52 protein-coding genes, 1 pseudogene and 1 CRISPR repeat array (2 of these 54 cut by a window edge) are annotated in these 57671 nt (G+C 35.9%); of the genes and pseudogenes, 8 read left to right on the top strand and 45 right to left on the bottom strand.

Annotated elements, in window-relative coordinates; all coding sequences use genetic code 11:
• From IGJ50_RS02585 to IGJ50_RS02515, 15 genes and pseudogenes are all read right to left on the bottom strand, one after another.
• On the bottom strand, positions 1-759 hold the 5' portion of the coding sequence (locus IGJ50_RS02585; protein WP_429948772.1) for a hypothetical protein. Its footprint begins 390 nt before the window's first position; only the first 759 of its 1149 coding nucleotides appear in the window; it begins with the start codon at positions 757-759; its stop codon lies off the left edge, out of view.
• Positions 760-1196: 437 nt separating this feature from the next.
• Entirely contained in the window at positions 1197-2309 is a 1113-nt protein-coding gene (locus IGJ50_RS02580) for a DUF916 and DUF3324 domain-containing protein (protein ID WP_429948770.1), read from the bottom strand.
• A 67-nt stretch (positions 2310-2376) separates the two neighbouring features.
• Positions 2377-3267 (bottom strand): WxL domain-containing protein, encoded by an 891-nt coding sequence (locus IGJ50_RS02575; RefSeq protein ID WP_429948768.1) that lies wholly within the window; start codon positions 3265-3267, stop codon positions 2377-2379.
• Between the two features lie 84 nt (positions 3268-3351).
• Positions 3352-6723 (bottom strand): hypothetical protein, encoded by a 3372-nt coding sequence (locus IGJ50_RS02570; protein ID WP_429948766.1) that lies wholly within the window; start codon positions 6721-6723, stop codon positions 3352-3354.
• 281 nt (positions 6724-7004) lie between these two features.
• On the bottom strand, positions 7005-7766 hold the full coding sequence (locus tag IGJ50_RS02565; RefSeq protein WP_429948764.1) for a WxL domain-containing protein: 762 nt from the start codon (positions 7764-7766) through the stop codon (positions 7005-7007).
• A 92-nt stretch (positions 7767-7858) separates the two neighbouring features.
• Positions 7859-8086 carry a hypothetical protein gene (locus tag IGJ50_RS02560; protein WP_429948763.1) on the bottom strand — a complete coding sequence of 76 codons (228 nt, stop codon included), beginning with the start codon at positions 8084-8086 and terminating at the stop codon, positions 7859-7861.
• Complete coding sequence (locus IGJ50_RS02555; protein WP_429948762.1) at positions 8083-8421, bottom strand: LPXTG cell wall anchor domain-containing protein; 339 nt, start codon at positions 8419-8421, stop codon at positions 8083-8085. Before IGJ50_RS02555 ends, IGJ50_RS02560 begins: the two co-directional genes overlap by 4 nt.
• 3 nt (positions 8422-8424) lie before the next feature.
• A complete protein-coding gene (locus IGJ50_RS02550) occupies positions 8425-9519 on the bottom strand; it encodes a DUF916 and DUF3324 domain-containing protein (protein WP_429948760.1) in 1095 nt (364 codons plus the stop codon).
• A gap of 240 nt (positions 9520-9759) precedes the next feature.
• A complete protein-coding gene (locus IGJ50_RS02545; protein ID WP_429948758.1) occupies positions 9760-10413 on the bottom strand; it encodes a helix-turn-helix domain-containing protein in 654 nt (217 codons plus the stop codon).
• A gap of 318 nt (positions 10414-10731) precedes the next feature.
• Positions 10732-11850 (bottom strand): tyrosine-type recombinase/integrase, encoded by a 1119-nt coding sequence (locus IGJ50_RS02540; protein ID WP_429948756.1) that lies wholly within the window; start codon positions 11848-11850, stop codon positions 10732-10734.
• A 584-nt stretch (positions 11851-12434) separates the two neighbouring features.
• Complete coding sequence (locus tag IGJ50_RS02535) at positions 12435-13076, bottom strand: hypothetical protein (protein ID WP_429948754.1); 642 nt, start codon at positions 13074-13076, stop codon at positions 12435-12437.
• Positions 13077-13130: 54 nt separating this feature from the next.
• Positions 13131-13544: a hypothetical protein gene (locus IGJ50_RS02530; protein ID WP_429948752.1), complete on the bottom strand. Its 414-nt coding sequence runs from the start codon at positions 13542-13544 to the stop codon at positions 13131-13133.
• A gap of 1186 nt (positions 13545-14730) precedes the next feature.
• Entirely contained in the window at positions 14731-14982 is a 252-nt protein-coding gene (locus IGJ50_RS02525; RefSeq protein ID WP_429948750.1) for a TIGR04197 family type VII secretion effector, read from the bottom strand.
• 1270 nt (positions 14983-16252) lie between these two features.
• Positions 16253-16489 (bottom strand): annotated as a pseudogene (locus IGJ50_RS02520) (integrase core domain-containing protein); the annotation flags it as partial.
• 563 nt (positions 16490-17052) lie between these two features.
• The gene (locus IGJ50_RS02515) at positions 17053-17313 is read right to left on the bottom strand and encodes a transposase (RefSeq protein WP_429948748.1); all 261 of its coding nucleotides are present in this window, start codon (positions 17311-17313) and stop codon (positions 17053-17055) included.
• Between the two features lie 157 nt (positions 17314-17470).
• Between IGJ50_RS02515 and IGJ50_RS02510 the strand changes: the two genes are divergently transcribed.
• Positions 17471-17869: a pyridoxamine 5'-phosphate oxidase family protein gene (locus IGJ50_RS02510; RefSeq protein WP_069639428.1), complete on the top strand. Its 399-nt coding sequence runs from the start codon at positions 17471-17473 to the stop codon at positions 17867-17869.
• A gap of 413 nt (positions 17870-18282) precedes the next feature.
• Here the strand turns inward: IGJ50_RS02510 and IGJ50_RS02505 are convergent, their stop codons facing one another.
• The 8 genes from IGJ50_RS02505 to IGJ50_RS02470 form a co-directional block, all read right to left on the bottom strand.
• Complete coding sequence (locus IGJ50_RS02505) at positions 18283-19059, bottom strand: hypothetical protein (protein ID WP_429948746.1); 777 nt, start codon at positions 19057-19059, stop codon at positions 18283-18285.
• Positions 19049-19597, bottom strand: a complete 549-nt coding sequence (locus IGJ50_RS02500) for a sigma-70 family RNA polymerase sigma factor (RefSeq protein WP_069639426.1) — start codon at positions 19595-19597, stop codon at positions 19049-19051. The genes IGJ50_RS02505 and IGJ50_RS02500 overlap by 11 nt, the downstream gene beginning before the upstream one ends.
• A gap of 401 nt (positions 19598-19998) precedes the next feature.
• Positions 19999-20616, bottom strand: coding sequence for an LPXTG cell wall anchor domain-containing protein (locus IGJ50_RS02495; protein WP_239574220.1), 618 nt, complete (start codon positions 20614-20616; stop codon positions 19999-20001).
• Entirely contained in the window at positions 20595-21320 is a 726-nt protein-coding gene (locus IGJ50_RS02490; RefSeq protein ID WP_429948744.1) for a hypothetical protein, read from the bottom strand. The genes IGJ50_RS02495 and IGJ50_RS02490 overlap by 22 nt, the downstream gene beginning before the upstream one ends.
• Before the next feature lie 270 nt (positions 21321-21590).
• Complete coding sequence (locus IGJ50_RS02485) at positions 21591-22466, bottom strand: VOC family protein (RefSeq protein ID WP_429948742.1); 876 nt, start codon at positions 22464-22466, stop codon at positions 21591-21593.
• 25 nt (positions 22467-22491) lie between these two features.
• Positions 22492-23088, bottom strand: coding sequence for a nitroreductase family protein (locus IGJ50_RS02480; RefSeq protein WP_069639423.1), 597 nt, complete (start codon positions 23086-23088; stop codon positions 22492-22494).
• A 163-nt stretch (positions 23089-23251) separates the two neighbouring features.
• Positions 23252-23617, bottom strand: a complete 366-nt coding sequence (locus IGJ50_RS02475) for a DUF1304 domain-containing protein (RefSeq protein ID WP_069639422.1) — start codon at positions 23615-23617, stop codon at positions 23252-23254.
• Between the two features lie 10 nt (positions 23618-23627).
• Positions 23628-24266, bottom strand: coding sequence for a nitroreductase family protein (locus IGJ50_RS02470; RefSeq protein WP_069639421.1), 639 nt, complete (start codon positions 24264-24266; stop codon positions 23628-23630).
• A gap of 112 nt (positions 24267-24378) precedes the next feature.
• On the opposite strand from IGJ50_RS02470, the gene IGJ50_RS02465 reads away from it, so the two are divergent.
• Positions 24379-24678: an ArsR/SmtB family transcription factor gene (locus IGJ50_RS02465; RefSeq protein WP_242551014.1), complete on the top strand. Its 300-nt coding sequence runs from the start codon at positions 24379-24381 to the stop codon at positions 24676-24678.
• Between the two features lie 34 nt (positions 24679-24712).
• Here the strand turns inward: IGJ50_RS02465 and IGJ50_RS02460 are convergent, their stop codons facing one another.
• The 11 genes from IGJ50_RS02460 to IGJ50_RS02410 all read right to left on the bottom strand — a co-directional run bounded on the left by IGJ50_RS02460 (position 24713) and on the right by IGJ50_RS02410 (position 40208).
• On the bottom strand, positions 24713-25654 hold the full coding sequence (locus tag IGJ50_RS02460) for an NADP-dependent oxidoreductase (RefSeq protein WP_429948738.1): 942 nt from the start codon (positions 25652-25654) through the stop codon (positions 24713-24715).
• A 132-nt stretch (positions 25655-25786) separates the two neighbouring features.
• Positions 25787-27070: an ABC transporter permease gene (locus tag IGJ50_RS02455; RefSeq protein WP_429948736.1), complete on the bottom strand. Its 1284-nt coding sequence runs from the start codon at positions 27068-27070 to the stop codon at positions 25787-25789.
• Positions 27067-27750, bottom strand: coding sequence for an ABC transporter ATP-binding protein (locus IGJ50_RS02450; RefSeq protein WP_429948735.1), 684 nt, complete (start codon positions 27748-27750; stop codon positions 27067-27069). The genes IGJ50_RS02455 and IGJ50_RS02450 overlap by 4 nt, the downstream gene beginning before the upstream one ends.
• Positions 27751-27994: 244 nt before the next feature.
• On the bottom strand, positions 27995-29113 hold the full coding sequence (locus IGJ50_RS02445; RefSeq protein WP_429948733.1) for a glycerate kinase: 1119 nt from the start codon (positions 29111-29113) through the stop codon (positions 27995-27997).
• A 153-nt stretch (positions 29114-29266) separates the two neighbouring features.
• Entirely contained in the window at positions 29267-29953 is a 687-nt protein-coding gene (locus tag IGJ50_RS02440; RefSeq protein ID WP_429948731.1) for a response regulator transcription factor, read from the bottom strand.
• A complete protein-coding gene (locus IGJ50_RS02435; protein WP_429948730.1) occupies positions 29938-32613 on the bottom strand; it encodes a DUF4118 domain-containing protein in 2676 nt (891 codons plus the stop codon). The genes IGJ50_RS02440 and IGJ50_RS02435 overlap by 16 nt, the downstream gene beginning before the upstream one ends.
• 15 nt (positions 32614-32628) lie before the next feature.
• On the bottom strand, positions 32629-33159 hold the full coding sequence (locus IGJ50_RS02430) for a potassium-transporting ATPase subunit C (protein ID WP_429948728.1): 531 nt from the start codon (positions 33157-33159) through the stop codon (positions 32629-32631).
• Positions 33160-33195: 36 nt separating this feature from the next.
• Positions 33196-35256 carry a potassium-transporting ATPase subunit KdpB gene (gene kdpB, locus IGJ50_RS02425; protein WP_429948726.1) on the bottom strand — a complete coding sequence of 687 codons (2061 nt, stop codon included), beginning with the start codon at positions 35254-35256 and terminating at the stop codon, positions 33196-33198.
• Between the two features lie 20 nt (positions 35257-35276).
• On the bottom strand, positions 35277-36959 hold the full coding sequence (gene kdpA, locus IGJ50_RS02420) for a potassium-transporting ATPase subunit KdpA (RefSeq protein WP_069639411.1): 1683 nt from the start codon (positions 36957-36959) through the stop codon (positions 35277-35279).
• Positions 36960-37313: 354 nt separating this feature from the next.
• Positions 37314-37787: a glutathione peroxidase gene (locus IGJ50_RS02415; protein WP_069639410.1), complete on the bottom strand. Its 474-nt coding sequence runs from the start codon at positions 37785-37787 to the stop codon at positions 37314-37316.
• Between the two features lie 81 nt (positions 37788-37868).
• Positions 37869-40208, bottom strand: a complete 2340-nt coding sequence (locus IGJ50_RS02410; RefSeq protein WP_429948723.1) for a helix-turn-helix domain-containing protein — start codon at positions 40206-40208, stop codon at positions 37869-37871.
• Positions 40209-40395: 187 nt separating this feature from the next.
• On the opposite strand from IGJ50_RS02410, the gene IGJ50_RS02405 reads away from it, so the two are divergent.
• The 3 genes from IGJ50_RS02405 to IGJ50_RS02395 are packed head-to-tail and all read left to right on the top strand — an operon-like array spanning position 40396 to position 44153.
• A complete protein-coding gene (locus IGJ50_RS02405) occupies positions 40396-41592 on the top strand; it encodes a M20 family metallopeptidase (protein WP_429948722.1) in 1197 nt (398 codons plus the stop codon).
• Positions 41593-41594: 2 nt separating this feature from the next.
• A complete protein-coding gene (locus IGJ50_RS02400) occupies positions 41595-42992 on the top strand; it encodes an MFS transporter (protein WP_069639407.1) in 1398 nt (465 codons plus the stop codon).
• Between the two features lie 15 nt (positions 42993-43007).
• Positions 43008-44153: an ArgE/DapE family deacylase gene (locus IGJ50_RS02395; RefSeq protein WP_429948720.1), complete on the top strand. Its 1146-nt coding sequence runs from the start codon at positions 43008-43010 to the stop codon at positions 44151-44153.
• Positions 44154-44210: 57 nt separating this feature from the next.
• On the opposite strand, the gene IGJ50_RS02390 is transcribed toward IGJ50_RS02395, so the two are convergent.
• Positions 44211-45470 (bottom strand): MFS transporter, encoded by a 1260-nt coding sequence (locus IGJ50_RS02390; protein WP_429948718.1) that lies wholly within the window; start codon positions 45468-45470, stop codon positions 44211-44213.
• A gap of 264 nt (positions 45471-45734) precedes the next feature.
• Positions 45735-47066: a dihydrolipoyl dehydrogenase family protein gene (locus IGJ50_RS02385; RefSeq protein ID WP_069639404.1), complete on the bottom strand. Its 1332-nt coding sequence runs from the start codon at positions 47064-47066 to the stop codon at positions 45735-45737.
• Positions 47067-47287: 221 nt separating this feature from the next.
• Here IGJ50_RS02385 and IGJ50_RS02380 point away from each other — a divergent pair, with 221 nt between their 5' ends.
• Together IGJ50_RS02380 and IGJ50_RS02375 are read left to right on the top strand one after the other, a co-directional pair.
• Positions 47288-47557, top strand: a complete 270-nt coding sequence (locus tag IGJ50_RS02380) for a hypothetical protein (RefSeq protein ID WP_429948716.1) — start codon at positions 47288-47290, stop codon at positions 47555-47557.
• Positions 47558-47944: 387 nt separating this feature from the next.
• Positions 47945-48463, top strand: coding sequence for a LysM peptidoglycan-binding domain-containing protein (locus IGJ50_RS02375; protein WP_429948714.1), 519 nt, complete (start codon positions 47945-47947; stop codon positions 48461-48463).
• Between the two features lie 156 nt (positions 48464-48619).
• Here the strand turns inward: IGJ50_RS02375 and IGJ50_RS02370 are convergent, their stop codons facing one another.
• The 5 genes from IGJ50_RS02370 to IGJ50_RS02350 all read right to left on the bottom strand — a co-directional run bounded on the left by IGJ50_RS02370 (position 48620) and on the right by IGJ50_RS02350 (position 52628).
• The gene (locus IGJ50_RS02370) at positions 48620-49627 is read right to left on the bottom strand and encodes an ABC transporter substrate-binding protein (RefSeq protein WP_429948712.1); all 1008 of its coding nucleotides are present in this window, start codon (positions 49625-49627) and stop codon (positions 48620-48622) included.
• Positions 49628-49652: 25 nt separating this feature from the next.
• Positions 49653-50429 (bottom strand): ABC transporter ATP-binding protein, encoded by a 777-nt coding sequence (locus tag IGJ50_RS02365; RefSeq protein WP_207120866.1) that lies wholly within the window; start codon positions 50427-50429, stop codon positions 49653-49655.
• Positions 50430-50431: 2 nt separating this feature from the next.
• Positions 50432-51523, bottom strand: coding sequence for a FecCD family ABC transporter permease (locus IGJ50_RS02360; protein ID WP_429948710.1), 1092 nt, complete (start codon positions 51521-51523; stop codon positions 50432-50434).
• A gap of 35 nt (positions 51524-51558) precedes the next feature.
• Positions 51559-52182, bottom strand: coding sequence for a nitroreductase family protein (locus IGJ50_RS02355; protein ID WP_429948709.1), 624 nt, complete (start codon positions 52180-52182; stop codon positions 51559-51561).
• Positions 52183-52379: 197 nt separating this feature from the next.
• Positions 52380-52628 carry a fibronectin type III-like domain-contianing protein gene (locus tag IGJ50_RS02350; RefSeq protein ID WP_429948708.1) on the bottom strand — a complete coding sequence of 83 codons (249 nt, stop codon included), beginning with the start codon at positions 52626-52628 and terminating at the stop codon, positions 52380-52382.
• A gap of 244 nt (positions 52629-52872) precedes the next feature.
• Here IGJ50_RS02350 and IGJ50_RS02345 point away from each other — a divergent pair, with 244 nt between their 5' ends.
• Entirely contained in the window at positions 52873-53238 is a 366-nt protein-coding gene (locus IGJ50_RS02345; RefSeq protein ID WP_069639398.1) for a hypothetical protein, read from the top strand.
• A 99-nt stretch (positions 53239-53337) separates the two neighbouring features.
• Here the strand turns inward: IGJ50_RS02345 and IGJ50_RS02340 are convergent, their stop codons facing one another.
• The 4 genes from IGJ50_RS02340 to IGJ50_RS02325 all read right to left on the bottom strand — a co-directional run bounded on the left by IGJ50_RS02340 (position 53338) and on the right by IGJ50_RS02325 (position 56919).
• The gene (locus tag IGJ50_RS02340) at positions 53338-53874 is read right to left on the bottom strand and encodes an HdeD family acid-resistance protein (RefSeq protein ID WP_429948707.1); all 537 of its coding nucleotides are present in this window, start codon (positions 53872-53874) and stop codon (positions 53338-53340) included.
• Positions 53875-54128: 254 nt separating this feature from the next.
• Complete coding sequence (locus IGJ50_RS02335) at positions 54129-54743, bottom strand: PepSY domain-containing protein (RefSeq protein WP_429948705.1); 615 nt, start codon at positions 54741-54743, stop codon at positions 54129-54131.
• 102 nt (positions 54744-54845) lie between these two features.
• Positions 54846-56225 carry a sensor histidine kinase gene (locus tag IGJ50_RS02330; protein ID WP_429948703.1) on the bottom strand — a complete coding sequence of 460 codons (1380 nt, stop codon included), beginning with the start codon at positions 56223-56225 and terminating at the stop codon, positions 54846-54848.
• The gene (locus IGJ50_RS02325) at positions 56212-56919 is read right to left on the bottom strand and encodes a response regulator transcription factor (protein WP_069639394.1); all 708 of its coding nucleotides are present in this window, start codon (positions 56917-56919) and stop codon (positions 56212-56214) included. The genes IGJ50_RS02330 and IGJ50_RS02325 overlap by 14 nt, the downstream gene beginning before the upstream one ends.
• 150 nt (positions 56920-57069) lie before the next feature.
• A CRISPR array of direct repeats spans positions 57070-57671; the repeat unit is 33 nt; unit sequence ATTTCAATCCACTAGCTCTATACAGAGCTAGAC; it runs 309 nt beyond the window's last position.

Genomic DNA, 57671 nt, shown 5'->3' with positions numbered 1-57671 from the left:
AATCAATACCTTCACGGATAAATCCTGATACTGCTTCAACATCTCTTTCATCGTTTTCTTTTCCTCTGCTTCGTTTATAAAAATGCTGATAAGTTTCTCTAGTTCTTTTTTCGTAAAGGTATGGCTAACCGCTCCATCTTTTTGGGTAAACGTTTTTTGATCCAATTCATTTAGATAATCCGATACTTTCTCTCGGTTTTTCATTTGTTCTTTTTCCATTACTTTGTATTCTTTCCTCACCTTGTCTTGCTCTTCTTTATCTATTTCTTCTCCCAATGCTGTTAAATCAACATATTTCCCTTTGTATTCTTCTGTATCAAAGCCTTCCGTTACTGTCGCCCCTCCTGAAATTGTTGCCAATACTTGTGTCAAGTACTCAAGCATATCTGTACCTAAATAAACTTTAGGTTGTTTTCCTAAGGAACCAATCATTTCAACCGGAATCTCCATCCCTAGCGCTTTCGCCTTCATAGAAACATCAAACATATAGTCTTCTTTTTTGACGATTTGATACGTTCCTTTTATAGATATGTCTTTTAATTGTGTTTGTAACATCCCTATGGTTGGATTTACTGCTGTATCTGATGATGAGCCAAATTCAATCTCTTTGATCCCTCCCTCAAATGTCCATGTCCCTTCTTTTTGTGTTATTTGTTCTTTATATGCTTGAACAAATTGGTCCTTCGCGCTTTTTCCACACCCCGAAAGTAGTACACTCAGCCCTATAACACTCACAATTACTCCTATCGTTCTTCTCATTTTCCTTCCCACTTTCTATCCTATTTTTCACTCATTATTTTTATCTTTTATTCTTATTCAAGTACAAGGTAGTTCCTACTCAAAATACGAAACAATATATTGACTCCTTGTTAGCACACCTGGTATGTTTTCTATATTCAATCGATAGTAACTTGAACCTCTCTAAGTTCTCTTTTTGTATCAACTTTTCATGTATTAAAGTTGTCCTTATTTTTGTTATTTAAATTCTCTAAAAGATTCTCAAAATAGTCTACTAATACTATATATCCTTTGACCTGTTGAATTAGTTGTTTGGAACAATACTTAAAAATACTAGTTTTCTCTATACAACGATCTAGTTCTGCTAAAACCAAAGGGAACTCTTTCATGAATATTAGCAGAAACAATTATCCATTTATTGTTTCCACTAGTACTATCTGCTTTTTTTATAGCTAGTCCTATTTTTTTCGCTCTTGTTTTCTTTTTTGTTGTGCTTTTTTCTTTTTTGCTTTCGCTCTCGCTCGCTTTTCTTCTTCCTCTTTTTTCTTTTTTCTATTACGTAAAATAAGCAGAATAACTACAATAACTACAAGAACTCCTATACCAATCAGTAGATAATAATACCACATTGGTTTTTCTTCTAAATCTACTGCTTTATCGTTCAATTTCTTTGCTTCCTCAGCAGTTATTTCAAACTCTTCATCCCACTGCCATTTTTGTCCGGTTTCTTGGGATACAGCTGTTAATTTCACTCGATAAGTTCCTCGCTCAAATCGCTCCCCTTCCCAACTAATCGGAAACGTAAAACTAGAATTCGGCGCAAATCGATAACCACTGACTTTCCGCTCATGTAAAACTTCGTTTTCTCCTTTTTTGTATAGCTTCGCTTCATAATCAATTTTTTCTAAAACTGTAGGTTCATGATTTTGAAGAGTTACTTCCACTTGGTTACGTCCAGCTTCTTGGCCCGCCTTTGCCCCTACAAAATCCAACGCTGCTTCTACCGGTGTATCTGACTCCGTCAGCTTCATTCCAACTGTTATAGAAACTCTATTCTCAATCTGCATCCCTTTGCTTTTTGAGCTCTTGCTTGTTTGACCTTCTGGTTGTGTTACCGTAACTCCTCCTAAAATCATTCCGTCAAACGGCTCTTGTGGGACCTTTATTTGAATGGGAACTGTAATCGATCCTTTGGCTGGAACAGTCGCAGTTGATTCTACTTTAGCGATATCTGTTAATCCTGTGCTTAAACTGCTATCTTTCTTATAGTTTTCTACAACAGAGTAATCAATATCTCCAATCCTACTTGTTCGGGCATCTGTTAACGCAATTGTTACGTTTTCTTCCTTGTCTCCCGCATTATTAATCTCTAATTTTACTTCTTGTGTTTGGCCTGGTGTCACACGAAGATCATAATAGGTTACATCCGGATTATGTTGATTTTCAGGTAAGATCGCTTTTACTGAAATATCTCCTACCTCTGCTTTTCCGATCATTGGAAAAAGAAAAAAGATGCTGCTTATGAGTATGTACACGAGTCCGAATAATACTCGCTGTTCTCTTTTTTTCATATACGTCTCTCCTTGTCACTTAGTAAAAAGTGGAAATGGCTAGCTGTCCATTCCCACTTTGATTATTTTATAGTACGTTTGTTAAATTCCAAGTAATAGTAGATTTATACGTCACGTTACTTTTAGGTGATTCACCGGCTGGAACCGACAATTTAACTTGATCATTTGTAGTTAGTGGATTCCCTTTTCCATCTGTTAATTTATCGTATTCTTTATCTGTGGTATAGGATCCATCGAATACTATCGAAGAAATAGATCCATTTGCCCCACCGGCAACTTTCGTTGATAAAATAGGTAATGCAGTTGTGTCATTCAGCTCACCGATTGGCTTACCTGCTTCCGCCGCAGGATCTACATTCATTCCAGCCAAAATTTCGGTAGCATCAGCATCTACTTTATTTACTGCATCTTTATCAAGGACATTATTTCTTAATGTCTGACCGTAAAATTGAATACGAGTATTCTCTAAAACATCCGCTATTTTTCCTTCCGCTACATCTTGTTCAGTAAATTTCGTAGCTTTTGCAGTTACTTTAAAGACACCCTCTGCTTCACCACGTTCATCGGCTACTTGAACAAATTGCGGGATTTTCACTTTTTTTGTACCTTCTGTAACTATACCATCTTTATCCGTTGACGTTGTTTGATAAGTTGTCAATAAAGACGGATAACTTGTCGCTTGTGCAGATACACTTACTGTACCAAAACGGAAACTAGGTACATTGGTTATACGCAAAGCGCCTTTTGATGCGGCGCCATCTGCTACTTTAATTGTATCGTCTACTGTTCCTGGTTTAATTAACCCACCTGTACCATCGGTGTTCGGTGTAAATTTAACATCTCCTTCTGTCGTTACATCTTCATTTACTGTTGCCTCAACGGCATGCGCTGCTTGCCCTCCAAAGATTGTTGTTCCACCAATTGCCAATAAAGCTAAGGCTGCTACTGTTTTTTTCATTTCCAAATTCCTACTTTCCTATTTTTTTATGTGAAACGTTAATCGTTTAGATTAACGCACATTCCGTTTCTATTTTTTCCATAACTACGGCGCATTCAATAAATCCCACTTAATGGTTGCCTGATACGTTCCTTTTTTCGCTTGTCCAGCAGGAATTTTCAGTTTAAAACTACTCGTATTATTCAATGGGATGTCCGTTTTAGTTGTTGCGGTACTATTTGTTTTAATCGTTGTTCCTTCTGTTTTCGTTATCAGTGTATTTCCATAATATAAAATATTAAGAAGTTTCTCAGTAGATCCTTCTTCTTGTAGTTTAAAATCATCCACTAATGTCACATTGACTTTCCACTTTCCTTTAACCTCTCCTTTACCCGTTGTTTTTCGGTTATCTCCAACCGTTAACGGCGAATTATCTTTAGAAGCAGAGGATTCTTGATCAAATGCACGAATAACTTTTGAATCAAACGTCATCGTTTCAGGGATGGATAAGAAACGTAGGAGGCCTTTATATTTTAATGTATATTCATTGGGATCTGTTGTTGCAGAAGCCTCCTTCCACTGAACAGGAACAGCCGTTGGCGTTGTTACTTTTGTTGTATTATCCGCTTTAAAATAATCGACAAAGTCATACCCCGTTCCATTCCCGGCGGCTGTTTTTGGTTCAGTAATATCGTCTAACGTCGTAAAATTAATAGTTTCCCCAACAATCTGATTCGTCAATGTGATTTGCGCAATCGTTATTTCTTTGTCACCCTTCTTATAGGTTAACGCCTGATTATTCTTATCGTATAACGTATTTCCATCCTCATCCTTGAAATTGATGGTAACTGTCGCAAATCGATAGTACACGGTGACTTCTGTCCCTACGGTTGTGGTTGCCGATTCCTCAGTTGTACCACGTTTAATCGCATAATGAACCGTTTGTTTCGGTTTATCTGTGGTATTTTTTGGTTTGAGCGCTTTTAGTGCTGTAAGATCTGTTTCTATAGGACTGACTGTCGCTACTTTATTGACAGTTGTTTTTGTAATATCCTCGCCTGTCTCAAAATCATAGGCAACCACCTTGCCGTCTGTCATTACTTTAGTTCCAAGGGCATCCGTAGTTAATGTCGACGTTATATCCCATGGAAGTTCAATAGGATCCGTATTAAAAATCGTTGTGCCATTTTCCCCTACTTGTTGGCTATTCGCTCCCATAACATATACGTACGTGTTTTTGGTAATTGTTTTATTGTTTTTAGTTAGGGTATATTTTAATGGAAATTTACCAAATGCTTTGGCGGCATTGATAGCAGCCAATTGATCAGGATCAACTTTTACCTCTGTATTATACGTGTCCCCTTTATCTAAATCCCAGGCTAAGACATTTCCATACGTACTAGTTTTCTCTCCAGTCAACAATTCTTGTGTTAATCCACCACTTTTTTGTAAGGCCTGTAAATCTGTTAGCTTGATCGTAAAGTTCTCTGCTCGTAGTGCGACTTTTGCGGTGTCTTCATCGTACTCTGTCTTATGATCAACAACATTTACGTTTTTAGATGTGCTTGTTATTTGTTTTTGTGAATCTGAAATAAAGTAGGTGACCTTTTGAGGCCCTAGCGTATTTAAATCAAATCCCAATGCCTTCCAATCGATCTCATTAGTTAAACTGTTTGGATTTCTATTTATTTTTTTTTGGAAATCGTCCGTAGTAATTGGGGTAAAAGCTTTGTCTATATCATAATAATCATACGCTTTTACTGAATTTGGATCGCTGGTAGTTCCATTTAAATCCCCTGTAATTAAGGTGTTCTCAAGAGGCGTCCAATTATTACTATTTTTGTCACTAGAGGTATAGGCTTCCTCTTCTTTATTTATTATGACTCCTTTTCCATTTCCTTGTTTGATTGCAGGTGCATAATCAGGCTCTGCATCCATTGTTCCATAGTAAACCGAGGTTCTGTCAGAAGTTTCTTTAACTGGCCATCCATCCTTAGGAGCCTCTATACCTGATCGATTGGAGCTCATTCCAAGATATCCATATCTCACGTAAGCTCCCTCTTGGTAACCTTTTAATAAATTAATACCAAAAGGTATCTCATTCATAACCGTCGCATTCATAACGTTTTTGTCATTAAATTCTTGAACTTCAAAATCATCATATGTTGATTTTATACCCAAAATAAGTTTTTTTTCAGGTTGAAAAATATTATTTATATCTCCTTCAGAAATAATGAATTTTTTGTCATTAGACCCTTGATCGTACTTTTTAAAAATTCCTGTCAGTTGTGAATTTCCATAAATTGAAACTTTATTTTCATCAACAAAATCGTAGTTCATTTCTGATCCAAGTGAAGAAATGACACTTAATGAATTATCTTGTGTAGAATACTTCATTAAATTCCAGTGAGAGTATTCTCTAAAGTAAAAATTAATTCCATCGAATTCTGAAAGTAATTGCCTAACTCCATTACCTTTTAAATCATAGTAAGCTATAATATCACCTTTACTATCCCATAGAACAAAATATTTACTCAGGGTCCATCCACGTGTATCAGATAGTAAATATATTCCACCATATGTCCCATTAGAGAACTTAGTAAATCCGTTTGTATCTAAACCTTCATAAGCCTGCAAAGGAACCGTAGTACCTGTTACTTTAGCATAGCCTCCAACATACTGAGATAATGATTGTAAAGATACCTCCACATCATTTTCACCTAAAGTACCACTAGACTCCTCACTTACCTTATAAACAATCATAGATTTCGCAATTAAATTATCGGTTGTATTTTCATTTCGAAATAGTTCATACGGCACCGAGTAAACATTACCTTCCGCATCAGTACCTGATCGATTATATGTTAAGCCGTTATTAGGAGTTTTATATGTACTACTTTCTACTACATTCAAATTTGAATCAAATTTTTTATAATTTGTAGCTGATATCATAAAATAAGTATCTGTAGCTTTGTTTTTATATAATCGTGCTGTGTCGCCAAATCCTGTTTTTATATTTTTAAGTATTTTTCCTTCTGAATCAAATAAAACCAAACTTGTTTCGGCAATCGGATTACTCACCCAATTTGGCTGGTTATAATTAGTAGATCCAATTAATCCAACAAAATTATTATCATTTGTTACATATAAATCTTTTGTCATATCATTTGCTACGGTACCTGAATATCCGATTCTATTTTTTAAATTCAAAGATGCAGTATACATATTAGTTTGAAGATAACTGTCATAGTCTTTAAGTATGTCATCATTCTTTAAATTTTGTTCGGATATTCCACTTGTCGTGTCTTTAGGGATTTTGGCGGCTTGTTTCGTTCCTGCATCAATCGTAATTTCTTGTGTCGGATGTGCTCTTAGGACGTCTTCTTTGTCAAAATAATTAAATAAGAACAGCCCGAAACAACTCACTGCTCCGATTCCTACTAAATACTTCAGTACTTTTTTATTTGACTTTGTCATCTTTCGTACCTCTTCTCTTACTTCCCTCTATCTGCAATTCACCTATCCCCTTCCTAAATAAATAGATATATACTTCTTTCTTTTCTTATATTTTGGATAGTTACTATTTCTATTTACTCAAATTTTTCATAGTTTTCGGTCCATATCTCTAACTATTTTCATTCTTTTTCTTTGATTGCTTTTACTTATTCTTATTGTAGCTGTTCTCGGTAGATAGATTGTTACAGTAACTTTCTCCAATTGGAACGATACACTTATTTACACGTTTACTTTAGTTTCTTTTATACAGTTGGATCTTCACTCAATACCCAGTGAACTGTACTTGTAAATTTCTTGTCTTTTACATTGCTATGGTCTTTCACATTCAGTGTTACTCCTGAAACCTCACGGGCAACACCTAATGTCCCTTCTGCAGGTGCTTGTGATGGAGACGTATAGTTCAATATTTTTGCTTCTGCTCCGGCTGCTACTAACGTAATTTTTGCATTGGTTGCAGGTGAGTTCGTATAATAAGCCGCATCCGTTGTTGGTAACGCAGTTAGTGCACCTTCTGTTGTAATTGCTGGTGTTGGTACGGCAGGTGTATTCGCATCACTTGCTTTGACATCGATATTGTATTTTTGATTTTCTCCGACATTAAAGGCTAATTCCGCACTTGTTAAAGTTGTTGTTGTTTCTTTCCCTTGTTCATCTTTGACTGTTGAGACGAAATCGTCTACTTTCGCATTCAATGTCCACCCTTTTGTTTTCGTTGAACGATCATCCGATACTGCGACATATTGTTTTTTAGTTTTATCAATTACTTGTGTATAGGTTTTCGAGCCGGATACCCCTTTGATATCATTGTTTCCAAAATCAAACGCTTCTGGGACATAAGCCAATTTTAGATTTCCTTCAAACGGACCAGTTCCTGGTTTACTGTCCTCAAAAAACGAAATAGAGCCGTTTGTTGTCATTTCATCGGCATGAGCGTCCGTTGTTGCGACCATCATTGCCCCTAATGCTGCAGTTGTTGCTAAGCTTGCGATAACTTTTTTATTCATTATTTTCCTCCTGATATTCCTTTTTATGGTAGTCACTGTATCGTTTCAACCTAGAGAAAGTGACTGTAACAATCTATCTACTATCCACTGAATTAACTACCGAACTGAATCAACTGTTCTTTCACATTCAAAAAGAAGTACACCATCATACTCATAGCTACTCCAGCAAGTATAAAAAATAACCAATTAGGTAAGAGGGACCAGATCGAATAGCCTAATTTTTTCCTAACCTTTCGATCGTTGAACACCGTAGAAAGAAACAGAATTAGTCCAATCAAACCAAGAATTCCCATTCCGGCAATCCAAACATACACACTCATTGACTCTCCTCCTGTTCTTCTCTCTCTTTTTTCTTCCCGAATAAAAAGACCGTAATGAGTGCCACAGCTAACCAGCCTAACAGTAAAAGTATGATTGGCTGCATCAATTCCCCGGTCATAGGTAAGCGCCCTGTAGGTTTACTTATCGGATTCTCTGGCACACTTGGTTCTGTCTTTTTTTCTGAAGAAGTAGTGCCACTCGTTCCTTGTTCTCCTTCAAATTGAATCCCTACATCTGTTCCATTTTTTTCGTTTGACTCCGCAAAGCTTTGCATAGGGAAGAACAGAAACAAGCTACTAATTATCCCTACAATAAACCATTTTTTTTTACTCATTCTTCACTCCTCCTTCCTTTTTCTCTCTGTTCCTTTCCTTCCCTTCTTTTCTTTTTTCCTCTTAGTTTGACGGATCAGTTCTTTCTTCCATTTTCTATTTCGTAAAAATACATAACTTCCATCAACGACTAGTAAGACAGCTACTATCCCCGTTCCCCAATAGGCCCACTCAGGTAACGTTAATTTATATAACGTTTCGTCATTCATCTTTTTTGCCTGCTCAGCTGAAATGGTAAATTTCTTTTCTAAGTGCCATTGATCATACCGACTTTCTGCATCAATTTTTACTAGATAATTTCCGGCTGGTATTGGATCCAGCCCCCAATCAATTGCGTAAGAAAACTGGCTTGAAGGGGCCATTGCTCCTTCTTTTAATTGTTGTTTTTTGACCACTTTTCCACTTTTTTCTTCAACAACGGATGCAGTTAAAGAAAAATCAGCGATCATTTTGGGTTCCGGATTTTGTAAGGTCACTTGAATTGTTTTTTTTGCTCGTTTTAATTCTGGCTTTACCTCGATCAAATTTAACTGTTTACTATTTGAGTATTCTTCATCTGATTCTGATAGCAATAACCCAATTCGATAGGAATACGAAGATTTGATTGCTTGTTTTTTTTGTTCCTCTGTCTGTTCTCGTTCAAAATAGATTGTTCCTAACTTAATCCCTTCATAGGAATCAATTGGTGGTTTTATGGTGATTGAGACCGTTTTGACTTCTCCTTTTTTTAGTTCAAATTCTGGTGAATCAATCGTAGTAATTTCTTCAATAGAGTCCTTTAACGAAGAATCGCTTTTCACTCCTGGCGAATAATCAATCGTTCCTGCTTCAGAAGTTGAGCCATTTACCGTACTCACTTTGACTTTCACAGGTTCCTCTGAAGTGCCTGTTACAGTAACTTTCACCTGTTGTTCCACTCCAGGAGTAGTTTTTATATAAAAGTAATCTTTTTCTTTATCTAGTTGAGTTACCGATTGTTGTGCTTCCACAGTAAATCCAATTGGATCTTCTTCTGCAAAGGATGGGATAACTCGCATAAAAAATGCACTTAGAAATATACTACCAACTAATACCCTTTTCCATTTTTTTACGTGCGTCATTATTTCTCTCCTGCCAAAAATAGTTTTTTTCTCGTTACTGTGCCTATTCCTCTCCTACCTGTTGACTGCTAAAGCTTCTCGTTTCCTAAAAATAAGTTCCTAAGTTATTATTTACTCCCTAATTAAGTGATAATTATAAAAAAGTAGTTCTCTTCGATCAAAATGAATGAATTCTATTTGATTCATTTACGCTATTTAAGTAAAAAAAGTTTACTCGGTCCATCAACCCTCGTTTTTTCTCTATTTCATAGCTAACATATATCCCTTCGATCGAACCGTTTTAATTGTAAACACATCGCTTTCTTTTGATTTATTTCGAATATGAAATACAATATTTGCTAAGCGAAGGATATCTACCTTCTCTGTCTCTGGCCACAATTGATACATTAATTGTTCGTACGTTACAGTTGTATTTTGATTCTCACATAACAGACGCATCAGTTGAAATTCTTTTCGTGTTAATCCCTGTTCTTTTCCGTTAACTTGAATTGACTGATTTTTTTCGTTCAATAGCTTCGGTGGAGACTCCGGCTCAAGTAAAAATGGTTCTTCTAATCGCTTAAATGTATTTTTTACCACTTTAGTCAATACAGGTTGCCTTTTTTCTGTCATAATGACATCATTTACTCCTAATTCTAATAAAATGTTTTCTTCATAATCTAAAAGAACTTTTGAAAACACCCAAATAAATACGGTGGGAACTTTTTGACAGGCGATAATCCATTCAATCACTTGACTCAAGTCTTCTTTCATATCCATCGATACAATCAAGCCATTCAGTTGTGCAAGTTGTTTTTTTGTCTTAATATTAGTTAAGCAATACGGTTCCGCTTGAAATTGTAGTTTTAGTTGCTCATTCGACTTTTTATTATCAATAATCCCTAGAGTTAACATGACTTCTACTCTCCTTTTTCACTTCCAACTATTTTAGTATGATTTTTTATGAGGGGTGATTCATTTAATGCTCAATGATCTACATTAATTTTTCTTAGAATGTTTAATACCAAGGTATATCTTAGAATGCCTGGTGGATCAATAGTCTGAGTAGATATTTGACGATGATTGACGGCGCAAAAAGTAAGTCAATTTTTATTTAAAAGAGAAAGAGATCTTAAAATTTATTATCCTTAATTAATTACACAAATAAAGAAAGCGTTTTCTTTTGCGTGTATGGAAGATAGAAAGTTTGTTTATTATAAAACGTACGTTCTTTTATTTCTTTCCCTCTTTTTTCTCTTCCATTTGTTGAATCACTCGTTGACGACTTTCTACTAAAGAATCGGTGTATACATCTAATGTCGTTCGCGTTGAAGCATGACCTAATAATTTACTAACAGATGCAATATCCCCATTTGCTTCAATACAACGTGTTGCGAATGTATGGCGTAAATGATGAAAATGTGTAGAGGGAATACCACATATTTTTCGAATTTTATGAAAATAGTAGGTCAATAACCGAGGTTCGCTAGGGATTGTTTTATTTGAACAAACAAAGGCTCCTGGTGCTTTCTTTTTCCATTTTTTTAGATACTTATAAAGAGTGTATGTCATGGGTACAACGCGTGTTGATTGATCTGTTTTTGAACTATCTAAGATAAGTTGTGTTTTTGTTTTGGACCCAACAATTGGTAATCGTTGGTAAGTTTTTTTCACATAAATCATTCGATTATTTAGATCAATATCTTCCCAGCGTAAAGCAGAGACTTCTCCTATTCGTAGCCCTGCGTTCAATGCCAACAAAACAGGAAGCCCTTTGTGTAAAGGCAATGCTTTAACTTGCTTTTCTAATTGTTGTTGTTCCAAAGTGGATAATGCTTTTACTGAAGGCTTCCTTTTCTTCGGTAAACGAATATTTTGACAAGGTAGCGTAAGAAGTTGTTGTTGCTCATGGGCATCTTTTAACGATTTTTTCATGATCTGATACAATACTTGAATCGTACTTGGCTGTAAAAGTTGTTCCTGCCACTTATCAATAACAGTTTGGATCGTTTGCTTCGTTATTTGATTAAGAGCCGTTTTTCCTATAATAGGAAAAACATAGCGAGTTAATTTGTACAAATACGCACTATGGGTGGAAGGTTTAATAGTAAATTGTTGTTGTTTCAACCATATTCTTCCCCATTCTTCATACGTAATGGCGCACTCTCCCTGAAGTTGAATAAGGGTTTGATATTTCAATTTGAATGCGTATAAACGTTCTTTCACTTCACCATACGTTTTGCCATAAATATAACCATACTTTAATTGACCATTACTTTTACGTCCTTTCTTATAGCGTCCTTCCCAACGATTATCTTTCCTCTTATAAATATTTTCGCCTCTTCTAGACATTTATCTCTTCCTTTCTTTTGACGGCTTATTTGACGGCACTTTTGTAAAAAACTAATTTTATCAATTTTTTAAGTATAATTCCTAAAAAATGATAAAAATGTATATTGCAATTATCATTATTAATGAGTATAATTACATAAGAGTTAAGTTATATATGCTTTTTTCTTGGTATTAAACATTCTAAGAAATAATATGTCTAACACGCAATGTCAAACATAATATAATAATATTGTTAAATAATAAGTAATAAAAAAAAAAATAAGCAAATCTTAAAGGTATAGACCTTTAAGATTTGCTTATTTTAGTCAACGAATAGCTGGTTTCTTTTTATAACAAAGAATAATTGGTATTTTTATGCATAATACCTGTAAAAAAATATAACCTATTTTGAATCTTATCCAATAGAGTTATTTTTTATTTTAAAAGAAAAAAATAGTTATGCCAAAAACGAATGTTTTTTGGTACAAATAAAACATTTATAAATTCCAGGTCTTTTTATCTATTTTCAATCATGTCTTGTTTGTTGTAAAATATAAAGAAGTATATTTACATAAATCGCATTATAATAAGTTTCTAGCTAAATATTATTTAGTATAAATAACTATATAATATTTAGCTGGATTTTCTTCGCTATTTATCAGTAAACAATCTACAAAAGAAGTGTTAAAATCCTTAGCAACTTTTTCTCCAATATATTTAGGGATTTCATCTGTATCTAAAAAATCAGATAACTCGTGAATATTAGTAACATCAAACAAATAAATACTGACAGACTCCAAATAAGTCTCTTGAATTTCTTTCGCATACTCACCAAAACCACATTCAAAGAAATACAAATATTCAGGATTTCTAAACGATTCTTCCTCATCTAAAAATGGAGCAACCTTATGTAATCTAGAGACCTTATACTCCTGATAAACGGTCTCTGAAAATATATCTCTTATCTTAAGGTATTCATGATAAGTCTTAGTTGTGAACGAAACAAAAAAGAATTCACCGATCCAACCAACAACTAAAAGAAAAATTATTATCCACCAAGCTAATCCGTAATTAAACGAAAAAGAAGGATCACTCATGTAAAGATAAACGCTATATATAGAAACAGAAACAATAAATACAATACGAGCAACACGATTAAAATACACAAAATTACGTCGTGCATTTTCACGTTTCATCATTAAATTAACAACATTTTTAAATTTATCTAAAATTACTTCATAAGTCATAATAGTTAACTCCAATCTAAATTTATTCATTTACACTACCACATTGCAAGAGCCTTATTCTTTAGTTTGATTTATAAGCTCAATAAAATCAGCATGATGTTTTTTATTACCAAAAACTTTACTTGCAACTTTAAATTGAACAACATTTTTCTGCCAATCAGTAATTGAAATGGTGTACAATAATAAATTCTTCTTAACATTAAAATCACTAATATCCTCATGTGGAATTGTAATGACTTCTTTATGTAATTTTCCTAGTTGACTAACAGTGAGAAATTTTACATCTTCTTTACTAACAGCTAACCATACGCCTTGAACAATATATTTATCCAGATTTAAATAATTCATCTTTACGTAAAAAGGCTTACTAGTTTTCAAAGTAGCATAAATAATTAGCTCATCTCCATTATAAATATTTAATTTTTTTAATAGTGCAATAATGTCATCATGTTGAACAATTAGTCCCATAATATCCTCCAGTTCAAAAAAATATTGTTTTTGTGACTACTTAAGTTAATACAGATAATGATGAAAAACTAATTGTTTACACCTATAAAATTGAAGCAAGACTTTTTTATAACTTATAGTGAATAACTTGCCGATATTTCTATTATAACTGTCATTTATGAATAAGTTAGTTGTTCGTTAATGTTCATTTAATTTAGTTAAACATGCAGTCCAAATAACTGATTTTTCTATCTCTAGAGAAAATTCATCTAGTTTTTTAAGATTACTTTTTAATCACATAAATTTAAATTTCAACTCAACATTTGCAATTAAAGCTAGCTTTTTTTTGAGTAAACACATTATCAGTAGTCGTACCATTTATAACTCCTCTACAATAAAATATGTACTGCTTTTCATATTCTAAATATTGTTGATAAAAAATATTTGTTTGTGTCTTACTATCGTTTGAATTTCTATATTCTATCCATTTAATTTTTTAAGTACCTTTCATCTTATCAATTAAATATCTACAATTATTCCAATATTTTTCGGGTGTTTCCATATTTAATTCTTCCTGAGAAAATGGAGAGAGACATCTTTGTAACATAAATGCTTTACTGACAGGTAATTCATGCTCATTATATTCTGTTGCAACTGTCTTTAGACATCTAATCCATTCAGTTCGTTGTAATACATTGTGTTTATTCGTACTTTTTAAAGTTTTTCTACTGATTAATACTCCAGAATAGAAACTTATTGATAGGGTGATTATTGATGTTAAAAGATTTTCTATATTCAAAAAAAAATCCCTTTCAAACTGGTTGCGTCAAGGATTATGTGTAAATGGAATATCGATTCCAACGTTTTTGAGACCCACACTTTTAAGTGATATCGTTGCAGCTACATAATGTTACTACCATACTCTATTTTATGCTTTTTGTAATTATTAATTAGATGAAAATAATCACTTAAAAATTTGTCACTTAATTTCCAGCATCCACAAAATAGTATTTATCTTCTTTTGATGATAAATTTGTGTAAATCGGTAATTTCTTAAACTCATCAGCTAAGTAAAATTTAAACAATTTTATATCATCATTGAATCCTTGCGCTTTTTTATTCTCTCGTTATGCTTCTTGAAGTTCCTCCAATTGATTATTGAAACGATATTTTTTATCGTCAAAGAGTTGTTGTGCTGTTAATTTCATTATCTCAACCCTCCAAAAGAAAGAGTCGGTAACTGAGCAATTTTTTGATCAATCTGTTCAAACTCTTTGGCGACAGAATGAATGTTGTCCCCTGCTTGTACAACACTGTTAGAGATCCCTTTTAGACTGGATTGAAAGGTTGAAAAACTCTGTATTGCTGCACTCTTTCCTGCAACATTGGTTTGTCCTGAACTAACAGAGACAGAAATTCTATTTAATACGCTTGCAGATTGGCTGAATGAAGCTGACACGCCCCTGCTACACTGGTTGTGCTATTAATAAACAACTATAGCCATCCTTTTGTAAAATACAGTTTGCTATCATTAGTTTAAATGATTGTAACTAAAAAGGGAAGACTCTTTGATATTATAGAATGAAGATAAGCACCTCGACGGGAACTCTAATTATTTGTAAAATATCCATTCCCAATAACGAATGTTTTTGGTATAGGTACATTTAAGAGAATCTGACACAATCATATTGTGTCAGATTTTACTATATACTTTTTTATTAACTTTAGAATGATACTTCGTAATAGTCCAAAGCTACAATAAATCCTTTTGCATCTAAATACTCATAAATATCCTTTACTTGATCCTCAGATATATGAAGCTTTATAATTCTTTCATTAATTGTGTGATATAAGTTCGTACATTCAACAACTATGTTAATTGTATGTATGCTAATTAAGCAAACAGTTTATCATAAATACTAAAAAGCTAATTATTTCCAACTCAAAAGAAAATAATATATACTATTTTTGTAAGTCAATTTATTTTTTGGGTCATGAACTCATTTGGGAGATTTTGCAGGTTCAACTCCTGCTTGGCCCTTATCTCTTGATTAGGTAGCTAAACAATTCTGTACTATCTGATTTTAGCGGAATAGTACTACAGTCTTCTTTGGTAATTAATTAGGCTCTATAATATATCACTCTTTCCTTAACCTAAAATCAATGCTTTTGGTATGGACACTTTTAAAAGAAACTGATACTGTAAAATATGTCAGTTTCTTTTATATTGATATTTGTGATTGTAACCTTTGATAGTCTACTGACATGATTCATGCAGCTATAATTTATCCGATTGATACTTTTGAGTGTCGATAGTATCGTTTGCAAGAAAAAAGCCTGGAACGTAACTCAAAAAATTATATTTCAGGCTCTCTTACTCTCATTTTATTTACATTAGGGAAGATCAATTAACTACTTTGATGAAATACTATCTATTTTCTCACTATTTTTTGTAAAACTTTCTTTTGCTTTATCTCCCCGAGAACCTTTTAGTGAATTTGGATCTAAGTCAATATCTTGGACACATTGTGGGAGACTTTTTTGAAAAATGTCACTTCGAGAGTGTACCATCGTTTCCCATAACCCTCAAACTCAAATGCATGACCGTTGTGGGAAGCGATGGCGAATGATACTCATGATTTTTTCGCAAAAAAAAATGGTAAGTGTAAAAGAATTAAGCGACTTTTTGAGCACGTTCCTTCATTTTTTGTGGCGTCACCGTGAATTCATTTGCGATTATAAAAGCCTTCTATATATTGAAATAATTTTGTCGAGGCTTTCTCAAAAGTTTGATAATATGTTTGATAGACTTCTTCTTTTTTCAGCGTAGCGTGAAATGATTCTATGCTTGCGTTATCATAGGGACAGCCTTCCCCACTAAATGAATGACGGATTTCCAATTCACCCAAGTGTGCCCCATAAGGGTCATTCGTGTATTGGCTGCCTATATCTGAATGAAGGATCAAGTCTTTTGTCACTTTTTGCGTCAGGATAACTTTGTCTAAGTTTTCTAAAAATGATTCCGTTTTCATTAATTTACCAAATGACCAAGCGATGATTTCTTAAAATGCAAATCTTGAAATGATGATAAATAGCACCAACCATCTTTTACGTGTGAATATAAGTGATATCTGTTACCCATTTTTGATTTAAACCTGTGGTTGAAAAATTACGTTTGAGAAGATTGTCACGTTCTTGAATAAGCTCGGCTGCTTTTGAAGGGCCAGACTGCTATATTTTGATAATAATCGATTGAATAAAGAATTGTCTCATTAAATTTCAAACTCGTTTTAAGCTGATCTTAATCTTTAGTTTGACAAGCTCCTTGTGAATTTTGGAAGCACCGTATCAGCGCCTAGAATCTAAATATATTTTTAGAGTTCTGTCGCTCAAGTCTTTATTTTCTTTTGCTCGATTCGATTCGGGTGAGTCGCCCATAATAGCTTGAGCGGGGAGTTCAAATAACTGGCAAGCTCTCGAAACATTTACCTCGCTTGATAAATGATGAATCGTTTCAAAAAGTGTCTTATCATTTATTTTTTGCGAATATGATTAAGACCTTTTTTAGGATGTTATTGTCTTCCTTAAGCTGAGCCATTTCTTTTTTCAACTTAAGAAATCCAGCCTCCGTAACGTCAGAATAGTCATTTGGAGTATAAAAATTAATCCATTTGTAAAAAGTTTGTGGTACCATCCCATATTCGTTTGCTAATTGTTCAACTGAGCTACCTGCGTGATAGAGGTCAACAATTGTTTGTTTGAATTCATCAGTAAATCGTTGCTTTGCCATGTGAGACACGTCCTTTTCTCCTTAGGTATAATTTTACTAAATCGTATCCTTGATTTCATCCTAGCATCAATAAATTAAAAATATCTTTTAATTTATATAGGGTCTTTTTTCCCCTTTTTTTCTATGTTAAAATCATGATTCATATGGAGGGGAAACTATGGTAACTGCAGAAACTATTTTAGAACGTACACACGCATATGCTATTTCAACAATTAACGAAAATGGATTTCCAAAAACGTTGATTTTGCAATCGATTATGAGTCGATTCAGTTTTGTAACCTTGTATTTTTATTTAGATAAAAATACTGATATTGTCAAAGATATACAAGCCAATCCAAAAGCGACAATAGCTTGTTATGCTGAATTTGATGCTGGATACGTCACAACGCTTAACTTAAAAGGAACATTCACACTGGTTGAACTAGATGATATTACGAATTTATCGGAAGATTATAAGAGATATGATTCTAACTTGAGCTATGAGAATCCGTGTATTTTATTATTTGAAACACTAAGTTTTGATATAGAAAGATTAAAAAAGTATAGGGGCACATAAGGGTCTATACTTTCTGATGTTGGTGAGGAATTATCGACATCTTTTTTTATATAAAGTATCAGAAGGTCATCCAAATCAGAGGAAGTTCCAACAGCACTATTCCTTAAAGTACCATCATTATTTTTGTCCAAAATTGCATCAATCAACGGATTGGGTCTATCATTCACAATCAAATCCAGCATAATTCTACTTAGTTATTATTTCAAAAAATAAAGATAAATAGTTTCATCTAAATATTGGATAAAAAATAATTTTTAGGATCCGCCAGCAAACTTCACCCTTTCTAATTTTTGATATTAAACCTCTTAATAAAAATTACACAACAAAATCTTCTGTTTTACATCATTCGTTTCTCTTACTTCTAAAAAGTCCTATAAACTTAATCTAGGTTAAAATTATTCACCTCATCCTTATTAATTCGGAACTATTTCTACAGCTTGTAAAATGAGTTGTCGGTCTTTTTTATGATCAAAATCATCGTGGGGAAACATTACTAGTAATCCATCCACTATCCTCAACTCCATATATGTTGGATCTGATTGTCTTTTCGAAGAGAATAACACTTGTTGCTCTAATATATTTCCTTGAATTTTATAAAGATGTTTATCTAACTCTTTATAGCGTTCAATCGGTTCATTCTTATCATCATAATATATAGTATCTGCTTCCGAGATTTCTTGACCCGTTCTGATATCTACAAATGACAGCAATAGCTCATTTGCGTTGAAGCGATGAATTACAACTTTTGAATCAACAATATCCATGAAGGGCTCACCTGAAATTGAATTCATTAAAGGTGCCCAGGCATGTGTCATTAACAATTGTTGCGTCACTTCAGTCCCATCGATAAGCTTAATCGGCTTTATTGTCTCAGTACTTTCAGGGGCATGATTCGGTGTCTTGATGGTTACAGGTGCTGTTTCTTTGGTTTCCCCAGGTTCGACTTTCGTTAATTTCGCACCCAAAATAGCTGGAATATTGGCTAGTGCATCTACCATCGGTGTATGAATGATAATAATCATCGCTATAGCGGCTAGTGCAACGATTGGTATGAAGGGATAGATTCTTCTTTTTGTGCTACTTTTTTTTCCTAAGCGGATACCTTCTTCTATTGCTTGATATGTTTTATCTTTTGGAACCTGGATGGTTGAATTGATTTTAGTTATCACTTTTTTAGAATTATCTTTCAAAATAGTCGCCTCCTAAAATTGATTTCAATTTTTGCTTTCCTCTAAATAAATTCGTTTTTACAGTTCCCACTGGCACGTTTAAAATGTGACTGATTTCCTGAATCGATAAATCTTGGTAATAAAAAAGCTGCAAAACTTCCGTATATTTTTTATCAATTTTTTTGAAAGAATGAATTAAATCTAGCTCCTGTTCTAATTCATGTTTATTGTCCCCATTGATAATATCTTCTGAATAGTCTTCAATATTTACTTGCTTCACACTATTTGCTTTTTTTGCTAGTTTAGTTGCAACTCGTATCAATATTCGAATATACCATGTATAAAAATACTGCTCACTTTTTAATTTTGCTATTCCTTTGTATGCTTCGATCGTTGCTTCTTGAATAATATCAAGGATGTCTTGTTCAGAACTTGCATAATGATATGCGGTTCGATAAATATATTCATATTGTTCTTTCAAAAGTTTCTCAAATGCTGAATCATCCCCTTTTTTAGCTTTTTTCACTAAAGTTATTGTTTCAGTTGTCATTTTTACCATTAAATACGCTCCCTTCACTTTATTAGTGTATAAAACAAAGTCGGAAGTTTCACTTTATTTCATTATTTTATCTATGTATGCTCTGTTGCTTATGTTATATTGAGTCTGATTAAATTAAGAGTACTCATTATATAGTGATCTGGTAAGAATCCCACTTCTCAAAATTATAGCTCTGCAGCCGTTCAACATACTTATTCAAAATATCAACCAGCTACTTATAAGTCTAGTAAACTTCTTAGATTCCTCATAGCTGCTATAAATTAGTTTGTCGTGCCATTTTGTACTTAACTGAAAACTTTAATTTTTTAGCTTTATAGGGTAGACAAAATAAAGAAGAATCATAGAGTACCTGATTCTCCTTTATATTTTCTATTTTGACCAATACACAACATTCTAGTATATTATAGACGATCTTTTCGTTTGAAAAATAGTAGGCTTGAAAGTAGCAACAGTCCAAACGTAAATAAGTGACTACTATTCTGTTCTCCCGTTTCAGGTAACCGATTAGCTGACAATGGGTTAGTGACGGTTTCACCTGCATTTTTTTGTTCTACTTTAGCTGTATTTAAGGATTGATATACAGGTTTTATGCTTGTGTTATTCGCGGTTAGCTTCTTCGTTTTTGTTTCTGCTTGTGGTTCAATTACAACAGGTGCTTCATACGTATACTCAAATAATGCACCATATCCACGAATCGCTTCTCTTAGCTCATGAAAAGTAATAGTAAAATTGGAGGTTTTGTTGTAAGTATATGTCAACCAATATTTATTATCTTTCAACTCATCATCTGCATCTTGTCCAATATAATCCCCTACACTAATGTAACCGTCATTATTTTTATAATAGAGAACGTTGTCTTTACTTGCGTAGAAATTTTTAATATTTGCATTATTATAAATATCTAAGTATTGATTATTGTCAATATCAGTAAAATTGAAAAATCCGGAAACTTGGGCTTGTAAACCAGTTAAATGATCCAAGAAATAGTAATTTGCCTTTAGATCTGACAGACCATACATAAAAATCCCAGTACTCTGTGGACCAATTGTAAGTCTAGGTTCCAGCCAGCGTTATTGAATACTTGCATAAACGTCCAATCATCAAAAGAAATTTTTAAATCAATAACTTTGCCATCATAAGTCCCGACATTTTTATAGGTAACTGTGACTTTTCCCTTGCTATTTTCTTTCAAATAAAAGATATATTTCCCATCTGCAGTAACATGGTTTCCCTCAACAACTACTTGTGTTTTATCTGTAATTTGAGGCATGAAAGCATAATCTGAGGTAACTTTAGAATTTTCGATGTCCGTTATTGTATTTTCTTTATCTACTAATTTTCCATCATAATCAGGAATTGGTATCCCAAGTTCTGGCGAAATTGCATATGCTTGTGGTGTTGCTTTCACTTCGTTAGTAACTGCGGCAGCTTCATTTACAGTTTCTTGTTCAGTTCCTGATGTTTTTGTTTCTTCAACCTTAGCATCTTCCTGTTCATTTTCTTGATCTACTATTTCTGTTTGCGCATTTTCACTTTCTGAATCTAAAAGTTCTGTATCTGTCGTTTCTTGTTCAATAAGTTCTACTTCAATTCCGTTTGTTTCCGAAGAAATATCCGAAATTGTATTATTATCCTCTACATGAACTTCTTCCCCATTAGCCGTCATTGGAATGCTCGAAGCCAATAGGACACCAACTGTTAATAAATGAATATACTTTTTCACACTTAAATCCCTCCCATTTTTTATTCTAACTCATTATTACTAAAAATCAGTAATAACTCACTTATTGAAGTTTATCATAATAATTTACGATAATTTTTCATTTTAATTGTTATTATTTAAAAAAATGAGAATATAGCTCTTTAAATGAGATATTTATGAGTTCAGCTAGGCTTTTTCGCTTTCAATAGATTTTATGACTCACAACTGTGAACATACTTTTCCTTCCAGTCTATCAAATCTAAAGTCTGCTCAAATAAAAAAAAGCCAACCTCAGCAATGAAGTTGACCTTTTATCTTATATTGGTATTCAAATTTGATCTGCATGCCGTTCGGATCTTGAATCGTTAGTTGTTCATTTTCATAGACATAAGCAATAGCTTGTTCGTTGAGTCGGTCGAGCAACGCATCTAGTGCCTCTTTAGACGGCAACTGAAATGTGTACCAAGCTAATCCTAACTGGTTTTCACTGATCAAAGCGTCATTGCGGCTATTCCAAGTATTCGTTCCAATATGATGATGATAGTCACCAGCAGCGAAAAATTTAGCACGTCCGCCAAAATTAGATTTTAAAGAGAACCCAAGTTGTTCGTAGAATTTCTCCGTCATAGCTAAATCAGCTACCTGTAAATGAACATGGCCGATTCGTGATCCTGGTGCTAGTCCTAGCCATTGTCCATCAGACACAGCAACAACAGCATCCCCATCGAGCTCTTCAGTTACACCGATGATTTCTCCATTTGCACGAATATCCCACTCCGTTTTTGGTTTATCACGATAGATCTCGATCCCGTTACCTTCTGGATCTGTCAGATAGATCGCTTCACTATATCCGTGATCCGCAGCACCAATTTCATTATTATTTTGCAGCAACCACACTAAACTATTGCCTAAATCTTTGCGAGAAGGTAAGAGAAAAGCGGTGTGGTACAAGCCAGTCGTATTATTTTTCACGATAGGATCAATAAGTTCCTCTAGAATCATAATGGTTTCCGAAGAAGCTTGTGCACCTAAGAAAGTGGTGTTTTCCGTTTTATTTAGTAAAACAAGCCCAATCATTTTTGTATAAAAATCTGTCATTGCCTCTAAATTTTTAACTTTTAATTTTACTTGCTTTACGATTGTTTCTTCAGGTAATCTGCCCACCATACTTTTCTCCCCCATTTGCTCGTTATTAGTTAAATTCTAAGAAACGTGCGCTATCTTCCATGTATTCTTTTTCACCAGCAGGAGCTTCGATCGAACCGAAAACCAGTTGCGCTCTTAATTTCCATTGGCTTGGAATAGACCATTCTTTAGCTACCGCTTCATCAATTACTGGGTTGTAATGTTGTAAGTTTGCTCCAATATTTTCTTGTGCCAAGGCAGTCCAAACATTGGCTTGCGTTAAACCACTTGCTTGTTCTGACCAAACAGGGAAATTGTCTGCATATAATTCAAATTGTTCTTGTAGATTTTTTACGATATCCATATCTTCAAAGAATAGCAATGTTCCATATCCTGCTGCAAAGCTTTGCAATTTAGCTTGTGTATTTGGAAACGCTTCTGCAGGTGTTAAAGGTTTCAACGCTTCTTCTGTCATTGACCATAATTTTTTGTGTGCGTCGCCGAATAAGAAAACCACACGTTGTGTTTGTGAGTTAAAAGAAGTTGGACTTTCTCTAACGATCTCTTTTACTAAAGCGGTGATTTCTTCTTGTGATTGTGGTAGATTATCTCCTAAAGCGTAGATTGAACGGCGTTTTTTTAATGCTTGCATAAATTCTGTCATGTATAGTGCTCCTTTTCGTTTTCAATTAATTTTTAGATTACTGGTATAGTATATATCCTTACCAAAAGTAAGTAAAGTATTTAGACTTACTTTTTATAAGTTTTTTTCAGAATACAAAAAAAAGCCTAAGACAATGATTTTCTTGTCTTAAACTTTTCTTCATTTATCTAAAAATTAAAAGTGCTATGAACGTAATAATTGCTGGCACCCCTTGTTTTATCAAAATTGATTTAGAAGAAGTTAAGCCTCCATATACTGCGGCAACAATCACACAAATGATAAAAAACAGCACAACGCTCCAACTATTTGAAGCAAAAAATAGCCCCCATAAAATTCCAGTTGCTAAAAAACCATTGTATAGTCCTTGATTCTTAAATAACGTTTGCACTCTTGGATCATCCAAAAATTCCTTATCCAGACCAAAGCTACGCTGCGCACTTGTAGACGTAGTTTGAAACATTTCTAAATATAAAATGTAATAATGTTCAACTGCAACGATCATAGCTAAAATTAACGGAATGATATGCATGAGGTGCCTCCTACTTCCAAGTTGTGATATCAGCAGCAGGTAATCGGTATGAAGGGTAACCTTCTTCGTTCGCTTTCCCAATCGAAACGATCATCACAGGGTAATAACGTTCTTTATCCATATCCAATGCCTCCGCAATTTTCTCACGTTCGAATCCACCGATAGGGTTAGTATCGTAGCCATATGCACGAGCAACTAACATTAAGTTCATCCCAGCTAAAGCGCCATCGATAATCGCCATTTCTTTTTTATCTTCTGTCGCCATTTGTTCAAACAACGGACTTAACACTTCTAATTGACGATCTTTCACTTCTTGCGGCATCAAGTTTTGTTCAACAGCCGTTCCATAAATTTTTTCTGCATGTTCAAAACTATTCAGATCACCAAAAATCACGATCATCGCAGCAGATGTTTCATTTTGAACTTTATTAAAACGAACTAACGGCGCTAAAGCTGATTTCCCTTCATCGCTTGCAACTACCGCAAAACGCCATGGCTGCATATTGACCGATGACGGAGCTTTAACAGTATCATTGATGATTTGCGTCATTTCTTCCTGACTGATTTTAACAGTTGGGTCATAATTACGAATTGATCTTCTTTCGTTCATGATTTTTGAAAAATCATTTACTTTATATGTGTTAGACATGTTCGGTTCATACCTCTCTTTAGTTCGATTATTTTCGAACATTAAATATAGCACGCTCTCTTACATATGTAAAGTAGAATGTTTGTGTTATAATCTGTTTATGAAAAATAAAATGAGCGATACCAACGATGATCCTGTTCTTCAAGCATTACAAGCTGTTAGTGATCCGATCCGTTTAAATATCCTTACATGCCTGTTACGTGACGGAGAGAAACGCATTACTTCTGAAAAATATAATATTGTAAAATCAACTCTTTCTCATCATGTCAAACTACTTAAGGATGCTTATTTGATTCAAGAGATCAAAACTGGCACCACTAAAACCTATGTTTTGAATCATGACTACATCCAGCAAGAATTACCTGGCTTGTTAGAACTAATTCACTTTAGAGCAGGTAAATCAACGAAATAGACCATCCTCATCATGTTGAGGATGGTCTATTTACTTAATCAGCCATCTTAATAACGATTTTACCTACGGCATGATGCGTTTCGCTTAAGGCATGGGCATCAAAAATTCCTTGTCTAGAAAAGGGAAACACTTCGCCAATCACCGAAACTACTTTTTTAGCGGCCATTAGATCGGCAATGTTTTGCAATTGCTTGCCATCGGGTTGTAGCCAGATGCTTTCCGCTTTGATATTTTTTTCTTTTGCTAAGTCTTCGCTTTCGATGCCAACAATTGAAATCAAGCGACCGGTATTTTGTTTGAGGACAGAAACGCTTGATTTTTGTACATCTCCACCCATTGTATCAAACACTAGATCAATATCTGTCAGTACTTCTGCAAAATTAGTCGTATGATAATCAATCACTTCATCCGCGCCAAGTTTCTCTAATAGTTCATGATTTTTTTTGCTGGCTGTTGTGATCACATAAGCTCCTGCTTGTTTTGCTAGTTGGATCGCATAGGTTCCAACTCCACCTGCACCAGCATGAATCAAAACTTTCTCTCCTTTTTGAAGATTCCCATGGTCAAAAAGTGCTTGCCAAGCTGTCAAACCTGCTAAAGGAACTGCAGCTGCTTCTTCAAAAGTTACATTCTCAGGAATTTTTGCTACTAAATGATCATCGACGATCGTCTCTTCAGCATAGGTTCCAAAACGAGTCGTTTCTGGACGAGCAAACACTTGGTCTCCAACCTTCCAATCTGTCACCTGATTACCTACTTCGGTAATCACACCAGCAACATCCCATCCTAAAATGATTGGAAAAGGCCAATCCATCATTTGTTTCAAATAGCCTTCTCTTAATTTCCAGTCAATCGGATTGATTGATGTCGCATGCTCTTTAATCAATACTTGATTTTCTTTTAATTCAGGTAAGATCACATCTTGTTCTGTTAATTCTTCTTTTCCACCGTATTGATTGATGACAACTGCTTTCATATTTATGATTCCTCCGTCTTTTATGTAAAATGTGAGTTTAGTATACTCCTTATTTTTGATTTAAGTAAAAAATATGCTTACAAAAAATAAGAACAAAACGTTAAACGTCTTGTTCTTACTGATTATTTAAGTTTATTCATAACGCAAGGATTCAATTGGATCTAACTTCGCTGCTCTTCTGGCAGGCAAGGTTCCTGCAAGGAACGCAATTCCCATGATTATAAGAATAATTACCGCAGATGAAGAAGCTGAAAATTGAAGCAACGTAAAGCCTGTCAAGGACTTTAAGAATGAATCAGCAGCGATTTGATTGATCAAAGCTCCTGCTCCGACTGCTCCTAAAATACCTAGAAGGGAACCTAAGAATCCAATCAAAGCTGCTTCTACACTGAAGATCGTAAAGACTTTTCCACTGCTTAGTCCCATGGCTTTCATTAAACCAATTTCCCTAGTCCGTTCTTGAACTGACATGTACAAGGTATTGATGATGCCAAAACTTGCTGCTAATAAGGCAATAGCGCCAAACATTGTTAGAACACCTGTGATAGCATTGATTACATTGCGGATCATACCGATTTGGTCTTCAACTGTTTGTCCCATATAACCTGCTTTGTCCAAACGTTCTTTAACGGCAGCGATCTCAGATTTAGTAACATCTTTGCTCATTTCGCCCATGATCAGGCCATATTGACCTTTCATCGTTTCTGGCAAGCCTTCTTCGTTAGCTTTTGAGATTTCATCAACGAGCGCATTATTTAATAAAGACATCCCACCTTGGATCAAGCTAGTGTTACGCACACCAACAATCGTCGCTTCAATTTCTTTCTCTTCTCCTGTTGCTGAAGAGCTTGCACCAATTTTAACGGTTTGACCAATTGCCTCTTCACTAGATTTGTATCCTAGTGATTTGACATATTCTGGTGCTAAATTGATTTGAAACTCTGAACTCTTTTGATCCGCAGCTTTACCCGCGTCAAGGTCCACATTTAAATCTTCTACCATTGGCATTGCTGAAAATACGTATTTTTCATTATTTTTTCCTGAAATATAGCTTGTCGCAACTGATTTCATCGCTTCCGCATTTTTGATTCCTTTGATTTCTTTGATTTTTTCTAAATCTTTGCTATTCAATGCTTCTTGTTGCTGCATCGAGCTTGATTTTTTATCTGCATCATACTTCGCCGGCTCACCGTCTTCACCAAAGCTGCCACTGATTTTAGGTTGGATCATGATTTGATTTTTACCACCAACGCTACCGACTTGTTTATCGATATAATCATTGACCCCAATATTTACACCTGTTGTAAGTGAAATTGTGAATGCTCCGATAAATATGGCAACAATCGTTAAGATCGTACGTCCTTTATTACGCATTAAATTTGAACTAGCTGATTTTAAGATATCACTAAATTTCATTTACTCGTCCCCCCTATGATCACGCCATCACGAACGTGGATTTGTCGATCACAACGTGCAGCCAGTTCTGGATCATGTGTGACAATGATCAACGTAATGCCTTTTTCTTTATTCAAATCAAATAGTAATTGTTCGATTTTATCCCCTGTAGTCGAGTCTAGATTTCCAGTAGGCTCATCTGCAAAAATGATTTTAGGATTGTTTACCAAGGCACGAGCAATACACACTCGTTGTTTTTGTCCACCTGATAAATTATTGGCCTTATTATTGACTTTATCCTCTAATTCAACCGCTTTGAGTGCTTCTAACGCCATTTCTTTTCGCTTGCTATTTGAAATACCACCAATCTTCAATGGTAACATCACATTATTTAAAACGGTATCTTTAGGATTCATAAAAAATTGCTGAAACACAAACCCAAATTGCTTATTTCTTGTTTTATCTAATTCTTTTTTACTGATACTTGTCACATTTTGATCATTTAATAAAATTTCGCCCGAAGTAGGCTTATCTAATAATGCTAAAATATGCATAAATGTTGATTTTCCCGAACCACTTTTCCCGATAATCGCAACGGATTCTCCTGCTTCGATTTTCAAATCTACGCCTTTTAAGGCATCAAATCTTGATTCGTTACGACCGTAACTTTTTTTGATATTTCTTGCTTCGATTACAGACATGTTATCCCTCCATGGATTCTATTTACTCGCAACTGTTTCCCAGTCATTTTTTTATTTTTGTTCGCCCTTTTTCATTTTACATCCTCCTTTTCTATTCATTTTGAGGGAAGAAATAACTTTTGTCATGGTACTAGAGACCTATATACGGGATGAATCCGCTTACAATAAAAAACAGTATCAATTTCCCGAAATGGCTAATTGATACTGTTTACCAAACAAATATATAACATATTTTTTGTTTTAATTACTTTACTAACGTCATTAATATACTCGTTCTTCTTACTGCATTATAAAGATTTTTATCCGCATTTTTTAGCGCTTCATCTAGTGTAGTGATTTGATCAATGATTGGAACAATTACCGAAATTCCTTCATTGTAAAATAGTTCAGGTTCACCTTTGACACTTCCAACAAAAGCGATTACAGGTACATTATATTTCTTAGCTATTCGTCCAATTCCTACTGGCACTTTCCCTTGGAGACTCTGGCTATCCATCTTCCCTTCACCAGTGATGACTAAATCAGCGTGCTGGATCATGGTTTCTAAGCCTGTTTGTTCCGAAATAAACTCGAATCCTGAGCAGACGATGCCATCTAAAAATAGTCGGATAGCAAATCCAATGCCACCTGCCGCGCCGTCTCCTTTGAATACATTGTTGGTTGTACCAATAATTTTCTGATAATGGCTCATTTCTTTTTCATAGCTTTCCAACTCGTTTTTGTGCAACCCTTTTTGTTCACCAAACATCTGGACTGCACCAGTTCTCCCAATTAATGGGCTGTCTACATCGGAGGCAATGTAGACAGTCACTGTCGCTAATCTAGGATCTAATTTTTCACTATCGATACGAGTAATTTTCCCCAAGCTACTTCCTATAGGAGGTAGTAGCTGGTTTTTTGCATCAAAAAAGAGAACGCCTAAGGCACTTAGTAATCCGATACCGCCATCAATAGTCCCGGTTCCGCCTAACCCTACAACAATTGTCTCAGCCCCCTGCTCAAGAGCTGCTAACATCATTTCGCCGGTACCATAGGAGGAGGTATTTGAAGAGTGTGTCCGCTTGCTACCATCCAAAAATTGAATGCCCGATGCAGCAGCTGACTCGATTACCGCTAGCTTCTCAGAAGGTAGCCAAGCAAAATCGGCTGTGACGAGTTGGTCATTTAAGGCTCGTACTTGTACTGATATTTTTTGAGCGTCATTGTTTTTAATAACTGCTGCCACTGTTCCTTCTCCTCCATCAGCGATGGCCACTTCTTTGACCGAGTGATCGTTAGCAGTAAAAACATTGGCAATTATTTGATTGGCTTCAATACTTGTTAGTGAACCTTTCATGGAATCGACTGCTGTGACAATTTTCATATTCAACACCCTTTCGTCCGTTAATCGTCCTCACGTTCTTTGCTTTATTTTACCATCCTTTGGCATTTAAGAGAGTCAATAAGAATTAAATCCTATATCAAAAAAATAGGTTAAGAGCAAAACGTCGTCCGCTTTGTCTTAACCTACACTTGACTATTTTTCCAGCATACGGTAACCAATGCCAATTTCTGTCATAATAAACTCGGGCTCAACTGGATTATCTTCGATTTTTTTTCGAATGTTGGACATGTTAACTCTAAGCGTTTGGCTTTCATTGCTATAGGGTCCCCAAACTTTTTGTGAAATATACGTGTGGGTAAGCACTTTGCCGATATTTTCACCTAAAACTTGAATGATCTTATATTCATTTGGAGTTAGATGAATCTCTTTCCCTTGTTTGCTGACTGTATGATGCTCAATATCAATACATAATTCACCATTAATGATTTTTTTTATTTCTGCCTGAGAACCAGCGTTACTTACAGCATGTCTTAATGCCGTTCTGATTCTAGCTAGTAATTCAGGTGTACCAAAAGGTTTGGTAATGTAATCATCTGCGCCCAAATCTAAGGCTTCGACTTTATTGTTTTCGTGATCACGTGCTGAAATAATAATGATCGGTACAGAGGAGGTTTCGCGAATTTTTTTCAACACCTCGATTCCATCTTGATCTGGTAATCCTAAATCAAGTAAAATTAGATCTATTGACCACATTCTAAAAGTCGATAAGCCTTCCAATGCTGAATGAGCTAAATGGATGGTATGTTTTTCTTTTGCTAACACTGCGCCCATAAAGTCGGCAATCACATCATCATCTTCAATGATCAAAATTGTTGCCATTCTCTTTGCTCCTTTCGCTCCAATGGTAAGGTGAATGTAAAAATTGCGCCGCCTTGTGCTCTATTTCCAGCATGAAGCGTGCCATCATGAGCTAAAATGATCGTTTTCACAATAGACAAGCCGATGCCCATCCCACTCTTGGAATCAACAGGTGTACTTTGCTTGGTCATGCCATTAAACAATAGTTGCAATTGTTCTGCGGTCAATCCCTTACCTTGGTCAGCGACTTCAAACTTGATAGCTTTTTCAATTAATGAAATCGTTACAAAAATCGGTGACTCGCTGTGGGAATGGCGAATTGCATTTTCCATTAAATTGAATAATACTTGCTCAATCAGGATCGAATCCATTGGCACTAACACAAATTCATCCGGCAAGGTCACCTTGATCTCGCTTTTCGGATAACTTTTCCTGATCCGCTGAATGGCTGTGGACACAACTTCTTCCGCTGCTTCTTTGCTTTTAGCAACTTTCATGGTTTCTTCATTGATCCGAGTGATTGATAATAAATTTTCGACCATTCGGATCAACCAATCTGCGTCGTCTTTGATCCCAATCAAGAGCTTGCGTTTCGTTTCCTCAGCTAACTTGCTTGCGCCATTGTCATCTAAGATCGTTTCAACTGAGCCAGAGATTCCAGTAAGCGGCGTCCGTAAATCATGAGAGATTGCCCGTAATAAGTTGCCACGCATTCGTTCTTTTTCACTTTCAAATAAAATCTGCTGACGCTCTGAGGTCAATTTATTTTGTTCGATCGCTAAAGCCAGTTGAGTCGAAATCAATTCTAAGAAGGTAATGATTTCATCTGTGATCGGATTCTCTTTACTTTTTTCGATCCCAATCACAGCTAGTGTTATTCCGTTAGACAAAACGGGTAAATATAATGCTTTTGCCCCCATTAATGTATCGGTTCCATAACCAGCTTCTTTTTGATTCACAAAAACCCAATTTGCAACCGCTAACTCTTCTAAACTTCTTAATGGTCCTTTAATCGGTGCCCCAATGGGATTTTTGACGTCTTCTTCACCATATAAAAGGACCTCTCTATCCAACATATTCGATAAATAGTCAGCGGTTGTTGCCAATATTTCTTTTTGATCATGTGTCACGAGGTATTTTTTATTCAGTTCATACAAAATTTCTAATTGATGCTCCCGTTTCATTGCATAAAAAGCTTGTTTTTTGATCTGCATCATTAAATTACTCACTAACAATGCCACTAAAAGCATGAAAATCAACGTCACTGGATAGCCTTGTTTATACACAGTCAATGAAAATAATGGTTCCACAAAGAACCAATTAAACATTAGTACACTGGCAATCGAAGCAATAGCGGCCCACAAATACCCTGTTGTAATACGTGCCACAAGCAAAACAAAGAGAATATAAATCAAAATCAGGTTTTGATCCCCAATATGATAATATAATCCTAGTTCAGAAAGCAACGTGGCAACTATGAGTAGGCCTGATGTCATGTAAAAATCTTTCCAAGTGAAAATACTCTGTAACTTTTTTTTCTTTACAGCGTAGTTATTAAGCAAGTATTTATTTGATTGATACGAAACCAAGTGAATATCCACCTCTGGAATAAGAGCCACAAGTTCATCTTCTAAGTCCGGTCGATATAAGCGGAGAAAGCGCGAGCGTTTGATTATTTTGCCCATTACTAAATCTGTAACGCCACGCATTTTCACGTACTGTACGATTGTTTCTCGTTGATTATCACTTTCTAACGTAACAACTTCCCCGCCAAGTTTAGCCGCTAATTTTGAATTATCCGACTCTGAATGTTCAGACATGTCTTCTAAAATTTCTAATGCGATCCACTCGGTTCCTAAGGCTTGCGCTAAACGAGCTGTCCAACGTAGACATTTCTTAGTCATATCAGGATTTTTTTCATCAATGATCGTTAACAGCTTAGAATGGATGCCAGTGTTTTTTTGCGTTTCTTGTTGATTCGTTGTATTGATATGGTCCGATGCTTTGCGAATCGCTAGACCACGTAATAAGGTCAGATTGTCTACTTTAAAAAAGTTAGCCATCGCTTTTTTAGCATTTTCTGAATGATAGATTTTCCCTTGCTTCAGTCGTTCTAACAATTCTTCTGTTTCGATGTCCACCACTTTCAATGCGCTCGTTTCAAAAAAAGTGTCTGGTACCGTTTCAGAAATGTGTACCCCTGTCACTTGTTCAACTATGTCATTTAAGCTTTCGATATGCTGAACATTCACCGTTGTATAGACATCGATCCCAGCCTTTAGCAATTCTTCAATATCTTGATATCTTTTTCTATTTCTAGCACCAATCGCATTCGTATGGGCCAATTCATCCACCAAAATAATCTCCGGTTTTGTTTGTAACGCTGCCTCCACATCAAATTCATTGATCATAATACCTTTATATTCGTATTGTTTGGTAGGCAATACAGGCAAACCCGACACTAATGCTTCTGTTTCTGGGCGGGCGTGTGGCTCTACATAGCCGATCAAAACCGTTTTGCCTTCTGCTTGCTGCTCATGTGCTTCTTTTAGCATCGCATAGGTTTTACCTACTCCTGCCGCATAACCGAAGAAAACCTTCAGTCGTCCAGACCTCAGGTTTTGTTCGGTGTTCTTCCATTTTGCTAATAGTTGTTCTGGATCTAAACGTTGTTCTTCCATTTTTTGCGCCACCTTTTATTCCGACTCATCTAACGTATGATTGACGCCTAAAACATTCACGCGTTGTGAATCAACAGGTCCAATTTTAAGTCCAGTGATATTTTGTTTGATTATAGCACGGACTTCGCTATTTTTCATGTTCCTAGCGGCAGCAATCCGTTCAACCTGTATCATCGCGCCTGGAATTGATATTTCAGGATCGACACCACTGGCAGAAGCGGTAACTAACTCAATGGGGACTTCTTTCACATCAGCCTTTTGAACTCGTTTTTCCACACGCTTCTGTTGTTCTTTAGACACGGGAGATAGTTGGCTGACTTGATCGGGACGACCATGTAAATAGTTTGCTCCTGTAAAAGGTTGTCCAATCAATACTGAACCTATTATGCTCGTTTTTCCTGTTTCTTGTTTCTTCATTAAACTACCATTTGCTTGTGTTGGAAATAGTAGTTGACCAACAGCTGTAACAGCTGCGGTATAAAGCACACCGCAGAGTAGGGTGAATAATAGAATACTTTTTAGTGAAGCAATCATTATTTTTTTCATCGTTTTCTTCTCCTATTTGATAACTTAATCACCAGTTTAATACAATATAAGCGACAAGATGATGTCGATCAATTTAATTGCGATAAATGGTGCGACGACACCACCTAATCCGTAGACAAGTAAATTGTGACGTAATATTTGACTAGCCGGTTTTTCTTTGTAGGATACTCCTTTTAACGCTAAGGGAATCAAGGCTACAATAATCAGGGCATTGTAAATGATCGCAGATAAAATAGCTGTTGTCGGATTCGTTAGTTTCATAATATTCAACGCTTCTAAAGCAGGATAAATACTGAAAAACAAGACGGGAATGATCGCAAAATATTTGGCAATATCATTGGCAATACTAAAGGTCGTCAACGCGCCGCGCGTCATCAGTAATTGTTTTCCAATTTTGACAATGCTGATCAATTTTGTAGGACTAGAATCTAAATCAATCATGTTTCCTGCTTCTTTGGCGGCTTGGGTACCTGTATTCATGGCAACGGCAACATCAGCTTGTGCCAGTGCTGGTGCATCATTTGTTCCGTCACCTGTCATAGCCACTAGATGTCCTTTTTCTTGATAGTCGCGAATCAAGCTCATTTTATTTTCTGGTGTGGCCTCCGCTAGAAAATCGTCCACACCTGCTTCTGCTGCGATTGCGGCAGCGGTCATTGGATTGTCCCCTGTGATCATGATCGTTTTGATTCCCATTTTACGCATATCTTCAAATTTTTCTTTAACACCGTTTTTCACGATATCCTTTAAATAGATTACGCCAAGCACTTGGTTGTTTTTAACAACGACTAAGGGTGTACCCCCTTCGTTTGCTACTTTTTGTACGATCGAATCACATTCTTCAGGATAAGGCTGGCCATTTTCTTCCACATATTTTTTCATCGTGTCAGCGGCCCCCTTCCGGATTTCAGCTCCTTGATAGTTGATTCCGCTCATTCTCGTCTTAGCGGTAAATTCAATGAATTCAACCTCAACATGATTTAACTCACGACCACGAATATTAAATTTTTCTTTCGCTAGAATCACAATACTACGTCCCTCAGCCGTTTCATCTGCTAAGGAAGATAATTGTGACGCATCGGCTAAGTCGTATTCACTTACACCTGTAACGGGTATAAATTCACTTGCCCGACGGTTGCCTAAGGTGATTGTTCCAGTTTTATCTAATAATAAAATATCGACATCTCCTGCCGCTTCAATGGCACGTCCACTCATGGCAATCACATTCTCTTTATTTAAGCGACTCATTCCTGCAATCCCAATCGAAGACACTAAAGCTCCGATCGTAGTAGGTGCTAAACACACTAATAACGCAATGATCGTCGTCAAAGTCAATGCTGAACCATTTTCAACGAGCTCACTAGAAAATTGAGTAAAGGGCAACAATGTCGCTGAAACGACTAAGAAAATGATCGTCAACATGATCAAAATGATTTGTAGACCAATTTCGTTTGGTGTTTTTTTCCGTTCTGTTCCTTCTACCATAGAAATCATTTTATCTAAGAAGGATTCACCATTTTCGGCGGTCACTTTGATCACTAAATAATCTGAGACAACAGTTGTGCCTCCTGTTACGGCACTGCGGTCACCACCGGATTCTCTGATCACTGGTGCTGATTCTCCTGTAATAGCACTCTCATCGACTGAAGCTGCACCATCGATCACATCGCCGTCCATCGGGATTTGTTCGTTGACCGCTACGTATACAAGATCGCCCTTTTTCAACTCTGACGACTTGATTTGAGTAAACTTTTTGTTTGCAACATCTTCTAACGATGTCACCTGATATGCTATAACCTCTTTTTTAGCTTGTTTTAAACTTTCCGCTTGCGCTTTTCCGCGTCCTTCTGCGATTGCTTCCGCAAAGTTAGCGAATAAAATCGTCAACCATAATATGATTGCAATCGCTAGGATAAAGAAAGGTTCAGCGTCATTATGGCCAGCAAATGTTAGAACATAGAGAACGGTTGTCAAGATTGCCCCTAAATAAACGACTAACATCACTGGATTTTTTAGTTGAATGGTTGGCGCAAGTTTTTTAAAAGAGGCTTGAATCGCCTCTTGATAAACATTGCGTTTACTTTGTGTATTTTTCACTATTTTCTCCTTCTTTCTCTTTATTTTGTCATAAAGTGTTCTGCAATCGGACCTAAGGCCATCGATGGCAAGAAGCTCAAGGCTCCGATCACCAAGATCACAATGATCAACATCGTAACAAATGTGGCATTGGTAGTAGACAACGTACCTGGTCCAGTTGCTACGATTTTCTTTTTCCCTAAATTAGAAGCCAAATATATCACTGCGACCATCGGAACGAAACGTGAAAGAAGCATGATCAGACCACCTACTATATTTAGAAATAAGGTATCTGTCGTCAGCCCTGCAAAAGCACTTCCGTTGTTATTAGCCAAAGAAGAAAAGGCATAAAGAATTTCAGAAAACCCGTGAGGCCCTTGATTGTTTAGCCAGGACATCGCCTGCGGATTCAAAATAAACAGCATCGTTCCAATCAAGGTTAATAACAATGGGGTCAAAATCACGAGACAAGCCATTTTCATATCGAAGGGTTCGATTTTTTTTCCTAAATACTCTGGAGTTCTACCTACTAATAAACCTGCAATAAAAATAGCGAGTAAGATGAAAACGATCATCCCATACAATCCACTGCCAGCGCCACCAAAAATAATCTCTCCCAATTGCATCAAGAACATTGGAATTAATCCGCCTAACGGCATGAAGCTATCCAGCATTGCATTAATCGATCCATTAGAAGCAGCTGTTGTACTAACTGCCCAAAGACTAGACCAACCAATCCCAAAACGAGTTTCTTTTCCTTCCATATTCATTTGACCGATCACATGATTAAATTGTGGTCCGTAATATTCACTTAATACCACGCCAATTAAAGCCGCAATCAGAAATCCAAACGACACAATCATGATCGTTCTACCTTGTTTCCATTCTTTAACAAACAAACCAAAAGCCACGATCAAAGCCGCTGGTAACAATAGAATTGAACAATTTTCAACAAAATTACTGATTAAATTAGGATTTTCAAATGGATAAGCAGAGTTCCCACCAAAATAACCACCACCATTAGTGCCAAGTTGCTTGATTGCCACTTGACTAGCCACGGTTCCTAAAGGGAGAAAAATCTTTTGGCCTAATTCCAAACTAGTAGTTTCGACTGAACCAGCAAATGTTTGAACGACTCCTTGAGAAATTAAAATCAGTGAGATAACAAAAGAAAGTGGCAGTAAAATATATAAGATAATTTTCGTTAAATCTTGCCAAAAATTACCAACATATTTTGTGGTACGATTCATAAAACCACGAAGTAAAACGAACAATACTGCAATCCCCACTCCAGCTGAAACAAAATTTTGAACCGTTAAACCAAATGCTTGGGTAAAAATCGAAAGTGTCTCTTCTCCTGCATAAGCTTGCCAGTTGGTATTCGTCACAAAGCTTGCTGCTGTGTTAAAAGCAAGTGACAAGCTAGTGCCAGGAAGATTTTCTGGATTCAATGGTAAGAATTCTTGTCCTAAAAGCATCACCATCAATAGCAGCAATGAAAAGAAACTGAAAAATAAAATACTCAGCCCATATTGTTTGGCTGTCATTTCTTTTTGAGCAGGTGTCCCTAAAAATCGATAAATCCTCGTTTCTATTGGTTGAACGATTCTAGTTAATAATGTTTTTTGATTTGTCATCACTTGATGGATATAAAAACCTAATGGAATAGCGAAACCAATTAAAACAATAAAAAAGATCGCTTGTTGTATAAAAATTGTACTCACTGTTGATCCCCCCAAAATAGTTGGTAAAATAAATAAATAAGCAGTAATCCTGCGATAATTCCAGAAATAATCGTCATTAAAAATTCCTCTCCTTCATTTGCTGAAATTAGGATATCAAATTTTGTATAAAGATAGTGTTAAAGTTAGCGTTGATTCTTTATACCATCTTTATACTAGTAGGGGGGTTCATTTTTTATGAATAACAAATATAAGAAGGAGCAGAATATTAAGCGACATTAGCAAAAAAAGCCCCTGGAGAATTAATTCTCCAAGGGCTTACTCTTTATCTTTTTTCTTAGCAAAATTATTTTATCATGAGGCTACCACCAACATAAAAAATAAAAAAAGTATTTCTTACACTATTGATTCAATATCTCCAGCAATTTTTTCTGGCTCCACAGTCGGTGCAAACCGTTTCACAACATTCCCTTCACGATCCACCAAAAATTTCGTAAAGTTCCACTTGATCGCACCACCTAAAAGTCCGCCTTTTTGACTTTTCAAATAATTGTATAATGGAGCTGCGTTCTCCCCATTTACATCGATTTTGCCAAATGTTTGAAAGGTCGTTTGATACGTCAGCTGACAAAAATCGCTAATTTCCTGATTCGTGCCTGGCGCTTGATGCCCAAATTGATTACAGGGAAAATCTAGAATCTCAAACCCTTGTTCCTTATATTTTTTGTAGAGTTCTTCTAAGCCTTCATACTGAGGAGTAAAACCACAGCCAGTCGCTGTATTTACGATCAAAAGTACTTTGCCACGATATGCTTCTAGCGAAACTGTTTCATTATTGCTTGTTTTAACTTGATAATCATAGATACTCATCTTACAACGTCCTTTCTTGTTGCTATCTTGTTTCAATACTAAGCTAGTTCTTTCTTTTACGTCAAGAAAACACCCTTTTATTTATAGAAAAATCGGTGTCAATTCTAGTAGGACGACTCCATTTGTATCCAAGGTCACATAATAATTAAAAATACCGTCGATCTTGGTATCAAAAACTTTGATCTTAGGTCGAGTACTGCTCACAATATATTCTTGCGCCTCCAAATCAAGAGTGGCTGCGTTACGAAACTCTTCATATGTGTAAAACAGTGCACCATTGTGTCGATTAAATTCAATTTGCTTAATTTGATAATGTTCAGGAGTAATGCCCGCTAACGCAATGTCAATATTGACTGCTTGGCTTTTAAGGAATGCTTCCTCGGAAGATAAATGAGGATCAAAATAATTTGTATTAAACAAGAGCAGTTGATAACATCCATCCTCATAAGCTAACACATATTCTTCTCCCTGAGCTAAAACAACTCCTTTGATTCTTCTTACTAACCATAAACAAAAATAGGCTGGTCGTTTCCCACTGTAGTAATGAAATAATTCCAAGCCATCATTCTTTAAAGGACGGTCTTGTGTATGCTGCTCATATAACTCGATATTCAGCCAAAAACCAAATCCTGCTACCAATGTATCCAAAATCAAAAGATCTTTTAAAATAATCGCCCCTCTAAAAAAAGTGCCATTACTATTTCTCGTCATGCCAGTCAACGTATTCCATTCAGTCAAATACAACGGCAATTTGATTTCATATTCCTTTAAAAGATGCTTGATATGCATGGTTTTGTTCAATACATACTGATGATAATTTTTCAAATCAGGAAACGTACTGTCAAGATTTTGAAACACATAGTTTGGTTCAGCAGAAAAGGAAAGAAAGTCACATAATACAGCAATTGTTCGACAAAAAAATTGAATCTGTTCTGGCTCTTTTTTTTCAAAAAAAGGATCTGACAAAGGCATCTCTGCTCCAATTGCTATTTCATCAGAAATAGCCGTTAACATTTGTTTCACTTCTAAAAATTCAGGATAATAAGCGTCAATACTTTGCCCTTTAAACAGACAATTTACTTTCCACTGCCCTATCACTTTTGTTCCGAATTTAGTTTGAACATGGCGGAAAAATTTTCGATAAACTTCTTTTACTCGCACACTTAACTGTCTAAACTCCACAAGTGATAACTGATAAAAAATATCCAACTGTGCCTCTTCCAAAAATGTCAAAATGTAATCCCAATTTTCAAAAGCTGGAAAAGAGTTCATTTTCGCTTCTTGATGAATCTGAACTGCTAATGGAATTTGCGTAAACAAAGAGTATACACTGATATATTTGATGTCCATTTGCTGTTTTATGGCTAAAATTTCCGTTTGAACTTTCTTTGAAGCTAACGCTTCCCATGAGCCAATGTGGATAATAATTTCCCTTTTTTGATAGTCAACATGTGTTTGTTCTGTCGTGATAAGAAGTTGTTTTGTTTTCAATGATAATTCTGATGATCGCGGTTCCTCTAGGGCAGTTTGAATATAACTATATAAAGGAACCATGATTTCCTTCACTCTAGGATTTGTCATTTGGGTGCTTTGATTGATTAGGTGCGTCTGGGTGTTTTCTATTAAATGTGACGAGCGATAACGGGTCGGTGAATCATGGAAAATTTGCTTAAAATGCTGTCGATACGTTTTACTATTTCGAAACCCATTATCTAATGCAATTTGCTCAATACTCTTTTTCGTATAGAGTAATTCTGACAAGCTATGTTTGACACAAACCGTCCGAACATAGTGAGAAAAATAATCCCCTGTTTCCTTCTTGAAAAACTTCGATAACGACGATTCCGACATAAAAAAATGCTCGGCAGTCTCTGATAATAAAACCCCTTCTTGGTGATGCTCTTCAATATATTCAAGAATCTCTCTTAATTTTTGATTGTCAGATGGATGATATTCTGTGACTTCTTCCTTTTGAAAATTCTGAACCAACGATAAAATGATTTGTGCTAAAAACAAGGTGGTTTTTAATCTTTTGGAGGAATCGTTACTAAACTCTAGTAAACAAAGCTCTGCGACTTGTCTTCTTAAAGCAGCAATAGCATGCATCTTGCCGTGTTCTTTTTGTTTGGGTAAGCATTCAAAGCGTGTATTAAAAAAGCTAGGAAATTGGGTCGCAAAAAAAAGAGTATTGATGCCCAATTCTAAATAAGAACAAACCTCTACAGAATCTCTAGATAGAGCAAATTGTTCACCAGTATTGACCACAAACAGCTCACCTTCGCTGATTTGGCTTATTTCTTCATCAATTGCTATAAGCATAGCCCCTTTTAAAGCAATTAAGATTGTCGTTTCTTTGCAAAATGTGCTGATTTTAGTCTTTAATTGTCGATAATTGATCTGATAGTTTTCGTTTACAATCATTTTTGACCTCTTTCTTGGCTTCATTCTTTATTATACCATCTAAATTTGAAAATATCGTTCTATCAACAGTCTTTTTATTTCCATTCTGATCTAGTAAAAAGCCTCTTCTGAAATTAGGAAATTTCAAGCATTGTGAAGTTTTTAATTAAGCATAAAATATGTAGTGTACTTGAAAGGAGCATTTTAAATGGATCATTTACAAACACAATTATTTAACAAACTTCAACAAAAAGAAGCGGATATGATCGCGATTCGGCGGCATTTTCATGAGCATCCAGAACTATCTTTTCATGAAACCGAAACAAGCAAGTATATCGCAGCCTTTTACGCTGGAAAAGAATGTGACGTTCAAACGAATGTTGGCGGCGGTCACGGACTTGTCATCGATATTCATGGCGGAAAAAAAGGACCTGTTTTAGCAATTCGAGCGGATTTCGATGCCTTACCGATCCAAGAAGATACTGGTTTACCATTTTCTTCTAAAATTCCAAATGTCATGCACGCTTGCGGACATGATGGTCATACTGCTTATATGATGATTTTGGCGGATTCATTGATTGAATTAAAAGATGAACTTGCAGGAACGATCCGCATCATTCACCAACCTGCCGAAGAAGTACCTCCTGGTGGCGCCAAAGGAATGATCGAGGCAGGTTGTTTAGATGGCGTGGATCACGTCTTAGGCATTCATGTGATGAGTATGATGCCTCTTGGCGACGTCTTATACCACAAAGGTCCTGTCCATACAGGGCGCGCAACCTTTAAAGTTATTATGCAAGGTAAAGGCGGACATGGTTCAACACCCCAAGATGCGAATGATACAATTGTTGCAGCTTCACAATTTGTAACAGCTGTTCAAACGATCGTCAGCCGTAGAATCGATCCTTTTGACACCGCAACTGTAACAATTGGTTCATTTGATGGCAAGGGTTCTGCGAATGTTATCAAAGATTCTGTCACGCTAGAAGGCGACGTACGGATCATGAAAGAAGAGACTAGAGCCATCGTAGAAAAAGAATTCAAACAAATTCTAGATGGCATTTGTCGGACATTTGGGATTCATTATGAACTTGATTATGCTAATGATTACCCTGTTTGTGTGAATGACGAACCGACAACAGAAATGGTCGCAACGGCATTGACCGAAGCGCACATTCCAGAAATCAAACAGTTAGTTGAATGTGGTCCACAAACCCCTTCTGAAGATTTTGCTTATTATGCCAAAGAACGTCCTAGCTGTTTCTTTTTCGTTGGTGCTCATAAAGAAGGAACCCCGATGTATCCTCATCATCATCCAAAATTTTATATCGACGAAGACTGTTTATTGATTGCTGCAAAATCTATGGGTGCAGCTGTTTTACACTATTTATCTAAAGGAGTTTAATGATGAAAGCAACAACACATGCAGCTGATGCTGTCACATATAAAGGAACAAATAAATTATTAGTGGGAATTGTCTTAAGCGTTTTGACCTATTGGCTTTTCGCTCAGTCTTTACTAAATATGGCGCCTGCAGTGCAAAGCGATTTAGGCGTCTCTTCAGGTGTTTTAAATATAGGAATTTCAATGACTGGTTTATTCTCAGGTATTTTTATTGTCGTTGCTGGTGGGTTAGCAGATAAGCTCGGTAGAATGAAATTAACGTATATTGGTCTTATTTTAAGTGTTATCGGTTCAGGAGCCTTAGTGATAGCCCATGGTCCTGTTTTATTTATCGGTGGACGGATTTTACAAGGTTTATCTGCTGCTTGTATCATGCCTGCTACTATGGCATTAGTCAAAACATACTATGAAGGAAAAGACCGGCAACGGGCCTTGAGTTATTGGTCGATCGGGTCTTGGGGCGGCTCTGGTTTTTGTTCATTCTTTGGTGGAGCCATTGCAAGTTCTTTAGGCTGGCGCTATGTCTTTATTTTTTCTATTATTGTATCGATTTGCAGTGCGCTATTGATTTTTGGTACCCCTGAAAGTAAGGTCGTTAGTGATAAGAATAGTAAATTTGACTCGATTGGTTTGCTTTTATTTATTATTTCGATGGTGGCTTTGAATGTGGTTGTTTCTAAAGGCTCTGAGTTAGGCTGGACAAGTCCGCTCGTTCTGATTTTGGCTATAGTCGTGATCTTAGGTTTGTTTATTTTTTACAAAGTGGAGCAAGCCATCGACAATAGCTTCGTTGAATTTTCTTTATTTGAAAACCGGGGCTATCTTGGTGCAACTATTTCTAATTTCTTACTGAATGCCGTAGCAGGAACTTTGATCGTTATCAATACCTATGTCCAACAAGGTCGCGGTCTTTCTTCTGCTAAAACAGGGATGTTATCGATTGGTTATTTGTGTCTCGTTTTGATTACCATTCGAATCGGAGAAAAATTATTACAAACAATCGGAGCGAAAAAACCAATGCTTTGGGGAACAATTCTTTCTGGAATAGGTGTTGGTTTAATGGCCCTAACAATGGTTACAGGTACAGCTTACTTTGTTTTAGTCTTTATCGGCTACAGTTTATTCGGCATGGGACTAGGTATGTATGCCACACCTTCTACAGATACGGCCATTTCTAGTGTGCCAAACGAAAAAGCTGGTGTTGCTTCTGGCATTTATAAAATGGCCAGCTCACTTGGCGGCGCATTAGGTGTTGCAATCTCAGCTGCAGTCTATAACGGAGTTAGCGCTGGGGAAAATTATACTTTGGGCGCGACGTTTGGTCTATTAACCAATATTCTTTTCTGTATTTTAGCCTTAGGTTCCATCCTATTTATTATTCCAAAAGAAAATCAAGTATAAGGAGTGAATTCATTCATGGATAATCAAGAAGCATTACAATTATTGAAAGAAGTCGTCCAAATCAAAAGTGTTTTAGGACAAGAAAAACAAGTTGCCGACAAACTACAGGCTCTTTTTGAAACATATGATATTCCGTGTGAACAAGTCGAATACAGTACTGGTAGAAATCAGTTAGTCGCTACTTTAAAAGGAAATCAAGCTGGTCCGGTCTTGGGTTTTTCTGGTCATATGGACGTTGTGCCAGTTGGTGAAATTCCTTGGGATGAAGAGCCTTTTGCAGCAATTGAAAAAGAGGGTTTATTATATGGTAGAGGAACTTGTGATATGAAGTCCGGCTTGATTGCAGCTGTTGTTGCAATGATTCGTTTAAAAGAAGCTGGAGCAACCTTTAAAGGTACCATCAAACTTTTAGCAACAGTTGGCGAAGAAACAAGTGCGATTGGTTCTGGTCAATTAGTCGATCAAGGATATGCAGATGATTTAGATGCACTTGTAATCGGTGAACCTACAAATGTTGAAATCGGCGTCGCTCACAAAGGAGCTTTGTGGCCGCGGATCACGACTTACGGAAAAACAGCTCACGGTTCCATGCCGGATCAAGGGGTGAACGCAATTGAACATATGCTTTTAGTGTTGAATGCATTTAAAGAAACTTTTGATTTTTCACAATCAGTAGATGAACTCGTGGGCGCTTCTACTTCTAGCTTGGATATCATTAATGGCGGCAACGGTACGAATGTTGTTCCAGATAAATGTACAGTAGAAATCGATATTCGCACCATCAAAGCGCAAAATCATACAGAGTTAAAACAACAATTTGCTGATATGCTAGAAAAATTGAGTGCAACTGTTCCTAACTTTAAAGCTGAAGTCGAATTTATCAATGATCTCCCTTCAATAAAAACAGCAATCGATGATCCCTTCACTTTATTGACCCAACAAGCTGTTTCTGACGTTACGGGTAAGGATGCGAACACATTTGGCATGACAGGCTATACAGACGGTTCTCAATTTGGCCGTGTAAAAAAAGAGTTTCCAATTTTGATTTTGGGGCCAGGTGAAACTAAATATGCTCATCAGCCAAATGAATTCGTGAATATTCATGATTTTTACCAAATGATCACGATCAATGAAACAATCGCAAAATCATTTTTAAACTAAAATAGAGAAAATACAGACGAAGTTTACCTTTCTAATCTTCGTCTGTATTTTTCTCTATTATTCAGCGACTTCTTTTAATGCGACTATTTCTTCCGTGTTTGCTTCCCATTCACTAGTCACTTTTTTATAGCGATAGCGAATGATCACAGCTGCAACTACACCAATTGCTGTCAAGACAATGTTCAAGCCAAAAATCATAGAGACATTGATTTTTTCCAGTTGACCTGTAATATAAGGAATGACCATGACCGAAACAGACGTTGCAATTGAATAATAACTTGTGATTCGTCCTTTTCCCTTTGAAAATAGCTCTAATAACACCGCTAAACCTAATTGCCAAATCCCTCCAGCTGCGAATACCCCTATACCGATTGACGCTGCTAAAAACATCGGAACGCTTGGAAACAGCGTCATCCCGATTAATAAGACCAGTGAAATCACCGTACACCAAACGATTAATAAAGTCGGTGCTACACCTCTTTTTACAATCAAAGACGTCAAAAATACTGAGGCAAATGAACCAATGCTATACGCACTTACTAGCACCAAACTATTCGAATGATTCATCAGATTCAATGACTCAGCAAATGATGGCACCCATAAAATAAAAATATTAAAGGTAGATACACACGTAAAACTAAAAACCAATAACGCAATTCCTTCAACTTTGAACAACGGTTTTTTCTCCGCTGTATCATGGTCGTTTTCACTGATTATTGCGGCTTCACTTAGATCCGTTTCTATTCTTTGCGGAAATCCAAGTCTAGATATATACAATAAATTAAGAAACAGACCCAACGCACAGCCGATAAAAACAAGACCATAATAGATACCATTATCCAACATAAAACGAGTCAACAAGGGTAAGATGAATTGCCCCAAAGAAATAAAAGCTTTATTCAATACACTCAGGGAACTATTATCTTTTTCATTAGGATAAGCCTCCATCAAGGTTGGATAGGTACTCGTATCTAAAAAGGCATTACTAAAGCCAGCAAATAGGGCAAAAAAGAGTCCTTGTAAATAATTCTGACTGATCAAAATCCCAATGAAGAAAATCAGATAACTAATAATACCAAGCTGAACTGTTTTTTTACGACCAAATTTATCCGAAAAGTACCCTGCAAAATATAAAATCAAGACGCGTCCTAACCCAATACCGCTAATCACTAACGTTACTTGTTGCACAGTTGCTTGCCAACTATCCATCAAGGCATTTAGATTTTGAGATAAAATAATCGCTGCCATCCCTTGAAAAATGAAATTTGTGTATAAAGAACCGATCAAAGGTTTGTAGTTTTTTTTCGTTGTGTCCATCGCTATTCTCCTAATTGTTTAAAATTAACTTTGCTCAACATTTCACTATCTATAGTTTAAAAAGAAATGCCTATAATATCTAATGCTTTATTTTCATGTAATTGATAAATAAAATTTATTGATTATATGTATGAACTGATTTTCTAATTTTGAAGATAATTATTTTATTATTGCTTATGCTTTGCTACAAGTCAATGTTTTTTCTTATAATTATAATAAAAAAACTGTAAACGAGTCTAATAACTACTCGTTTACAGTTTATCTTTAATATAAATAACTCAAATCACTGGCTACTGTCGGAGAAAGCATGATCATACTATTGACTTTGTTTGCTGTTAATTTTTGATTGATCATTAATGTAAACAAATTAATCAATTGATCGGCTTCATTCCCTAAAACGGTTGCACCAACTAATAATCCAGTTGCTTTTTCACTGACGATTTTTGCTTTGACTAAAGACTCGTTGAGATGTTTATACGTAAACCATTGTGATAAGTCTAACTCTTTCACTTCATAGTTGTCATTAGCAATCATTTGGCTATCCGTTAAACCAACTTGTGCTAATTTGGGAGAACTGAAAATAATGGTTGGGATAGCTGGATAGTCAATTGCTCCTTGAATGCTTCCAGTGAAAAGTTTAGCAAGATAACTCCCTTCAAAACTAGAAACGGGTGTTAATTTAGGTTCTTTTTTTTGTACGCAGTCTCCTAAAGCATAAATAGTTTCCACAGTGGTTTGTAAATGATCATTTACGTTCACGCCTTTGAGTGTATACTCGACTCCTATTTTTTCCAATCCCAGATCTTCAAGGTTCGGAATTCGGCCCGTGGCACAAAATACACGATCGACGATTAAATTTCCCTGGCTAGTCAGCTCAACTTTAAATTGTCGTTCTTGCTTTGTGATTGTTTCAGCCGATTCATTAAAATGAAAATAAATTCCTCGTTGTTCAAGATTTCCAATCAGCTCATGTGTTAAAGGTTCATCAAACCCCTTCAATGGTCGATCGTTATGGTGAAGCAAGTGAACCTCACTGCCGCAACTATTGGCAATATTTGCTAGTTCAAGTGAAATATAGCCGCCACCAACAAACGCGATTTTCTCAGGTAGCTCCTTCATTGCCAAAAAATCAGTGCTTGTAGCGAAATACTCTTTTCCGGGAATATCTAATATAGCTGGTCGTTGTCCAGTCGCTAGGATAAATTTATCAGCTTGATACGCCGTTGATTCTACAAGAATTGTTTGCTTGTCTTTAAACACTGCTCGCCCTGTAATCGTTTGGATGCCAGAATTTATTAGTCCCTTTTTCTGCTCGGTTGGAACAGGTTTCGTAAAGGTTTCTTTAAAATCCATTAATTCTGCCCAATTGATTTTAGGAACACTGCTGAACCCACGATTTTGCAATTGAGCTAGCTTATCTTTCGCTTCAACCGCTCCATAGAGAACTTTTTTAGGATCACACCCTCGATTTGGGCAAGTTCCGCCCCAAAGATCAGCTTCCACTACTGCTACTTCATTTCCTTCTGCCGCCAGATCATAAGCTGCTGCCATACCGCCTGGTCCGCTACCGATAATGATTACATCAAATCGTTTCATGGTGATTTCCTCCTCTAATTTCTCTCATTTGAATCCTGTCATTCAAGTTCATTATAGCAATCGATCCCTGAAAGTGCATATGATACGACGCTTAAAAAACGTTCAGATGACAGATGCATCAATGAATCACTCATATTAAAAGGAATCATTGACCATAAAAATACTTCTCGCGCGAAACTGGGATCGGTAATGCTAGTACGCTAGGAGGCAGAAAACCGATCTTGCTACAATTCAATCCAAAAGCTGCATTGATTTTATCTTTTGATATCGGTGTAGATTATTTGAAAGAAATACTTGCTTATTTAGATGGAGAAGTCATCATGTCCTTACAACAGAAACGAATCGTGGTCTCAGCAAATCTAGCAGCCTTAGGAGAGTATGTCTTTTCTCTAGAATCCAAAACCTCAGTCAGTTTAAGTATTCATAGCGGAATTGCCTTGTGTTGCCAAAACTTTTTGAATATAAAAGAACTAAAGCTCTATTCTGCTTGATTTTAATTACTCATGTAATTCATCAAATAGGCTGTTATCCTAGCTTTTCTTTGCTATTTAGATGTTAAAAGAGTGACTAAAATTTCTGATTTCCCAAGCTTTTAGCACAAATAATTCCCTTTAATAAATAAACTATTTTTTAAAAATGATAAAAACAAAAATATGTTTTTTCGAAATAATAACTATAATTAATCAGTATAGATTGAAATAAAATGTTTTTTTATTTTTCACTACATTTTATTATATTCTTTTTTTACAAATTTCTTTTTAGTAAATAGTCACTCTATTTTTTTCCCCTTTGAGAGAGCTATAACATTGTGATATACTATAAATGCTTTGTTTTATAGTATTTCCTTATAAATTTGTTATGAAAGGAGTGAAACTATTTTGGAAGAAGAATACTCACGTCGGAAACAACAACGTCCGGCATCTACGTCAAAATCCATTGTAGTAATCGTTATTTTATTATTGCTGATAAATACGCTTATATTGGGTGTATTACTATTTCTAAACGTTCAAGCTACCTCTAAACATGAAGAGCAGTTAAACAGTATAGAAGAACAAGTTAGCCAACTTGACAAAGCACAAGTAACTAACAATACGGAACAAAACGTCTTAGCTAGCGAAAGCTCGTCCCAAGTAAGTACAACAGATGAATCTAGTTCGAGTACTGAAAGTTCAAGTGAAGACGTTCAAACACCTGCATCCTCATCAGAAGTTGTGACGCAAACTGAACCTTCAACAGAACCTGTCCAAACACCTGCTGCAACTACTTACACTGTTCAAGCTGGTGATACACTTTCTGTTATTGCTGAAAAAAATAAGCTATCGCTTCAAGATTTAATGACAAAAAATAATCTAAGTGATTCCACCGTTTATATCGGACAAGTCTTATCATTACAATAGCGGTCTATTTTCCCCTACATAACTAATTTAATCAAAATAGTTACACACTAAAGAAGCGGGCAGTAAACTGATTCTCAGTTTACTGCCCGCTTCTTTAGGTCATAAAAATACAAGTAAAAATACTCTATTTGATACTTTAAATTTTGGGGAATTAACTTATTTTGCTGGATACATTTCGTCCGCTAATTTTTCGATTCCCTCTAATGATTGATAACCATAACCAAACATATAATTATAATCCACAGCATAAACCTGTTTATTTTTAACAGCTTTCATACTAGAAAGTTTTTGATTTTTCAATACTGCATCGATCATCGTCTCCCCAGAGATTCCATCTTTCATCGTTTCCCAATCTGCTACAATCAAAACATCTGGATCTGTTTCGATTAATTTTTCAACGCTGACTTCACCTTTTTCAGCTTTGAAGACATTGTCTAGTTTTACCATTTTGAAAATATCATTGAAAAAGGTTTCATTATGAGCAGGGTACACATATAACTCTTCTGGATCTGTGGTATGAAGATAGGCAAATGTTTGATCATTTTTGATCGTAGCTAATTTCTTATTGAGCGTTGTCTGACGTTCTTTCAACTCGGACTTGAATGTGTTCGCTTTGTCCGCTACATTGAATACTTTTCCTAAATTATCGATATCATCATAAATCGAATCAAAAGTTCCACCTGTTACAGAGGAGTTCAAGACAAATGTTTTTATTCCCATATCATTTAGGGTGTCCACAGTCCCCACACCCCAATCTTGGTTATCAAATAAACCGCCTCGTCCGTAAACTAAATCTGGATCTACGCTTAATGCCATTTCTTTGCCAATATAATCCGTCGACAAATGATTCAATTGATTAAATTCTTTTTCAACCTCTTTATCTGGCGCTCCGAAAACAGCACCTACACCAACGATTTTATCTTTTAAACCTAGATGAAGTAGTAACTCTGCTGCAGGTTGCGTATTGGCTAGAACTTTTTCAGGAGTTTTCTCAAAGGTCTGCTCTTTTTTTTGCCAGCTTTCTGCGCCTTCGGCCTTAGAAAAATTCTGAACCGTTACAGGATAGCCTTCGCCTTGCCCTTTTTCTGTGGTTTGTTGAGTGGTTTGGCTGCAACCTGTTAAAAATAGTACACCTAATAAACTAATAATGTATGCTTTTTTCATTTTTTCGCTTCCTCTTCTTGTATTGTTACATTAGTGATTCACCTAAAGAATAGGCAAACCCTAAACGCTTGGTCACAGGGTTTTGATAAATCGTACACTTCACACCATAAATTTCTTCAATCAATTCTGCCGTAAATAATGCTTCTGGCTGTCCTTCTGCAATAATTTTGCCTTGTTTCATTGCATAGATATAATCGCAATAATGAGCGGCTAATTCCAAATCATGAAGGGCTGCTAAAACGCCGATACCCAATTGTTTTACACAACTCAAAATTTCCAGTTGATAACGAATATCTAAATGATTCGTTGGTTCATCTAAGATCATATAATTAGGTTGTTGTGCAATCGTTCGTGCTAAAATCACACGTTGTTTTTCACCGCCAGATAAAGATAAAAAACTCCGGTCACAATAGTTAGTCAAATTGGTTTTGGCTAATGCATCCATCACGATTTCAACGTCTGCTTGTGTATCCGATTCTAATAATTTTTTATGCGGCGTACGACCTAACAAAACCATTTGAAAAACACTTAAATCGAAATTCAACTCATTGAATTGATTGACGACGCCTAATTGTTGCGCAACTTTCTTTTCAGAAACAGCGAGTAAATCTAACTCATCTAAAAAGACACTACCTGCTTGAGGTTTGATGCCTTTATAAATTCCTTTGAGCATTGTTGATTTACCACAGCCATTGGCCCCAATGATCCCCACAAACTGTTGTTTTCGTGTTTGAAAAGAGATACTTTTAACGATTGCTTCTTGTCCGATCAGGATTTCTAAATCTTTTACATGTAATTCCATTGCTAGCCTCCGAAATTGTAGCCTTTTTTGACAATAATGTAGATAAATAATGGCGCTCCGATCACCGAAGTAATGATTCCGATTGGTAATTCAACACTTGGGATCAAGATTCTTGAAAGAACATCCGCCCAAATCATAAAAAGAGAACCTGACAAAGCTACGATCGGCAATAGACGTTTATGATCTGACCCCACCAACCCGCGAACAATGTGTGGAATAATCAGCCCGACAAAGCCGATCATACCAGAATAGGCCACGATCACACCTGTTAATAGAGCCGCCAATAATAAATACAGCTGTCGATACTTACTCAAAGGAACACCCAACGTAATCGCTGCCTCATCGCCTAATAACATCACGTTCAAGATACGGTGCTGAAATAAAAAGAAAACAGTAATCAATACAACAACCGTCGATAAAATCGCAAGTTTATTCCAACTAGCAGAAGCCAAACTGCCCATCGCCCAAAAGGTCACTGTTTTGATGCCTTCCGCGTTATTAGCTAAGTACACAATGAAACTAGAAATTGAACTGCATAAAGCGCCAATCACAGAACCTGATAAAACTAATTTTACAGACGTCATCCGTCCACCTATACTAGACAAGACCAGGACGCCAAAAGCCGCTGCCATGGCCCCGACAAATGCACCAAAAGCTAATCCAAACTGTGAAAAGATACTTCCTGTTCCAAAACCGACCAAAATCGCAAACGTCGCGCCTAGAGAAGCGCCTGAAGAGATTCCTAAAATATAGGGATCTGCTAATGGATTTTGTACAACCGCCTGCATTACAGCTCCAGTGATTGCTAGTCCCATTCCCACAAAAACAGCTAAAATCACACGCGGTGTCCGCACAAACCAAATAATATTTACCGCAGAATTACTTGTAATAGTATCAAGCGATCCTACTCTACCACTAGATACCTTACTCAATAAAATTTGAACAATATCCTCAATTGAAATATTCGCCTGTCCATTGATCAAAGAATAGATGATGGATAACAAAATAAAAAGGACTAAACAGACCAAAACTAATGGATAATAATGCTGTGTCTTCGCTTTGACTCTTGCATCATTTGACTTCATTACTTGCAAAAAAATACGCCCCCTGTATATCTGAAAAATCAACCTTACTCATTACTGCCACCGTTCTCTGCTAATTTCTCAACTAGCCCTGCTGTCCAGTTTTCTACTGGGATTCTGCGACTTGTTGGCAGTTTCATTTTGGCATCTACTAAACTCAGATCAAGTAAGCCGATAATTTGTCGCTGGCTTGGTACACCAACAGCTTTTTTAAATCCTTCATCGAAAATGACAGGAATCGTCCGCCAAGTGACACCGATTTGTTTGGACCAAGCTGCTAGTTGAAAATTTTGAATAAATGCTGAAACTGCAGCGACCGCTTCTAAGTTCAATTTTTCACTTGCATGAATAGGAGCCGTTACAATCAAGGTCAACGGAACATCTAGGAAATAATCCTGCGTTCTTTTTTTAGCAGTCGCTAGATTTTGCTGATCATATCGCGCCCAGATATCCAAACGATCATAGCTATTCATGATTTCTTCTACAAATAATTGCCGTTCTTGTTCTTCACTGACCGTAATGACTTCCCACGGTTCTTTTTTTGAATGATAAGGCGCATAGCTAGAAATCTCTAATAATTCCTCTATAACATTCATAGCAATATCCTGATCCAACAAGGTTCGGATGGTTCTGCGTTTTTTTATAATCTGTTCGATTGAATAGGTCTCCATCTTATTCCTCCTAGTCTTTTATTTTTTAGGACGAACACGTCCTTATCATGATGATTCCTCTTCAATCGAAAATGAAAATCATTCTCAATTAGAAATTAAGAGTACCATTGCACTATTTTTTTTGCAAGTCAAATTTGCTCTTGTTAACAAAAAACCGTAGCTCCAGATGATATCCAGAACTACGGCTTTCTCTAAGTTTAGCTTAATGTGAATCGTTCTTCTTGTACCTCTGTTACATTTGGACCTACAAAAACAATAAATTTCCCCGATTCTGCTGCAAAAAGCATTTCTTTGGTATAGAACTTCAAGTCTTCTCTAGTCAATCGAAAAGCAACTTCTTTTTCCTCATCAGAAGCAAGTTCAACTTTTCGAAAAGCTTTCAATTCTTTTATCGGACGCGCCACTGATTCCACCATATCTTGGACATACAATTGTACAGTTTCCACAGTAGTACGTTCCGATCTATTTCTCACCGTTACAGTAACCTGAAGCTCCTCTTCCATTGTTTTACTGCTGACTTGTGGTTTGCTATATTCAACTGTACTGTACGATAATCCATATCCACACGGAAATAATGGTTCATTTTTAGATTGAGTGAGCGCATGTTTTATGGTACGGTTAATAGTGGTTGAACTCAAGATTTTTAGGAATCATTCAATCTTATATTTGTTAGGGAAAAGGGGAAAAAAAATGAAAAAAATAATAGTAGCAGTAACTATTTTATCAATGCTGACTCTTGTTGGTTGTGGTAATTCAACTGGGGACAAAAAAACTTCCGAAAGTACAAAAACAGAAGAGCAATTTGAAAAAGAAGCAAAAAAACGCGAAGAAGATGCAAAAAGAAAACAAGAATTAGTGGAAGAAATCTCAATCATGAAAGAATCAATCGCCACTATGCAAAAATTCCAAAAAGAAAGTGAACAAATGGCAACCGAAAATACGTTTGAAGACATACAAGCGAATTTTGATGAAAGTGTTGCTGTAGGCAAACAAGGGATTGAAGATCTACAAAAACAATTAGCTGATGCTGAAGCCGAATTGAAAGAATTAAAATAATTAATGCTCTAAACCCGAAGAAACCAGGTAAAAAAAGTATTTTGCTCCTTCACAACGAAAAGGAACAAAATACTTTTTTTCTCGACTACATTTGTTCAATCACTTAATATTGCGCAATTGAAAGAACGAAACGATTTCGCCGATTCCCATGAAAATCAAAATACCACCAAACAATTGGAACAGTACTAAAAGACTGCTGAATGGATTGAATGTCAATACTAAGCCAGCAATGATCAAAATCACGCTGTAGATCAGCATTGGCAACCAGCTCACATTAACATAAGCTCGTAAATTAACGGATTGAATCGCACGTGTCACGCCCACGACAACGATCACTAACCCAAGGAAAATCGGTAAAATACTAACGATCTCCTTTGCAAATACCAAGACGATTCCTGCGATCACTAATAAAATGATTCCACCAAGAAAACTCATCCCATATGTTCCTGTTTCCTTTTTAACTTTAAAGCCATCATAAAGATTCAGTACACCCATAATTGCAATATAAGCAGAAATAAAATAGACAGCCCATTGAAAGACACTTCTTGGATTGATCAAAATCAAGAGCCCAAAAATCATATAGACAATTCCTCTTAAAAGCGCATATTTTCTTAATTGATCCATAACATTATTCATAAATATCCCTCCATTAACGTTTTACTTGTTTCACTATATATTGTATAGAATTTCTTTGAATAAAACGAATAATATGGTCTATTACATCTGTGACTTCATAATGAACATAGTCTTTTTATTGACTGTAAAAGATAAAGAGTCCGAAATTAAAGTGTTTATTTCCGAAGGAATTACTTTTTTCTCGCCATTTATTTGGATAAAGAGAACGCGAGACAAAACTGTTTTTTTAGTTTTGTTTCGCGCTCCATATTTTATTAATCATCCAATTCTTGTTCTAAGACATCCCCTGTTTGGGCATTGATTTTTACAGATACTTCTTTTTTACCTGCTTGGACTTTTACTTCCCAATAAGTAATGGACAAGTCACGTTCTAGTGACCATTCGATCGCAGTTCCCTCACCTACAGTATCTTGGGCAATTTTTGACGCTTCGTCAAGTATTTTTAGTTTGGTCAAATCTAGTGCTTCGTTTTTCTTTTCCACGCCATTTTGTTCATCTTGATCTAATGTTTCTTCACGATCTTTTGTTAATTCGCCAGTTTCAGCATGGATTTTCACTTCATATTCCTTTGAATCATCTACTCCTTTGATTTCATAATAGTAAATGCCAAACGAAGGATCTAAATCAAGGGACGTCACTGCTGTATTGGGATAGGCCGCTTCATAGGCTTTGATAGCTTCATCAACCGTTACTTTTATTTGACTTGTCTTAGTTGAATCACTTGCAATCGTGCCTGAATCCGTTGGCGTTGTTTGCTTAATAGAGCTGTTACTTGTCTGTGCTTGATTTTCCAGTGATTTGTTATTACTTGTACAACCTGCTAATAATAATCCTAAGCAGACTGTTCCAATCATCATTTTTTTATTCATTTCATTCAATCCTCTCTGTTTTCCATTCGCTTTATACCCTTATCTTAACAGTTAAACGACTCAATAAAAACAAATAAAGGTGAAAGTTAAATGAAGAAATCTTCATTTTTCATGATTTATAGTAAAGGACACGGTAAAACAACTTCCTAATGGAGCCTTATCCGTTACTGTGATTTCCCCTTGATAAAGTTCAACCAGCTCTTTTACAATCGATAGTCCAATACCAGAGCCAGGAATTTTACTAGAACGTGATTGGTCGACTCGATAAAAGCGTTCAAAGATTTTCTTTTTTTCTTCGTTTGAAATACCTATTCCAGAGTCTTCCACGACCAACTGAATATTGTTGGCATTAGAAAAAAGGGTTACACCAATTGTTCCTGTATCCTCAGTATATTTCATGGCATTTTCAATCAAATTTCTCGCTATTTGATAGAAATGTTCAGTTTGACCTGTGATCAATATCCCCTCTTCTATTTGAACCGTTACGTTTTGCGTACCCATTACACTTAACTCAGTGACTGTTTGTTGGATCAAGGAAGATAAATCAACTTCTTGTAAACTTGCTTGATTTGTTAATCGCCCTAAGGTTAAAAGCTGTTCAACAAGCGTCTCCATTCGTTTTGACTCTGTATCAATATAAGTTAGTGATGTTGGGATCACTTGTGGATGTGTTTTTCCACGACGTTTGATTAAATTGACATGTCCTCTAATGGCTGCTAGTGGCGTCCGCAATTCATGAGAGGCATCTGTGACAAATTCCTGTTCTCTTTTTAGAGATTGGCGTTGCTTTTCCAATAATTCGTTAAAAGACTGCGCTATATTTTGAACCTCCAAAGGTGTCTTAGAAACGGTTAGCTTTTGTTCAATGGCTGAGCTTTCCAGCTGACTGATTTCCTCGTTCATTTTAACTAATGATTGGCTAATTTTTCTAGAGAACCGATACGTGACAAACGCACCAATTAGGATTACGATCACAGTCAAAAAAAGGGTTAAAGAAAAAATTCTACCAATTACCTCAAATTGATCTTCTAGATCCACTAATATAGTAATGTGCGCATTTCTTTTTTGGAAACTTCTATAATAGTAAGGTTCCATTTCACTTGTCCATAAAATTTGATCAAACAAAATCAATTGTTTTAAACGAGGAAATTCAGCATATAATTCTTGAGCATCCTCTGAAGAAAAAACAGTCTCACCGCTAGTTAATCCCACCCGAATCAAGTAAGGTGAATTATCTGTTGCGCCATAATTCACCAAAGTCTTTTGCCATTCAACTGCCTCTTGTGCCTCATTATTTTTTAGCGATCCTTCTAGTAATACCGCTTGTTCCTCCGTTACTTCATACAATTCCGCAATTGTGATACCCATGATAGCAATACTTAAAATCACTATTGCTGAAACAAGCAGGCTGACAAAACGAACCATCAATTGAAATTGAGTCGTATTTTTTTGCTGCTGAAAAGTCTCTTTAATTCTCCTCATTATCTAACCTCAGCACATAGCCAACTCCTCGAACCGTTTGAAGTAATCGCTGACTGGGATTGCGATCCATTTTATTCCTAAGAGAACGAATATATACATCCACCACATTCGTTTGGCCAAAATAATCGTAGCCCCATACAGCATTAAGCAGCTCATCGCGCGTTAAAACGACTTCTGAGTGCTTCATCAATTCTGCTAGTAGTTCGAATTCTTTTTGAGTCAGTTGAATGACTTCGCCAAAACGTTCTACTACATGCTTGGTCAAATCTAGTGTTAAATCAGCATAGTGATACACAAACTGTTTTTGTTTTTTCTCTTGTTGTTCTAAGCGACGAATAATTACTCGAATTCTCGCTAATAATTCTTCTATCTCAAAAGGTTTTGTAATATAATCGTCCGTACCAGCATCTAACCCCGTCACTTTATCGGTCAACTGATCTCTTGCGGTCATCATAATGATTGGTACTTGACTAGTTCTTCGAATCCTTCTAGCAACTGTAATCCCATCATATTTTGGCAGCATCCAGTCCAGTAGCAGCATGGTGATTCTTTTTTGATTTTGTTTAAATAGTTCCAATGCCTGTTCACCATCCGAGGCGTAAAGAACATTATACCCTTCAAACCGAAGTTCCTCCGAAATGAAATTTGCTAAGCTCGCTTCATCTTCTATTAATAAAATGACTACTTCATTCATTCTCCCACCTACCTTTTTTATAGAGTACCTAGTAATTTAAGTCAGGTCAATCAGGAGATGATGAAAAAATCTTCATTTTGATCCTTTTGATTTGAAGTTGTTATAGAGCTAGGCTCAAAAAACTGATATTTTGGCAGCTGAAGCCGCTATATTTCAATCTACTAGCTCTATACAGAGCTAGACCTTTTGACATAGGGAAAACTCCTAACTGTATTTATATTTCAATCCACTAGCTCTATACAGAGCTAGACTGTAGAAACTATTTATTTTACTATGGATAATTTAATATTTCAATCCACTAGCTCTATACAGAGCTAGACAGAAGGACATGGTGATTGTTCAGGGGTTTTATATATTTCAATCCACTAGCTCTATACAGAGCTAGACACATCAAAATCTTTAAAAATGATAGCATTATTTAAATTTCAATCCACTAGCTCTATACAGAGCTAGACGCTAATAAAATTTATTATTCTTGGGACAATCCGAATTTCAATCCACTAGCTCTATACAGAGCTAGACAATCCAGAATTCGGTAGAACAGAACAAAAGATAGATTTCAATCCACTAGCTCTATACAGAGCTAGACCTACCAAAAACAGCTCTATCTCTAGCGACAATAGATTTCAATCCACTAGCTCTATACAGAGCTAGACAATTTCTACCAGTTTCTCTAGGTAATTTAAAAATTATTTCAATCCACTAGCTCTATACAGAGCTAGACGAAAAGCTCATGCAGCTAGTGGACGGCT

The sequence above is a fragment of the Enterococcus sp. AZ101 genome (genome assembly GCF_050499005.1).
GTDB lineage: Bacteria > Bacillota > Bacilli > Lactobacillales > Enterococcaceae > Enterococcus_L > Enterococcus_L ureilyticus.
This window is presented reverse-complemented; position numbering and strand designations above follow the sequence as displayed.

Excerpts from the sequence above, each read along its gene's own strand:
- IGJ50_RS02580 (WP_429948770.1), bottom strand. The coding sequence starts at position 2,309 with ATGAAAAAAAGAGAACAGCGAGTATTATTCGGACTCGTGTACATACTC.
- IGJ50_RS02575 (WP_429948768.1), bottom strand. The coding sequence starts at position 3,267 with ATGAAAAAAACAGTAGCAGCCTTAGCTTTATTGGCAATTGGTGGAACA.
- IGJ50_RS02570 (WP_429948766.1), bottom strand. The coding sequence starts at position 6,723 with ATGACAAAGTCAAATAAAAAAGTACTGAAGTATTTAGTAGGAATCGGA.
- IGJ50_RS02565 (WP_429948764.1), bottom strand. The coding sequence starts at position 7,766 with ATGAATAAAAAAGTTATCGCAAGCTTAGCAACAACTGCAGCATTAGGG.
- IGJ50_RS02560 (WP_429948763.1), bottom strand. The coding sequence starts at position 8,086 with ATGAGTGTGTATGTTTGGATTGCCGGAATGGGAATTCTTGGTTTGATT.
- IGJ50_RS02555 (WP_429948762.1), bottom strand. The coding sequence starts at position 8,421 with ATGAGTAAAAAAAAATGGTTTATTGTAGGGATAATTAGTAGCTTGTTT.
- IGJ50_RS02550 (WP_429948760.1), bottom strand. The coding sequence starts at position 9,519 with ATGACGCACGTAAAAAAATGGAAAAGGGTATTAGTTGGTAGTATATTT.
- IGJ50_RS02545 (WP_429948758.1), bottom strand. The coding sequence starts at position 10,413 with ATGTTAACTCTAGGGATTATTGATAATAAAAAGTCGAATGAGCAACTA.
- IGJ50_RS02540 (WP_429948756.1), bottom strand. The coding sequence starts at position 11,850 with ATGTCTAGAAGAGGCGAAAATATTTATAAGAGGAAAGATAATCGTTGG.
- IGJ50_RS02535 (WP_429948754.1), bottom strand. The coding sequence starts at position 13,076 with ATGACTTATGAAGTAATTTTAGATAAATTTAAAAATGTTGTTAATTTA.
- IGJ50_RS02530 (WP_429948752.1), bottom strand. The coding sequence starts at position 13,544 with ATGGGACTAATTGTTCAACATGATGACATTATTGCACTATTAAAAAAA.
- IGJ50_RS02515 (WP_429948748.1), bottom strand. The coding sequence starts at position 17,313 with ATGGCAAAGCAACGATTTACTGATGAATTCAAACAAACAATTGTTGAC.
- IGJ50_RS02510 (WP_069639428.1), top strand. The coding sequence starts at position 17,471 with ATGGTAACTGCAGAAACTATTTTAGAACGTACACACGCATATGCTATT.
- IGJ50_RS02500 (WP_069639426.1), bottom strand. The coding sequence starts at position 19,597 with ATGGTAAAAATGACAACTGAAACAATAACTTTAGTGAAAAAAGCTAAA.
- IGJ50_RS02495 (WP_239574220.1), bottom strand. The coding sequence starts at position 20,616 with ATGTATGGTCTGTCAGATCTAAAGGCAAATTACTATTTCTTGGATCAT.
- IGJ50_RS02485 (WP_429948742.1), bottom strand. The coding sequence starts at position 22,466 with ATGGTGGGCAGATTACCTGAAGAAACAATCGTAAAGCAAGTAAAATTA.
- IGJ50_RS02480 (WP_069639423.1), bottom strand. The coding sequence starts at position 23,088 with ATGACAGAATTTATGCAAGCATTAAAAAAACGCCGTTCAATCTACGCT.
- IGJ50_RS02475 (WP_069639422.1), bottom strand. The coding sequence starts at position 23,617 with ATGCATATCATTCCGTTAATTTTAGCTATGATCGTTGCAGTTGAACAT.
- IGJ50_RS02470 (WP_069639421.1), bottom strand. The coding sequence starts at position 24,266 with ATGTCTAACACATATAAAGTAAATGATTTTTCAAAAATCATGAACGAA.
- IGJ50_RS02465 (WP_242551014.1), top strand. The coding sequence starts at position 24,379 with ATGAGCGATACCAACGATGATCCTGTTCTTCAAGCATTACAAGCTGTT.
- IGJ50_RS02460 (WP_429948738.1), bottom strand. The coding sequence starts at position 25,654 with ATGAAAGCAGTTGTCATCAATCAATACGGTGGAAAAGAAGAATTAACA.
- IGJ50_RS02455 (WP_429948736.1), bottom strand. The coding sequence starts at position 27,070 with ATGAAATTTAGTGATATCTTAAAATCAGCTAGTTCAAATTTAATGCGT.
- IGJ50_RS02450 (WP_429948735.1), bottom strand. The coding sequence starts at position 27,750 with ATGTCTGTAATCGAAGCAAGAAATATCAAAAAAAGTTACGGTCGTAAC.
- IGJ50_RS02445 (WP_429948733.1), bottom strand. The coding sequence starts at position 29,113 with ATGAAAATTGTCACAGCAGTCGATTCCATGAAAGGTTCACTAACAAGT.
- IGJ50_RS02440 (WP_429948731.1), bottom strand. The coding sequence starts at position 29,953 with ATGGCAACAATTTTGATCATTGAAGATGATGATGTGATTGCCGACTTT.
- IGJ50_RS02435 (WP_429948730.1), bottom strand. The coding sequence starts at position 32,613 with ATGGAAGAACAACGTTTAGATCCAGAACAACTATTAGCAAAATGGAAG.
- IGJ50_RS02430 (WP_429948728.1), bottom strand. The coding sequence starts at position 33,159 with ATGAAAAAAATAATGATTGCTTCACTAAAAAGTATTCTATTATTCACC.
- IGJ50_RS02415 (WP_069639410.1), bottom strand. The coding sequence starts at position 37,787 with ATGAGTATCTATGATTATCAAGTTAAAACAAGCAATAATGAAACAGTT.
- IGJ50_RS02410 (WP_429948723.1), bottom strand. The coding sequence starts at position 40,208 with ATGATTGTAAACGAAAACTATCAGATCAATTATCGACAATTAAAGACT.
- IGJ50_RS02405 (WP_429948722.1), top strand. The coding sequence starts at position 40,396 with ATGGATCATTTACAAACACAATTATTTAACAAACTTCAACAAAAAGAA.
- IGJ50_RS02400 (WP_069639407.1), top strand. The coding sequence starts at position 41,595 with ATGAAAGCAACAACACATGCAGCTGATGCTGTCACATATAAAGGAACA.
- IGJ50_RS02395 (WP_429948720.1), top strand. The coding sequence starts at position 43,008 with ATGGATAATCAAGAAGCATTACAATTATTGAAAGAAGTCGTCCAAATC.
- IGJ50_RS02390 (WP_429948718.1), bottom strand. The coding sequence starts at position 45,470 with ATGGACACAACGAAAAAAAACTACAAACCTTTGATCGGTTCTTTATAC.
- IGJ50_RS02385 (WP_069639404.1), bottom strand. The coding sequence starts at position 47,066 with ATGAAACGATTTGATGTAATCATTATCGGTAGCGGACCAGGCGGTATG.
- IGJ50_RS02370 (WP_429948712.1), bottom strand. The coding sequence starts at position 49,627 with ATGAAAAAAGCATACATTATTAGTTTATTAGGTGTACTATTTTTAACA.
- IGJ50_RS02365 (WP_207120866.1), bottom strand. The coding sequence starts at position 50,429 with ATGGAATTACATGTAAAAGATTTAGAAATCCTGATCGGACAAGAAGCA.
- IGJ50_RS02355 (WP_429948709.1), bottom strand. The coding sequence starts at position 52,182 with ATGGAGACCTATTCAATCGAACAGATTATAAAAAAACGCAGAACCATC.
- IGJ50_RS02345 (WP_069639398.1), top strand. The coding sequence starts at position 52,873 with ATGAAAAAAATAATAGTAGCAGTAACTATTTTATCAATGCTGACTCTT.
- IGJ50_RS02340 (WP_429948707.1), bottom strand. The coding sequence starts at position 53,874 with ATGAATAATGTTATGGATCAATTAAGAAAATATGCGCTTTTAAGAGGA.
- IGJ50_RS02335 (WP_429948705.1), bottom strand. The coding sequence starts at position 54,743 with ATGAATAAAAAAATGATGATTGGAACAGTCTGCTTAGGATTATTATTA.
- IGJ50_RS02330 (WP_429948703.1), bottom strand. The coding sequence starts at position 56,225 with ATGAGGAGAATTAAAGAGACTTTTCAGCAGCAAAAAAATACGACTCAA.
- IGJ50_RS02325 (WP_069639394.1), bottom strand. The coding sequence starts at position 56,919 with ATGAATGAAGTAGTCATTTTATTAATAGAAGATGAAGCGAGCTTAGCA.